General features: G+C 41.9%; 51 protein-coding genes and 1 pseudogene (2 of these 52 cut by a window edge). 26 read left to right on the forward strand and 26 right to left on the reverse strand.

All coding sequences use genetic code 11. The features are described from left to right. The 6 genes from ACK4EX_RS06720 to ACK4EX_RS06745 all read right to left on the reverse strand — a co-directional run. Nucleotides 1-402, reverse strand: the 5' portion of a protein-coding gene (locus ACK4EX_RS06720) for an NADH:ubiquinone reductase (Na(+)-transporting) subunit D (RefSeq protein WP_409771063.1). Its footprint begins 282 nt before the window's first position; 402 of the gene's 684 nt are visible here — the first part of the coding sequence; its start codon is at nt 400-402; its stop codon lies off the left edge, out of view. A gap of 4 nt (nt 403-406) precedes the next feature. Then, a complete protein-coding gene (nqrC, locus tag ACK4EX_RS06725; protein WP_409771066.1) occupies nt 407-1,096 on the reverse strand; it encodes an NADH:ubiquinone reductase (Na(+)-transporting) subunit C in 690 nt (229 codons plus the stop codon). Nucleotides 1,097-1,100: 4 nt separating this feature from the next. After that, entirely contained in the window at nt 1,101-2,294 is a 1,194-nt protein-coding gene (locus ACK4EX_RS06730; protein ID WP_409771068.1) for an NADH:ubiquinone reductase (Na(+)-transporting) subunit B, read from the reverse strand. A gap of 35 nt (nt 2,295-2,329) precedes the next feature. Then, on the reverse strand, nt 2,330-3,679 hold the full coding sequence (locus tag ACK4EX_RS06735) for a Na(+)-translocating NADH-quinone reductase subunit A (protein ID WP_409771070.1): 1,350 nt from the start codon (nt 3,677-3,679) through the stop codon (nt 2,330-2,332). Between the two features lie 153 nt (nt 3,680-3,832). Continuing rightward, nucleotides 3,833-4,009 carry a hypothetical protein gene (locus tag ACK4EX_RS06740; RefSeq protein WP_409771072.1) on the reverse strand — a complete coding sequence of 59 codons (177 nt, stop codon included), beginning with the start codon at nt 4,007-4,009 and terminating at the stop codon, nt 3,833-3,835. Nucleotides 4,010-4,040: 31 nt separating this feature from the next. Next, entirely contained in the window at nt 4,041-5,714 is a 1,674-nt protein-coding gene (locus tag ACK4EX_RS06745; RefSeq protein WP_409771075.1) for a M20/M25/M40 family metallo-hydrolase, read from the reverse strand. Here ACK4EX_RS06745 and ACK4EX_RS06750 point away from each other — a divergent pair. Continuing rightward, nucleotides 5,699-6,430 (forward strand): hypothetical protein, encoded by a 732-nt coding sequence (locus ACK4EX_RS06750; protein WP_409771077.1) that lies wholly within the window; start codon nt 5,699-5,701, stop codon nt 6,428-6,430. The genes ACK4EX_RS06745 and ACK4EX_RS06750 overlap by 16 nt on opposite strands. Here the strand turns inward: ACK4EX_RS06750 and asnB are convergent. Next, nucleotides 6,406-8,304: an asparagine synthase (glutamine-hydrolyzing) gene (gene asnB, locus ACK4EX_RS06755; RefSeq protein WP_409771079.1), complete on the reverse strand. Its 1,899-nt coding sequence runs from the start codon at nt 8,302-8,304 to the stop codon at nt 6,406-6,408. The genes ACK4EX_RS06750 and asnB overlap by 25 nt on opposite strands. Nucleotides 8,305-8,346: 42 nt before the next feature. On the opposite strand from asnB, the gene ACK4EX_RS06760 reads away from it, so the two are divergent. The 6 genes from ACK4EX_RS06760 to tsaB all read left to right on the forward strand — a co-directional run bounded on the left by ACK4EX_RS06760 (nt 8,347) and on the right by tsaB (nt 14,493). Further along, nucleotides 8,347-9,297 carry a class I SAM-dependent methyltransferase gene (locus ACK4EX_RS06760; RefSeq protein WP_409771081.1) on the forward strand — a complete coding sequence of 317 codons (951 nt, stop codon included), beginning with the start codon at nt 8,347-8,349 and terminating at the stop codon, nt 9,295-9,297. After that, the gene (locus ACK4EX_RS06765) at nt 9,227-10,084 is read left to right on the forward strand and encodes a class I SAM-dependent methyltransferase (RefSeq protein ID WP_409771084.1); all 858 of its coding nucleotides are present in this window, start codon (nt 9,227-9,229) and stop codon (nt 10,082-10,084) included. The genes ACK4EX_RS06760 and ACK4EX_RS06765 overlap by 71 nt, the downstream gene beginning before the upstream one ends. 139 nt (nt 10,085-10,223) lie before the next feature. Next, nucleotides 10,224-11,114 carry a glycosyltransferase family 4 protein gene (locus ACK4EX_RS06770; protein WP_409771086.1) on the forward strand — a complete coding sequence of 297 codons (891 nt, stop codon included), beginning with the start codon at nt 10,224-10,226 and terminating at the stop codon, nt 11,112-11,114. 11 nt (nt 11,115-11,125) lie between these two features. Continuing rightward, complete coding sequence (locus ACK4EX_RS06775; RefSeq protein ID WP_409771089.1) at nt 11,126-12,553, forward strand: TolC family protein; 1,428 nt, start codon at nt 11,126-11,128, stop codon at nt 12,551-12,553. Between the two features lie 3 nt (nt 12,554-12,556). Continuing rightward, complete coding sequence (locus ACK4EX_RS06780; protein WP_409771092.1) at nt 12,557-13,828, forward strand: efflux RND transporter periplasmic adaptor subunit; 1,272 nt, start codon at nt 12,557-12,559, stop codon at nt 13,826-13,828. Further along, complete coding sequence (gene tsaB / locus ACK4EX_RS06785) at nt 13,828-14,493, forward strand: tRNA (adenosine(37)-N6)-threonylcarbamoyltransferase complex dimerization subunit type 1 TsaB (protein ID WP_409771095.1); 666 nt, start codon at nt 13,828-13,830, stop codon at nt 14,491-14,493. Before ACK4EX_RS06780 ends, tsaB begins: the two co-directional genes overlap by 1 nt. 452 nt (nt 14,494-14,945) lie before the next feature. Here tsaB and ACK4EX_RS06790 read toward each other — a convergent pair whose 3' ends face one another. Then, a complete protein-coding gene (locus ACK4EX_RS06790) occupies nt 14,946-15,920 on the reverse strand; it encodes an SPFH domain-containing protein (protein WP_409771097.1) in 975 nt (324 codons plus the stop codon). Nucleotides 15,921-16,006: 86 nt separating this feature from the next. Here ACK4EX_RS06790 and ACK4EX_RS06795 point away from each other — a divergent pair, with 86 nt between their 5' ends. Together ACK4EX_RS06795 and ACK4EX_RS06800 are read left to right on the forward strand one after the other, a co-directional pair. Then, nucleotides 16,007-17,086 (forward strand): glycosyltransferase family 4 protein, encoded by a 1,080-nt coding sequence (locus ACK4EX_RS06795; RefSeq protein ID WP_409771099.1) that lies wholly within the window; start codon nt 16,007-16,009, stop codon nt 17,084-17,086. A gap of 153 nt (nt 17,087-17,239) precedes the next feature. Further along, nucleotides 17,240-17,491 (forward strand): hypothetical protein, encoded by a 252-nt coding sequence (locus ACK4EX_RS06800; protein ID WP_409771102.1) that lies wholly within the window; start codon nt 17,240-17,242, stop codon nt 17,489-17,491. A 63-nt stretch (nt 17,492-17,554) separates the two neighbouring features. Here ACK4EX_RS06800 and rpmF read toward each other — a convergent pair whose 3' ends face one another. From rpmF to msrA, 3 genes are all read right to left on the reverse strand, one after another. After that, a complete protein-coding gene (gene rpmF / locus ACK4EX_RS06805) occupies nt 17,555-17,746 on the reverse strand; it encodes a 50S ribosomal protein L32 (RefSeq protein ID WP_409771105.1) in 192 nt (63 codons plus the stop codon). A gap of 11 nt (nt 17,747-17,757) precedes the next feature. Beyond that, nucleotides 17,758-18,324, reverse strand: coding sequence for a YceD family protein (locus tag ACK4EX_RS06810; protein ID WP_409771108.1), 567 nt, complete (start codon nt 18,322-18,324; stop codon nt 17,758-17,760). Between the two features lie 143 nt (nt 18,325-18,467). Beyond that, entirely contained in the window at nt 18,468-19,022 is a 555-nt protein-coding gene (gene msrA, locus ACK4EX_RS06815) for a peptide-methionine (S)-S-oxide reductase MsrA (protein ID WP_409771111.1), read from the reverse strand. A 71-nt stretch (nt 19,023-19,093) separates the two neighbouring features. On the opposite strand from msrA, the gene ACK4EX_RS06820 reads away from it, so the two are divergent. Together ACK4EX_RS06820 and ACK4EX_RS06825 are read left to right on the forward strand one after the other, a co-directional pair. Then, the gene (locus tag ACK4EX_RS06820; RefSeq protein ID WP_409771113.1) at nt 19,094-20,599 is read left to right on the forward strand and encodes a deoxyribodipyrimidine photo-lyase/cryptochrome family protein; all 1,506 of its coding nucleotides are present in this window, start codon (nt 19,094-19,096) and stop codon (nt 20,597-20,599) included. A 45-nt stretch (nt 20,600-20,644) separates the two neighbouring features. Continuing rightward, nucleotides 20,645-21,517 (forward strand): bile acid:sodium symporter family protein, encoded by an 873-nt coding sequence (locus ACK4EX_RS06825; protein ID WP_409771115.1) that lies wholly within the window; start codon nt 20,645-20,647, stop codon nt 21,515-21,517. Nucleotides 21,518-21,649: 132 nt separating this feature from the next. On the opposite strand, the gene aceA is transcribed toward ACK4EX_RS06825, so the two are convergent. Together aceA and aceB are read right to left on the reverse strand one after the other, a co-directional pair. Next, on the reverse strand, nt 21,650-22,927 hold the full coding sequence (aceA, locus tag ACK4EX_RS06830) for an isocitrate lyase (RefSeq protein ID WP_409771117.1): 1,278 nt from the start codon (nt 22,925-22,927) through the stop codon (nt 21,650-21,652). Between the two features lie 48 nt (nt 22,928-22,975). After that, nucleotides 22,976-24,568 (reverse strand): malate synthase A, encoded by a 1,593-nt coding sequence (gene aceB / locus ACK4EX_RS06835; protein ID WP_409771119.1) that lies wholly within the window; start codon nt 24,566-24,568, stop codon nt 22,976-22,978. A 144-nt stretch (nt 24,569-24,712) separates the two neighbouring features. Here aceB and ACK4EX_RS06840 point away from each other — a divergent pair, with 144 nt between their 5' ends. From ACK4EX_RS06840 to ACK4EX_RS06850, 3 genes are read left to right on the forward strand one after another with little or no spacing between them, the layout of a single operon-like run. Beyond that, a complete protein-coding gene (locus tag ACK4EX_RS06840) occupies nt 24,713-26,206 on the forward strand; it encodes a helix-turn-helix domain-containing protein (protein ID WP_409771121.1) in 1,494 nt (497 codons plus the stop codon). Next, entirely contained in the window at nt 26,203-27,141 is a 939-nt protein-coding gene (locus tag ACK4EX_RS06845) for an alpha/beta fold hydrolase (protein WP_409771124.1), read from the forward strand. The genes ACK4EX_RS06840 and ACK4EX_RS06845 overlap by 4 nt, the downstream gene beginning before the upstream one ends. Before the next feature lie 18 nt (nt 27,142-27,159). Next, a complete protein-coding gene (locus tag ACK4EX_RS06850; protein ID WP_409771126.1) occupies nt 27,160-28,143 on the forward strand; it encodes a GHMP kinase in 984 nt (327 codons plus the stop codon). Here ACK4EX_RS06850 and ACK4EX_RS06855 read toward each other — a convergent pair. From ACK4EX_RS06855 to ACK4EX_RS06870, 4 genes are all read right to left on the reverse strand, one after another. After that, the gene (locus tag ACK4EX_RS06855) at nt 28,128-29,414 is read right to left on the reverse strand and encodes a lipopolysaccharide biosynthesis protein (RefSeq protein ID WP_409771128.1); all 1,287 of its coding nucleotides are present in this window, start codon (nt 29,412-29,414) and stop codon (nt 28,128-28,130) included. The two genes, ACK4EX_RS06850 and ACK4EX_RS06855, sit on opposite strands and share 16 nt — an antisense overlap. Further along, on the reverse strand, nt 29,411-30,565 hold the full coding sequence (locus ACK4EX_RS06860; RefSeq protein WP_409771130.1) for a glycosyltransferase: 1,155 nt from the start codon (nt 30,563-30,565) through the stop codon (nt 29,411-29,413). The genes ACK4EX_RS06855 and ACK4EX_RS06860 overlap by 4 nt, the downstream gene beginning before the upstream one ends. Nucleotides 30,566-30,575: 10 nt before the next feature. Continuing rightward, nucleotides 30,576-32,222: a bacillithiol biosynthesis cysteine-adding enzyme BshC gene (bshC, locus tag ACK4EX_RS06865; RefSeq protein WP_409771132.1), complete on the reverse strand. Its 1,647-nt coding sequence runs from the start codon at nt 32,220-32,222 to the stop codon at nt 30,576-30,578. Nucleotides 32,223-32,289: 67 nt separating this feature from the next. Continuing rightward, a complete protein-coding gene (locus ACK4EX_RS06870; RefSeq protein WP_409771135.1) occupies nt 32,290-32,886 on the reverse strand; it encodes a glutathione peroxidase in 597 nt (198 codons plus the stop codon). Between the two features lie 122 nt (nt 32,887-33,008). On the opposite strand from ACK4EX_RS06870, the gene dapF reads away from it, so the two are divergent. From dapF to mltG, 4 genes and pseudogenes are all read left to right on the forward strand, one after another. Further along, entirely contained in the window at nt 33,009-33,791 is a 783-nt protein-coding gene (gene dapF / locus ACK4EX_RS06875; RefSeq protein ID WP_409771137.1) for a diaminopimelate epimerase, read from the forward strand. Continuing rightward, a pseudogene (locus ACK4EX_RS06880) lies at nt 33,791-34,309 on the forward strand (GNAT family N-acetyltransferase). Before dapF ends, ACK4EX_RS06880 begins: the two are co-directional and overlap by 1 nt. A gap of 59 nt (nt 34,310-34,368) precedes the next feature. Beyond that, nucleotides 34,369-36,303 carry a hypothetical protein gene (locus ACK4EX_RS06885; protein WP_409771139.1) on the forward strand — a complete coding sequence of 645 codons (1,935 nt, stop codon included), beginning with the start codon at nt 34,369-34,371 and terminating at the stop codon, nt 36,301-36,303. Continuing rightward, complete coding sequence (mltG, locus tag ACK4EX_RS06890) at nt 36,300-37,328, forward strand: endolytic transglycosylase MltG (protein WP_409771141.1); 1,029 nt, start codon at nt 36,300-36,302, stop codon at nt 37,326-37,328. The genes ACK4EX_RS06885 and mltG overlap by 4 nt, the downstream gene beginning before the upstream one ends. On the opposite strand, the gene ACK4EX_RS06895 is transcribed toward mltG, so the two are convergent. After that, nucleotides 37,321-38,004: a hypothetical protein gene (locus ACK4EX_RS06895; protein WP_409771143.1), complete on the reverse strand. Its 684-nt coding sequence runs from the start codon at nt 38,002-38,004 to the stop codon at nt 37,321-37,323. The genes mltG and ACK4EX_RS06895 overlap by 8 nt on opposite strands. A gap of 46 nt (nt 38,005-38,050) precedes the next feature. Between ACK4EX_RS06895 and rsmA the strand changes: the two genes are divergently transcribed. After that, nucleotides 38,051-38,833, forward strand: a complete 783-nt coding sequence (gene rsmA, locus ACK4EX_RS06900; RefSeq protein WP_409771145.1) for a 16S rRNA (adenine(1518)-N(6)/adenine(1519)-N(6))-dimethyltransferase RsmA — start codon at nt 38,051-38,053, stop codon at nt 38,831-38,833. Then, the gene (mgtE, locus tag ACK4EX_RS06905) at nt 38,823-40,166 is read left to right on the forward strand and encodes a magnesium transporter (protein WP_409771147.1); all 1,344 of its coding nucleotides are present in this window, start codon (nt 38,823-38,825) and stop codon (nt 40,164-40,166) included. The genes rsmA and mgtE overlap by 11 nt, the downstream gene beginning before the upstream one ends. A 330-nt stretch (nt 40,167-40,496) precedes the next feature. On the opposite strand, the gene ACK4EX_RS06910 is transcribed toward mgtE, so the two are convergent. From ACK4EX_RS06910 to pheS, 5 genes are all read right to left on the reverse strand, one after another. Then, entirely contained in the window at nt 40,497-44,414 is a 3,918-nt protein-coding gene (locus ACK4EX_RS06910; RefSeq protein ID WP_409771149.1) for a T9SS type A sorting domain-containing protein, read from the reverse strand. A 315-nt stretch (nt 44,415-44,729) separates the two neighbouring features. After that, nucleotides 44,730-45,836 carry a carboxylate-amine ligase gene (locus ACK4EX_RS06915; RefSeq protein ID WP_409771380.1) on the reverse strand — a complete coding sequence of 369 codons (1,107 nt, stop codon included), beginning with the start codon at nt 45,834-45,836 and terminating at the stop codon, nt 44,730-44,732. A 20-nt stretch (nt 45,837-45,856) separates the two neighbouring features. Then, nucleotides 45,857-46,876, reverse strand: a complete 1,020-nt coding sequence (locus tag ACK4EX_RS06920; protein WP_124398287.1) for a RimK family alpha-L-glutamate ligase — start codon at nt 46,874-46,876, stop codon at nt 45,857-45,859. A gap of 23 nt (nt 46,877-46,899) precedes the next feature. Then, a complete protein-coding gene (locus ACK4EX_RS06925) occupies nt 46,900-47,622 on the reverse strand; it encodes an alpha/beta hydrolase-fold protein (RefSeq protein WP_124398286.1) in 723 nt (240 codons plus the stop codon). 225 nt (nt 47,623-47,847) lie between these two features. Continuing rightward, the gene (gene pheS, locus ACK4EX_RS06930) at nt 47,848-48,861 is read right to left on the reverse strand and encodes a phenylalanine--tRNA ligase subunit alpha (RefSeq protein ID WP_124398285.1); all 1,014 of its coding nucleotides are present in this window, start codon (nt 48,859-48,861) and stop codon (nt 47,848-47,850) included. Nucleotides 48,862-48,979: 118 nt separating this feature from the next. On the opposite strand from pheS, the gene ACK4EX_RS06935 reads away from it, so the two are divergent. The 4 genes from ACK4EX_RS06935 to ACK4EX_RS06950 all read left to right on the forward strand — a co-directional run bounded on the left by ACK4EX_RS06935 (nt 48,980) and on the right by ACK4EX_RS06950 (nt 50,779). Further along, a complete protein-coding gene (locus tag ACK4EX_RS06935) occupies nt 48,980-49,336 on the forward strand; it encodes a hypothetical protein (RefSeq protein ID WP_124398284.1) in 357 nt (118 codons plus the stop codon). A gap of 10 nt (nt 49,337-49,346) precedes the next feature. Beyond that, the gene (locus ACK4EX_RS06940) at nt 49,347-49,715 is read left to right on the forward strand and encodes a hypothetical protein (RefSeq protein WP_124398283.1); all 369 of its coding nucleotides are present in this window, start codon (nt 49,347-49,349) and stop codon (nt 49,713-49,715) included. Between the two features lie 63 nt (nt 49,716-49,778). Continuing rightward, nucleotides 49,779-50,051: an acylphosphatase gene (locus ACK4EX_RS06945; protein ID WP_124398282.1), complete on the forward strand. Its 273-nt coding sequence runs from the start codon at nt 49,779-49,781 to the stop codon at nt 50,049-50,051. Nucleotides 50,052-50,119: 68 nt separating this feature from the next. Next, complete coding sequence (locus ACK4EX_RS06950; protein ID WP_124398281.1) at nt 50,120-50,779, forward strand: hypothetical protein; 660 nt, start codon at nt 50,120-50,122, stop codon at nt 50,777-50,779. A 6-nt stretch (nt 50,780-50,785) separates the two neighbouring features. On the opposite strand, the gene ACK4EX_RS06955 is transcribed toward ACK4EX_RS06950, so the two are convergent. Next, nucleotides 50,786-51,301, reverse strand: a complete 516-nt coding sequence (locus tag ACK4EX_RS06955) for a hypothetical protein (protein WP_124398280.1) — start codon at nt 51,299-51,301, stop codon at nt 50,786-50,788. A gap of 335 nt (nt 51,302-51,636) precedes the next feature. On the opposite strand from ACK4EX_RS06955, the gene ACK4EX_RS06960 reads away from it, so the two are divergent. Then, entirely contained in the window at nt 51,637-53,991 is a 2,355-nt protein-coding gene (locus ACK4EX_RS06960) for a TonB-dependent receptor (protein WP_409771154.1), read from the forward strand. Between the two features lie 6 nt (nt 53,992-53,997). Next, the gene (locus ACK4EX_RS06965; RefSeq protein ID WP_124398278.1) at nt 53,998-54,855 is read left to right on the forward strand and encodes a DUF4249 family protein; all 858 of its coding nucleotides are present in this window, start codon (nt 53,998-54,000) and stop codon (nt 54,853-54,855) included. A 16-nt stretch (nt 54,856-54,871) separates the two neighbouring features. Here ACK4EX_RS06965 and ACK4EX_RS06970 read toward each other — a convergent pair whose 3' ends face one another. Then, nucleotides 54,872-56,980, reverse strand: a complete 2,109-nt coding sequence (locus tag ACK4EX_RS06970; RefSeq protein WP_409771158.1) for a GumC family protein — start codon at nt 56,978-56,980, stop codon at nt 54,872-54,874. Nucleotides 56,981-57,069: 89 nt separating this feature from the next. Beyond that, a protein-coding gene (locus tag ACK4EX_RS06975) for a TolC family protein (protein WP_409771159.1) crosses the window boundary here: on the reverse strand, nt 57,070-57,671 show its 3' portion. Its footprint extends 37 nt past the window's final position; 602 of the gene's 639 nt are visible here — the last part of the coding sequence; its start codon lies beyond the right edge, outside the window; it ends in the stop codon at nt 57,070-57,072.

The following is a 57,671-nucleotide window of genomic DNA, read 5'->3' on the forward strand; positions in this document are numbered from 1 at the left end:
CTCAAACCGACCCATAATAATACAATTGGTTATGATCAATCCAACGAACACTGAAAGCTGTTTGCTAATGTCGTACACATAAGCTTTGAGTACCTGGTCCACTAAGATCACCAGAGACGCAACTACGACAAGCTGTACAATGATTCGAATTCTGTTAGGAATATAGTTTCTCATCAATGAGATTACTACATTACCAACAGCTAGAACAAACATCACTGACAAAGACATTACAATGGCCGGCTTCAACTTTACTGTAATAGCAAGTGCCGAGCAAATGCCTAAAACCTGGACAGTTATTGGGTTATTGTCATTTAAAGGGTCAGTAATGAGCTTGCGGTTCTTTTTCGAGAAAAGAGGTTCGCTCTCTTTTACCTGAATTTTTTTCTCTGCTACTTCACTCATGGCATTACTTGTTGTAAGATTTCAGAAAACCGATATAATTTTTCAAATTGTCCCTAAGCATGGCATCTACCCCCACTGAAGTAATTGTTCCACCAGAAATACCATTGACTTGATAATCTCCAGAGGCATCGCCTTTTCGAACTTCGATGGAAACAAACTCATCTCCTTTAATAATTTTTTTGTTGGCGAACTGGCTTTGAAAACCTGCCGTATTGATTTCAGCTCCTAAACCCGGAGTTTCCGATTTGTGGTCAAATGTGGCGCCATAAACGGTTTCTACATCATCGTTTAGAGCAATATATCCCCAGATAGGACCCCAAAGACCCTTTCCTCTCAAAGGAATGATGTAATAAGTTTTACCGTCTTTTTCAGCTACGAAAAGCGGATTTAGTCGCTGATCAGCGGGTTTTTTGATCTCATCAGCCAGGTTTACTTTGAGTGCATCCACACCTCCTACTTCTTGTCCATTTTTAATCACGAGGGATTTTTTAATGTATTGGTCGAAGGCTTTTTCTGCTTCGTTGCGCTCAACGTTTACACCGATAGATTTAAGGATATTCTGTTTGATTTCGAGATCAATGTTCTTTTGCTGCTTATCCCTAAGCGATATAGCAGTGAAAGACAGGAGGGCTGCTACGATAACAACCATCACGGCAGCAAAGGTGAAAGTATAGCCGTTGCTATTTACGTTCATTTTCTTAGGCTTTTACAGTTTGGAGTTTCATTCTTTTCATGCGCTTCTTAATGTTTGCTTCCACTACATAGTGGTCAATCAGCGGAGCAAACACATTCATCAGCAGGATGGCCAGCATAATACCTTCAGGATAAGCCGGATTAAATACGCGAATCATGATAGCAAAAAATCCAATTAGGAAACCATAAATCCATTTGCCTTTTTCAGTTTGTGCAGCACTTACTGGGTCAGTAGCCATAAAGACGATCCCGAAAGCAAATCCGCCCATAATCAGATGCTGCCAGGCAGGAATGCTCATAAATCCCTTCATCTCAGGAGTAATGGCTGCAGAACTTACAGCATTGAAGATTAATCCCATTGTAAGGGCACCAAGTACTCCGGAGAGCATAATCTTCCAGCTACCAACACCTGTGGCAATTAAGATCACAGCCCCAATCAATATGGCCAATGTAGATGTTTCGCCCACAGACCCGGGAATGAAACCTAAAAACATGTCGATCGCTGAAAAATCGGTCTTACCAGTGGTGGCAAGATCGCCCAGTGCAGTAGCTCCAGAGTAGCCATCAACGGCTTCTCCCTTAAGCATACCACCAATCCATACTTTTTCGCCTGACATGTAAGATGGGTATGCGAAGAAGGCAAAAACACGTGCTGTGAGTGCCGGATTAAGTATGTTCATCCCGGTACCACCAAACACCTCTTTACCTATTACCACAGCAAATACTACTGATATTGCCAACATCCACAGCGGAATATCGATGGGCATAATCAGCGGAATGAGCATACCTGTTACGAGGTATCCTTCATTGATTTGATGCCCCTTAACAATGGCCATTCCGAACTCAATGCCCAGACCTACACCATAAGACACAATGAGCATCGGTATAATCTTAGTAGCACCGTAGAGGAACATATCCCAGAAAGTAACCACCTCGAGCATGCCAGCTGCTTTGAAGTGCTGGTACCCGGCGTTGTACATTCCGAAAAGCAGTGCCGGGATGAGTGCCACTATTACGGTAAACATGGTCCTCTTAAGATCAATGCCGTCGCGAATGTGAGCACCTCTCGCTGGCGTTGTATGACCGGGCACAAATAAAAAGGTGTAAAATGCATCGTAAGCCGGCCAGTACTTGTGCAATTTGCCTCCCTTTTCAAATTGTGGTCTTAGGGAGTCCATGAAGTTTTGAATTGCTTTCATTCTTCAAAAAATTATATCATTCAACATTTAATCTACTAACCCACTTCTGATTTTAAGAGTTCTAAGCCTTTGTAAACGGTTTCCTGTACGGGAATTTTTGATGTACAAACGACTTCACAGAGTGCGAAGTCTTCCTCTACTACTTCGTACAGACCGAGCTGTTCCATCTTTTCTATGTCGTTCACCATGATGGCCTTGAGCAGCTGTACAGGGTAAATGTCAAAGGGGAAAACTTGTTCGTATTCGCCAGTTACTACAAACGGACGCTCTTCGCCATTCATCTTTGTGTTATAGGGCAGAGCCTTCCCGTTCTGAAACCAATTCAGTAGCGCTCTGTGTATGGTAAATTTTCCGATACCGGGCAGGAGCCAGCCGAGGAATTCAGGTTCGTGATTTTCTTCAAGTACAGAAATTGTGTAATCGTAATATCCGAGGAACCCGTCATCATCTTGACGCACTCCGGTTAGAATATTACCCGAAATTACGCGGGTATGTCCCTCTTTGAGCAAAGGTTTTAATCCCTTGAGTGAACCACCGGAAATGATGTTGTAGTAGCCCGGATTTGATACCATTGGCCCGGCAACTGCTACAATTTTTGAAGCATTATATCGGCCTGTTTCTAGGAGTTCACCTATCATCGCGAGGTCTTGAGGATAGAGATACCAAACGCGTTCACCTCGATTTATGGGATCGATGTAATGTATGTGCACACCTACATTGCCGGCCGGATGCGGGCCAGATACAGTATGGGTTTCAATATTGCCTGAAATCAAGCCTGAAAAAATTTCAGGGTTGGGATTCGAAGCCGCAAAAGTGAGGTGTACTTTTCCATCAGTTAGTTTTTTAATGGCTTCTAATCCGGTTTTTAAATAGTTCTTCTTATCCTTGATTACAAAAAGTGGGTCAGCTGAGATAGGTGCTGTATCTACGCAGGATATAAATATTGCTTTGGGTTTGTCTTCAGGATTTGCGATGCAGCCATACGGACGCTGGCGAACAAGTGTCCACAGGCCTGATGCCAATAATTTTTCAATGATTTGCTCTCTCGAGGCATTTTCCGGATTGAGCTTTCCAAAATCGATGTATTCAATTTCTTTATCTGCAAGGATCTTTATTGCCAGTAATTTTCGTTTTTCACCTCTTACAATCTCTACAACCTGTCCGCTTACCGGGCTTGGTATTGTGATTCTGTGATCGTCTTTACTGTAAATGATTGGTTGACCAGCCTTTACGGTATTGCCTTCCTTCACCGAAAGTTTTGGGTGAAGAAATTTAAAATCATCTGGCTTAATGGCATAAACATCGGCCTTCAAATCTCCCAACACCTCTTGCTTTGGCTGGCCTGTTATCTTTATATCAGCACCTTTTTTTATTCTGATATTCATTCAATTGATTGTTTTGAGAGCGCACAAAATTATACAGCTACAAAATTTAATTGTTTGCTTTCTAAAAATTTGTGAAAGGCTCTAAACGATTTTAAAAGATTATTTGTAACTCAAATCATAAAAAAACCGGCTCTCAGGCCGGCTTTGAAATCTTTAGGAAGGTTTTTTGCTTGAGCAGCAGCCTTTTGCTTCACTTTTTTCTGAGCTGCAGCTTTTCTTTTCAGCTTTCTCAGTTTTACATCCTTCTTTTTCAGACTTTTTTTCGGGTTCAGTTGCCATCATCATAAGAGGAAGGGCTGCAATAGCAAAGAACAATGCGATTTTTTTCATTTGTAATAAAAAATTTTTAATGTGAACAAAATTACTCAAATAAAACATTCAGTTCCAAAATTTTTTCTGCCCGAAGTACCTGAACAGGAGCAGTATCCCCTTTTTCGTAGCGGGAGAGGGCTTCCATGTAGTCACGAATGTTTCGAATAGGCATATCGCCAATTTTTACAATGTAGTCTCCTTTCATTATACCAGCTTTATCCGCAGGCTTTCCTTTGGTTACTCCTTCTACCTCCAGACCTTTATTGTCAGAATTATAGCCGGGCATAATGCCCATAGTTACAGATAAGCGTACAGGTCGACTCTCAAGCTGATCGTCTGTAGGTGTGAAAGTAAGCGGTAGTTCAAGCTGAGCCAGATAGTCAATCAGGCTTGCACTTAGGGCCACTATGTCGCGAATTCCAAAGACGTTAATGCGCGCCGGTATGTCAGAGGGCTTGTGGTAATCGGGATGCAAACCTGTAAAAAAGTGAAGTACCGGAATGTTTTGGTTGTAAAAAGATGTATGGTCAGAAGGACCCCTACCACCTCGTGACAGTTGGTAAATTATGTTGTAACAGGGAAGTTTTCTAAAAGCGCTTTCCCACTCTGGCATTGTACCCGTACCGCTAATTTTTAAATTTCTGTCATCTCCAAGTCGACCTATCATATCAAAATTGAGCATAGCGGTGATCCTATCCATTGGATACGTGGGGTTGCTCACCCAGTGCTTTGAACCCAGAAGGCCCTGCTCTTCAGCACCGAAAAACAAAAAAAGGTAATTGAAATTTCTATTTCCATGTTCTGCAATGTAGTTGGCTAAAGCCAAAGCACCGGCTACACCTGATGCATTGTCATCAGCGCCTGGATGTATTTGTGGCTCACCTCTATAGGTCGAATTCTTATCTCCCATTCCCAAGTGATCGTAGTGAGCTCCGATTACAATAGTGTAAGGCGCTCCGTTTTCCCAAAAACCGGCAATATTGTATGTAGTAACCTGATTTTCTGATATTTGAGTGATAACTTTTATCCGTTTTTGTTTTTGTAAACCCTCGAGTAAGTCTTTTGAAATGTACCAAACGGGTAAACCGATAGGCTCTTTCGTTTCAAAAAATCGATCAGGAACCGGAATGCCAGAAACCCTCGTACTCGTGAGCAAAATTCCCTTTGCTTTGTGGTCTTGGAGCAGTTGTATTACATCTTGAATTTTAAATGTCTTGAAATCGATTCCATGATTTTCGTACAATTCTTTAAGGGAGAATAGGTCGATCATTGCGATTTTTTTGTGCACTTTTCGAGGTTCTATTAAGGCAAGAACACCACTCTGAACAGTGAAGGCGGGTGAAATCAAGCGACCCTTCGCTTTTCCATTTTCTGAAAAGCGAGTAGGATAGACCAGTTCATTGGGCTTCACAATGGTTTTTCTGGTTTTTATTAAGGTGTTATCTGAGATTTTTACCTGCAGTTTTACAGAAAAAGGCTGCGTGTAGTTGCCAGCTTCACCCATCGGAATAAATCCGAGCTCTTTGAGATTTTCAATGATAAAAGCAACTGTGATCGAATCTCCTTGCGATCCGGGGTAACGACCTTGAAACCGCTCTGATGCCAGCTCATTTACCACATAACTGATTTTATCCACAGGAATGACTTCTGCGTCCACACACTTTTGGGCGTAGCCACATAAGAGTAAAAACTGAAAGGAGAGAACATATGTTATCCTTTTCATCTGAACGAAATTTTTACGAATGTACAATGACGACCACTGAGCAAACCAAAGTGTTTCTATACGTTTTAAAATTTGAAGGTTTTTTAAACAGATGGCGGGCCTTTACCCTGATGGGCAAAAACAAATGGAAAAAGGAACTCGAGCAGACCTTTGGATTTTTTAAAATGATGGGCACAGGCTCAGGCAATGGATTTGGAATTATACCAGACTTTGGCACCTATATTATTATAACCACCGCAAAAAATCACCTTATTCTTGTAGAATCCATCTACATTAAAGCGCTTTTAAAGCGCGTAAAAAGTCTGAAAATCTACGAGATGATGCCACTAAAGAGCCACGGCTTGTGGAATGGCCGAAATCCGTTCGAACACATTTCAGTTGCCCACGTATCTGAGTATGACTATCCTCAGCTATCGGTCATCACCCGTGGAAGTATAAAGCGCTCGCTTTGGCGGAAATTCTGGAAGTTTGTGCCTGAGGTAGCCCGCCAGATACCTTCTGAGGCTCTTTATTCCGTAGGTATGGGCGAGTTGCCCTTAGTGGAGCAAGCCACATTTAGCGTATGGAAAAGCGAAGAAGACATGCTCCAATGGGCATATCAAAACAAGACGCATAGAAATGTGATCGCCCTTACTCATAGCCTGAAGTGGTACGACGAAGAGCTGTTTGCCAGATTTCGCTGCCGCGAAATTCAGTGTGTTGAATCCATCCACTGATCAAACCACATCTGAAACATTAATAAAATCCACATTCTCTGGTGATCGATTTTTAAGTCGCTATTCAAAAAAAACTGTACGCTTTGTTTTACCGCTTTGGGATTAAAAAAACCTTGTCGCTTTACCTTGTATTCGTTTAAATGTTCATCTATCATCCATTTGAGTTCATTTTTCAGCCACTTGTGAATCGGTATTCCAAAACCCATTTTTGGTCTATCCATAATCGTTTCTGGTACATATTTATGTACAATGTGTCGCAAAATTGCCTTTTGTATCCTTTTATCTTTTATTTTAAAATGATCGGGTAAACTAAAGGCATATTCAATAACTCTGTAATCTAAAAGAGGCTCTCTTCCTTCTAAACTTACTGACATAGTAGAGCGATCAACTTTTGTGAGAATATCTTCTGGAAGATACATGTAAAAATCGGTTAATAGAATAGAATTTAAAAGAGATCCATTGGCAATTTCAGGTAAATATATTTCTTTTAATGGATCACAATATCTTTTACTATTTATCATCTTTTGTATTTGGAAAGGGGAAAAAACACTAAGCTGATTTAGGAACAGTTTTGATACCTCTTTTTCTGATAAATATGTATTCAATTTCCAAACGAAATCGTATTTAAAAATATTTTTTTCATTCGGTAAAAAACGCGTTAATCCTCTAATTATGTTTTTAAAAGTTGGGTAAATGGACAAGACTTTTCTCAATTGTCGCTGAGCTTTCAGATGTCGTTGATAACCAGCAAAAAGTTCATCGCCTCCGTCAGCAGAAAGACTTACGGTGACGTGTTGTCGAGCCAGTTTGCTCACGAGCATGGTGGGCACTGCTGAGGAGTCGCCAAAGGGTTCATCGAAATGAAAGGGAATTTTTGGCACAAGATCAATTGCATCGCTCTGTTTGCAGGTGATGGTGGTGTGATCTGTGCCGAGATATCGGGCCACTGTTTCGGCATGATTTGCTTCGTTATATACTACATCATCGAATCCAATGGTAAATGTTTTTAGCCGGGAAGTCATTTCTGACTGAATCAATGCTGTTACGGCCGTACTGTCATACCCTCCACTCAAAAAAACGCCTACTGGTACATCGGCCACCATTCGCATTTTAAAAGCATCTTTTAACAGTACTTCAAGCTTTTCAGCTGTTTCTTCAAAAGATTCATTTTGATATATTTTTTTAATTGGTGTCCAATAAATAAAGGACCTTAATTCATTTTTGATTAAATTGTATTCGATGATTTGCGCTGGCTGTACTTTTTTTATAGATTGAAAAATAGTAGCAGGTGCAGGAATGTATCCTAAATAAAAATAGGTGTATACTGCTGAATAATCTATATCATTTTTTGATGGATTTAGCTGTAAAATAGACTTTAATTCTGAAGCAAAAATGAGATTGCCATTAGACTGCAAAGAATAATACAATGGCTTCACCCCTACTCTATCTCGAATCAGATATATTTTTTCTTTTTTTATATCATATAAAACGATTGCAAACATTCCATTGATTTTCTCTGTGAATGAAATTCCATATTTTTTGTACAAGTAGATCAAAACCTCTGTATCACTCTCTGAGATAAATTTTACTCCATCCTTTTGTAGTTCTGCTTTTAGATTTCTAAAGTTGTAAATTTCACCATTAAATACGATTACTACATCTTTTTCGCTGGAAAACATGGGTTGATGACCACCAGGAGATAAATCGATGATCGCTAATCTTTTAAATCCAAAATACACTGAATATTTTTCTGTTTTCAGCATTTCAATTCCCTCGTCATCCGGACCACGATGATGTATTAAATCTATGGCTTTTTTTATCTTTTCTTCCGCAACAGAATTGGAAAAATCAACAATACCAGCAAAACCGCACATACGTGTACATTTGTTGCAATCAAAGGTATGACTACCTTATAAATGACCTTAAAGTATTACCACAAAGACACAAAGACGTATTTCTCAGAACAAGGAAGCTACCTAATTGCATCAGAGGCAAAGGTTCCGATTGTACGAGGCATACCGAGATTTGTAGCATCTTCAGAATATGCAGAGGCATTCGGAGTGCAATGGAACCGGTTCAAGAAGCTGCAGCTCGACAGCTTCACGGGCACACATTACACGCGTGAAAGACTCAAGCGATGCTTGGGATCAGATGTAGAACAAGTTTTAGAAGATAAACTGGTACTCGAAGCCGGCAGTGGTGCCGGTAGATTCACTGAGCACTTGGCATCCCATTGTAAGGAATTGTACACCTTTGACCTTAGCAGCGCAATTGATGCTAATTATGAGAACAACCACAATGAAAATACACACTTTTTTCAGGGAGATATTTTAAATATTCCTTTTGAAGATGAGGTATATGATCTGGTAATTTGTTTAGGAGTTTTACAACATACTCCCAGCACTGAAAAAGCCTTACAAGAACTTTGGAGAGTAGTAAAACCGGGTGGAAAACTTATTGCTGATCACTACCATTTCAGATGGTCATATTATACTACTGTTGTGCCTTTTTTCCGAGTTTTTTTAAAGAGATTACCACCACAATATTCCATGAAAATAGTAAAAAAATTGGTCGATATCTTTTTTCCATTACATTGGAAGTTCAGACACTCAAAAATTCTTAAATGGATTCTCGGTCATATTTCACCAGTCCTTACTAACATTGAAGCATTCGAAGAGAAAGGCTACGAATTCAATAAAGACACTGCTTACCTTGAAACCTACGATGCGCTCACAGATTACTACAAGAGATTAATCACTAAATCAAAATTGTTGAGAATATTAAAAAACTTAGACAATGTCGAAAATATTACAATCGAAAGAGGAGGAAATGGTTGGGAATTCAGAGTCACAAAAAAACTTGGTTGAAAAGACCTCGCCCGAATATTGGGATGCATTCTGGGAAACAAATCAAATTCCCAATGAAATTGTCATTAATAAAAAGCATATAAATTCCTATTTACATACAGAATTTGACGCCTTTTTTAAGAAACATATTGATAAAGGAAAAGAAAAAAAACTCATTGAGCTTGGATGTGGTAATAGTGTTTGGTTGCCGTATTTTTATAAAAACTTTAATCTGGATGTTTCTGGTTTAGACTATTCAGATTTGGGATGTGAAAGAAGTCGATTTATTTTAAAAAAATACAACACACCAGGAAGGATTTTTGAAGGTGATTTGTTTTATCCTCCTGAAGAATTAAAAGGCAAGTTTGACTATGTGGTTAGTTTTGGGGTAATCGAACACTTTCGAGATACTGTAGAAGTACTAAAAGCTCATGCAAAGTATCTTAATATTTCAGGTAAGATCATTGTTTCTGTGCCGAATATGTGCGGATTTACGGGCTGGTATCAGAAGGTAATGAACCGCGCAGTGTATGACACGCATGTGCCAATTGATAAAAATCACCTTGAAGAGGCATTGCTTAAGGCTGGATTTAAAAACATCGAAGTACAATATATATTGCCCATTGCAGTATCTGCTCAAATCGATGGCGCGCATAAAACTTCGTTTGTATCGTTCAAAAAACTTTTGACCTTAAACCTTTCAAGATTGACTAAAATTATTTGGGCTATTGAAATTTATACTTCGCTGAAATTTCCAAGATCTCGTACTTTTTCTCCAGCACTTTTAGCCTATGCCGAAAAAGAGTAAAATACTATTTTTTTACCCAGAAATATCGCCATTTATACAAAAAGATATTCACTTCTTCAGAGAGTATTTTTCGGTAGTGGAATATGCGTTTAATGTAAAGTACAAGTGGCTACTTCCTGTATATTTCATCAGACAATTTTTGTTTTTAACTGTTCAAATATGGACATCTAAAAAAATTGTTTGTCGATTTGGTGGTTATCACGCACTCCTGCCAGTACTTCTTGGCAATTTTCTCCAAAAGAATACATTTGTAATTTTTGGTGGAGTTGAAGCACATTGCATCCCTGAAATTAACTATGGATTTTGTACTAAAAAAACTCTTTTTTTTGTGAATAAAATCATACAGAAATATACGGATAAAATACTCGTAGTTCATCGCAGTTTATATGATACAGAGTACAAATATTTTAAGACAAAAGGAAAACAAGGATTAAAAAATTTATACAATATACCTTCAGAAAAGGTAATCGAATTAAAAAATGGATATTCAACAGATATTTACAAGATTAAGAATTATGACAGAAGTCCATGGTCATTTATCACAGCTACAGGGCGTATAAATCAACAGACGTTTTACCTGAAAGGCTTGGATTTATTGATTGATCTTTGTGAGAAAATGCCATTTATCAAGGCAACTATCGTTGGTACCTGGCAGTTAAATGGAACAACGTTACCAAAAAACATCACTTGTTTGCCAAAAATGACTCCTTCAGAATTGTCAGAGGTGTACAACAAACACACTTTTTATTTACAGCTTTCGATGGCAGAGGGATTTCCGAATGCACTTTGTGAAGCGATGCTGTGCGGATGTATACCTATAGGCTCCGATGTATTTGGGATACCTGAAATTATAGGAGATACAGGGTTCCTGTTGAGAGAAAAAAATATTGATGAGTTAATTCGAATAATCGAAAATTTAAAGAATTTTGACCTGAAGAATCTCTCTGAAAAGGCAGCTGAGCGCATTATACAGAAATTTAGCCTTGAAGAGAGAAATAAAAGATTTTTAAAGATTTTACGTTACGACTGAAATTCAGCAGTATGCTTCAGAAAAATATCACAATACTTGTTCTTTCTACTAGTGTTTTTTTTCAATCATTCGCACAGAAACCTCTAGGATTCGAAGAATGTTTAGCGCTGGCCTATTCCAGAAATCTGACCATCAAACGCGCACAACTCTCCAGGCAACGTGCTGAATCACTTGCCTCCTTAGCTAAATACAACCTTACTCCCTCGCTCAACGGATCTTTTGGCTACACATATAATTTCGGTTTGAACATCGACCCGGTGCGAAATGTGATCGGACGAGAGACGCGCCAAATCGGCAACATCGGCCTTAATACGCAGTGGGTGCTCTTTGATGGTCTTCAAAACTATCACAACATCAAGAGAACACAGTTTAATCTACTGGCCGAAAATGAAAACATCGAAACAGCAAAAAACGACCTAACCCTTAACCTTGCTCAACTCTATCTGCAGGCCCTTGTGAATGAGGAACTTCTGAGAGTTGCTGAGCAACAGCTCGAACTGACCGAAAAACAACTGAAACGCACAAAAGAACTCGTAGATGCAGGCGTGCTGCCTGAAGTGCGCCTGCAAGAGACTCAGGCACAATACTATCGAGAGCAGCAAAATGTAGTATTAGCAAAAAACAACCTCGACATCGCCTTGCTCCAATTGGCAAATCTGATGCTGTACGACGGGACAGAAAGCTTACGCATTAAGCCCTTAACGTCAGAAATTCCTGTGGTGGACTACTCCGGCTACATACCCAGCGACATCTATAGAGAAGCATTTCAAAATAATCCGTCCTTAAAATCAGCCCGACTCCTTGAAAATGCTGGAGAACACGAAGTAAAACAAGCCCTTGGTACGCGATTTCCACTCATTGCTTTGGTAGCCGGTATTTCGACCAATTACGCCAACACGGTACCTAATATTACCGGCAACCAAACTGTAACAATTCCTATTGGTGTGACTCAAGACGGAGTGCCTGTTTTTACAACTATCAGTCAACCCGTGATCGATTCTGAAAAGCCAATTAAGCCCTTTAAAAACCAAGTCGTAGATAACGTTAATGAGTTTTTAGGCATCTCGGTACAAATACCGCTATGGTCGCGTTACCAAATTACAAATACGCTTAACAATGCTCGAATTAACTATGAACTGGCTAAAGTGAACTACCAACAAGCTCAGATTTCACTTTATCAGAACGTTCAACAAGCGCATGCGCAGTTTATGGCAGCAAAATCAGGTTTGGAGGCAGCTACCAAAGCTGAGCGCGCAGCTCGCACTGCCTATGAAAATGCTGAACAGCGCTACGCGAATGGGCTACTCGATCAAGTGCAACTAGAAAGCTTTAAAATCAACTATGCCAATGCGCAAAGCCAGCTGACAAGGGCCAAATACGAATACATTTTCCGCTCAAAAATCATTGAATTTATCCTTACAAATACCATAAAACTTTAAGGAATGAAAAAACGAACCCTACTGATAGGTGCAGCAATTCTTCTGATTGTTGTCTTAATAGTACTGAGAAAACAAGGAATAATCGGTGGCGCAGGAGAAATTTTGGAAGTAGAAACTGATGTAGTGTCGAGAGGTGACATCATTGAAACAGTTACCGCCTCAGGAAAGGTCCAACCTGTTACGATGGTGAAGATTAGCCCTGAAGTTCCGGGTGAAATCATTGAATTACTGGTAAAGGAGGGGCAAACAGTAAAAAAAGGCGACCTGCTCTTGCGCATCAATCCCGATATTTATCAAGCAGCTGTAAATCGGGCTGAAGCCGCCCTTAACTCGGCCCGGGCAAATCTTTCAACAGCCAAGGCTACTCTGTTGGAGGCTGAGAGAGTTTATAAACGCAACCAACCCCTAAAAGCATCTGGCGCCATCTCGCCGGGGGAGTTTGACGCCATCGAGCGAGCCTTTAACGTTGCTAAATTTCAAGCTGAAGCTGCTGAATATCAACTGAAAAGTGCAGAAGCATCTTATAAAGAAGCACGCGACAACTTGCGCAGAACGACCATTTATGCCCCCATCGATGGGTTGGTGAGTAAACTGAATGTAGAAATAGGTGAACGTGTAGTGGGTACTGCTCAAATGGCGGGTACAGAGGTGATGCGCATCGTAGATCTAAGCGAAATGGAGGTAGTGACAGAAGTAAACGAAAACGACATAAATAAAATAAAAATCGGCGACTCCGTTTCCATCGAAGTAGATGCCGTATCAGATAAACCTTTTTATGGCCATGTTACTCGAGTGGCATATTCATCCAACACAAATCTTTTGAATCAACAGCAAGTAAGCACCGACCAAATAACCAACTTCGAAGTGCGCATTCGCATACACCCGGCCTCTTATGCGCATCTGGTCGAAAAAACAAAATATCCCTTTAAACCCGGCATGAGTGCGGCAGTAGAAATCTTCTGCCAAAAAGTAGAAAACGCCTTGCGCGTACCGGTAAGGGCCGTAACTGTGCGATCTGACTCGGCAACAGCCCGTATTAAATCTGGTGAACAAAACAAAGACAATGCGTTTGAATGCGTCTTTGTGGTAGATGGAAACAAAGCCCAGATGAGAAAAGTGGAAATTGGCATTCAAGACGAAAACTATTTTGAAATTCGAAGGGGACTTTCTGAAAACGAAGAAATTATCGTAGGACCTTACACCGTTGTAAATCAAAAACTCAAGCACAACTCTCCTATCAAGGTTAAGACTAAAAAAGACAAGATTGAGAAGTAATGCAAGTTGCCTTTGATACATCTACACCCATGTGCAGCGTAGCTCTGCATGTAGGTGATCAGGTAGATAGTATTAACGAGATTCTGAAAGACAACAGTCATTCAGAGGCAATTTTTAATTTCATTGAAAAGTTGCTTGATAGTAATAAGGCAAGTGTTAAGGATCTAAAAGCCATCGCAATAGGAATGGGACCAGGATCGTACACAGGGCTTCGCGTGGCTGCCTCCGCAGCAAAGGGATTAGCTTATGCACTCGATATCCCAATCTATGGCGTGAGTAGTTTGAGATTGATATATGAAACTTTTTTAAAAAGTTATAATTCTATTACCCCTGATGACCTTGTAATTTCATGCATTGATGCACGGAGGATGGAGGTGTATGCCTCAGCTTTTACTTGGCGAGGTGAAGCCGTATTTGAAAATAAAGCCGTAAAAGCTAATGCTGAAACCTGGAAGGAACTAGAAAAACAATTCAAGACAATATACATAGTAGGAATGGGTGTGGCAAAGTTGAAAGAGGTGCTTACCTTGAGGAATGTTGAAATAATAGAGGGTATTTATCCATTAGCAGGGCAGATATTTTCTCAGAATGTAAAGTCTTACTTACAACTTCTCGATGTAGCCTATTTCGAACCAATTTATGTAAAGCAGTTTGGCGAGTTGTAAAAATTGAGCGACTATTCGATGTATTATCCTTTCTAAAAAAAGCTAAAATGCCTTTGAGTGGATTGAATGGAGATAAGAAGCTGAACGATTTTTTTTAAAAATTGGAAAAAATTTTTAGGACTTTCAGGCATCTAAGTTTTCATCAAATCAAGATTTGCTATTCCTAGCTATGTAAATGTGAATCTAAAAAACCTTTGACTCTTTAATACAAGTCAATCCTGTAGAGCTGAATGTAAGCTTATGACGTAAGCTAAAAATCACCTATCACCCCTAAGTTGCTTTGGCAAAAAAACCGAGAAAACCCGTGTCAAAGTGTGTGTTTTATGAGCTGTAAAAAGTGGCTGAAAGACATTAACGACCAGGGCATATATATGAAGACAGCCTCAGACGAGATCAGCTTACGCCACCTCGTATGGGCTAGCCTAACAGTTAAAAAATATAAACAAAACTTATTACTTCGCTTTATTGAGTAGGTCTTTGATACCGCCAAGGGAGCTGAGAACACCGGTGGCCTCGAAGGGTAAATAGACGGTTTTTGTACGGTCTCCACTGACCATGTCTTTAAGGGTTTCGATGTATTTAATCGCCACCAGGTAGTTGACCGGGTCGCTCTTTGTGCCGGCTATGGCATCAGAAACGAGTCGAATGGCTTCAGCTTCGGCTTTGGCAAGCTGAATTTTAGCTTCGGCTTGACCCTGAGCTTGGAGGATGGCTGCTTGTTTTTCACCTTCAGCACGATTTATTTCAGCCATTTTAGCCCCTTCGGCTTCGAGGATTTGAGCAGTTTTCAGACCTTCAGCCTCGAGGATACGCGCACGACGATCGCGCTCGGCGCGCATTTGCTTCTCCATAGCATCGCGAATGTCTTTAGGTGGATTAATATCTTGAAGTTCAACGCGATTGATTTTAACACCCCACTTATTTGTAGCGTCATCGAGTATTCCGCGAAGTTTTGAGTTGATGGTATCGCGCGATGAAAGGGTTTCATCCAGGTCCATTTCGCCGATTACGTTGCGCAGGGTGGTTTGAGTGAGCTTTTCGATGGCCTGAGGCAGGTTCTCGATTTCATAGAGGGCTTTTTCGGGCTCTACAATTTGAAAGTAGAGCAAGGCATTGATTTCGGTAACGACGTTGTCGCGGGTTATGACATTTTGTTTCGGAAAGTCAAATACGGCTTCTCTGAGGTCGATCCGTATGTTCTGTCTGTACACAGAGATGGTCTCACCTCGGGGACCTGCTACGCTGTACCTCCAGTTGATGGGCCTTGGCTGGTCGATGAAGGGTACAATTATGTTAACTCCGGAGTTGAGTGTCTTATGGTATTTACCTAGACGTTCGATGACCATTGTTTCGCTCTGGCGCACGATGATGATGCCTTTTACGGCAAAAAGAATGACGAGTATAGCAAGAAAAATAAATACGTACATGTCAAGGCAGTTTTGAGTGCAAGGTAATTACCAGTTTCTGAATGTGCTATCCATCGGCATATATTTTTGTAAAAAAATCAAGGTATTTGAAAGTACTCATTCTTATTCGCAGAGGCTATCGGGAGTATATCGGGGGCGACACTATTCAGGTGATAACTACAGCTGAATATTTAAGAAAATACGGAATAAGCGTCGAAATTGTAGAGTCGGGCGAGGCTCTAAGTGGCAGGCGATACGATATTTTACACTTTTTCAATTTAGGAAGACCTTATGACTTATATCCCTATTTGAATAGCATTCGATCTCCTCTGATCATCTCATCGTTGTTTGTTGATTACCGAGAATACGACGTGCGGGGTAGATTTTGGCCTATGCGCGATATAATGGCTTTTGTAGGTCGTGACAATGCCGAGTATCTGAAGGCTTCAACCAAAATGCTGCTCGGTCAATTGCCTTACAGCGCAAAGCAATATCTGATAGATGGACACAAAAAGGCTATTTGCAAAGTTCTTCAAAACGCCGATTGCCTGATTACGGCTACCGGTAGCGAACTTGAACGAATTTACAACTACTGCAATCTGCTCCCCGCTTTTACAGACGTCGTTCCCTTGGGAATCGACCCGATTTTTTTTACAAAAGATAATCCATGGCACAGGAGGAAAGGAATATTATCAGTCGGCCGCTTAGAAGGACTTAAAAACCAAGCCAACCTTATAAAAGCGGCTGATAATCTCGATGCACCCCTCACACTCGTGGGTAAGCCAGGTAAAAACTCCTTTTTATACAACTGGTATTTGCTCTGGCTGGCCGGCGATCGTGTTACTTTCGCAGGCTATGTGCGCCCCGAAAAGTTGCTCGATCTGTATCTGGAGCATCGCGTGCACGCACAGCCTTCGTGGTTTGAAACGACCGGATTGGCCTCGCTCGAAGCGGCTGCAGCCGGCTGTCGAATAGTGGTGACCAACAGAGGTGACACTGCCGAAGTTTTTGGCGTTTATGCCCTCTATTGCGATCCTGTAAATCTAAAGGACATTACAGAAAATCTCATGCTTGCGCTCGAAACCCCACCTGCACCGGAGCAGAGAGATTATTTTTATGAAAACTACTCTTGGGAAAAATCCACCAAAAAACTCATCGAGGTTTATCGACGTGTATTAGATAAGTAGAAGCTACATGCCTTTTCAACGATATCTCTTATTTCGAATAACTTAAGCTATTTTTAAGGGAATTGGCCTTGAGATATAAAATTCCTCTTTTTAAATTCATTTACCCCAAAAACATTTCTCAAAGAGCATCGTTTACGTTAAAAAACTTTTAATATGAAAATCATTTCCATCGTAGCATTCATTCACCTGTTTACTGGCATTCTTAGCCCATTTCTCTACCTAAATGGCTACTATGCACTTGGGTTATTTTTATTTTCTGTATCGCCGGCAGTGTTGCTCTTACTGGTGTACGTCATTTTGAAAGACAAAACGTTTGTGGCTCCTGAGTCGTACAACAACCAATGGTACCAAGACAATACACCCCTCAAATTTTCTCACATAAGCGAGTGGGAAACAGATAAATAAACTTTCAAACAGCAAAAGCCGACCCGCGGGCCGGCTCCAAAAAAGAAATTTCCAAAAATTCTTTTATGCTGTAGCCTGCTTATCCAGAACTACCTTGCCTTTGTAGTACAGCTTATCTTCGTGCCAGTAGGCTCTGTGCCACAAGTGTGCCTCGCCAGTTACATTGCAAATAGCAATAGTTGGCACCTCAGCTTTATAATGCGTTCTGCGCTTATCTCTGCGGGTTTTCGATTGTCTGCGTTTAGGGTGTGCCATGGTTATATGTATTAATTGAGTTTATTTTTCAGGTCTTTTAATTTTTCCCAACGAGGATCAGATGAAAATTCATCTATTGGCTCAATGCCCGATGCAATTTTGTCTACCTTGATTTCCGCTAATTTTCGAGTTACATCATTTTCAAATGTACCATCAGCGACACCTGGGTGAATCCGCTGAAGAGGTACAGCAAGTACAGCTGTTTCGTAAATGAACTGCGATAAATTGATCGTGTGTTCTTCGTGGGGAAGGGTCATTACTCCATCTTCTTCATCGATGTAAACTGGACCAAATTTTACGACCAATTTCCAGTCGCCTGATATGTCGAGATCAAACGGTTCGGTGCTGATATCGCAATCAACTTCTACTTTGCCACCTACCTGAAAACCAAACACAAGCATGTTTGGTTTCTTTTCCATTACCACCTTACAGGTTAGGCGGGCATTTCTGAAGTCTTGAGTGGCATAGTGTTCAAAGTAGGCATCGTCAAGGGTATATTCAAAATGATGAACGCCTATCTTCATGCCAATAAATGGCACATCAAACTCTTTTAACCAGCGTTCATCTTTTTTTGACATCTTTCAAGTAGTTAAAAATGAGCCTTCTTTTTTGTTGTTGCCTCGGTTTTTAAAGGGCTGCAAAAGTAGTAAATGATGCGCTAATTTATGTGGTCACAAGAGTTGGATTGTAAATTTAACACTTTAATGCTCAGAGCATCACTTTAATCAAATTTTTTGACATAAAAGTGGCAGTATGGAGTAGTGCCTTTAGTGTCGTAGTAATTCTGATGGTAATCCTCGGCGGGGTAGAATTCGCCTGCCGGAGTTACCTCAGTTACTACCTTATGCCCTTTGCTGCGAAGGATTTCAATGAGTTTTTCGGTTATTTTCTTTTGTTCCTCGTTTAAATAAAAGACCGCACTTCGGTACTGGTGGCCAATGTCAGGTCCTTGTCTGTTTAATTGACCTGGATCATGCGTTTCAAAAAACACTTTACAAATGGTTTCAAAATTCACTTTCAATGGATCATATATGACCTCTACAGCCTCAGCATGACCAGTAGTGCCGGTACATACTTGCTTGTAAGTGGGGTTGGGCACATGTCCGCCGGTGTATCCACAGCGAGTACTGACCACGCCTGGTATGCGCTTCAAATGGTATTCGGTGCCCCAAAAGCAGCCTGAGGCCAATATGGCTCGTTCGTATTTTTTGTCGTTCATCTTCTGAGCATTTAGAGTAAGGACTGAAAGGGTGAGCAAAGAAAACAGCTTTTTCATCTACATTTGTTTATACATTTATTAAACCACCTCTCGGGCTGCTTGTTTTCATGTAGCATCTTAATAGACCATTGAGCAATCTAATTTCCGTTGTTTGGTACAAACGAGATTTAAGAATTCACGACCATTGCCCACTGCGAGAGGCATTACAGGCCGGTTATCCCGTTTTAGCTCTTTGGATTGCAGAAGCATCTTTGGTCGAACATCCTGATTATAGCGTAAGGCACTTCGCCTTTCAACTGCAATCGGCACTTGAGGTTAAGAAGAAACTTGCAGAAAAAGGCATCACCCTATGGATTGCTCATGGATACGCTTTGGAGATTTTCAAGTTTATCCAATCTCACTATGGAATACACACAGTGTATTCACATCAAGAAACTGGGGTGCGCACCACATACGAAAGAGATCTTCAGCTTGCGGATTACTTCTGTTCCGTTGGCATCCGTTGGAAAGAATATAGGCAATTTGGCGTAATCCGAGGCCTGCGGCACAGGAAGAATTGGGATACAAAGTGGAAAGAATTTATGCGTGCCGGGTGTTGCACACCTGATTTTTCGACATATTCTTTTCCAGCGATTGATGCACAGCATCCATTTGAAATACCGACAACTCTGCGCAAAAAATGGCTTAATGAATCTAAAAACTATCAACCAGCGGGGGAAGACGCTGGTATTTTGACATTAAAAACTTTTTTAGATAGTAGATATTACTCGTATAGCCGTCATATTTCTAAACCAGAGGAGAGCCGCAACAGCTGTAGCCGCCTTTCTCCCCATTTAGCTTGGGGTACAGTCAGTTTGCGACGCGTGTATCAAGAGGCAATGGAAGTGTACAAGCAACCGCAATCAGCCAAATTTCCGCTTCGAGCATTTATAAGCAGGCTTCATTGGCATTGTCACTTCATTCAAAAATTTGAATCGGAAGACCGAATAGAATTTGAACACGTAAACCGCGGATACCAAGCGATGCCCTACGAGTTCAATCCGACTTTGGTAAAAGCCTGGGAAGAGGGACTCACGGGGTTTCCGCTGGTAGATGCCTGTATGCGCTGTGTGCACTCTACAGGATATCTGAACTTTCGAATGCGCGCTATGCTAGTCTCTTTTCTTACGCATTACCTGTTTCACGACTGGCGAACGGGAGTACATCACCTGGCGCAACAGTTTCTCGACTTTGAACCGGGCATTCACTATCCGCAGTTTCAGATGCAGGCCGGAGTAACAGGCATCAATACCATTCGCATATACAATCCGGTAAAACAGTCTTTGGAACACGATCCTCATGCTCATTTCATCAAAAAATGGGTGCCCGAGTTAGCTCAGCTGCCGGCCCCTCTTGCTCATGAACCTTGGAAAACTGCCCCGATGGATGAACTCATGTACAACTTTCGCTACGGAATAGATTACCCCAAACCGATAGTTGATCTATCGACCGGCTATAAGCGAGCTCAGAAGCTGCTTTACGAAGCTCAGAAATGGCCGCAAGTGATGGAAGAAAATCAAAGAATTTTAGCAAGACACACTACCCAATCGCGCAACATCGATAGACGAACAGATGAAATTTTAGGAGAAGATTGACTTTTTTATAATATTAACATTTTATTTGCAAGAAAAATACCTGATATGCAAACTAATATTCTCACAGAAGTTTTTTTGCCTATTTCACTGGCCATCATAATGCTTGGAATGGGGCTGGGCCTTACGTGGGACGATTTTGCGCGCATCGTAAAGTTTCCAAAATCCGTGGCTGCCGGTTTGGTCAATCAGTTGCTATTACTGCCAATAGTAGGGCTATTGATCGTTAGCACCGTTCCGATCTCTAAGGAGTTAGCAGTAGGAATGATGGTACTTGCCGCATGCCCCGGTGGAGTTACTTCCAACCTAATTACCCACCTAAGCAGGGGGAATACCGCGCTGTCAATCACTCTGACGGCCATCACCAGTGTAATTACCATTTTCACGATTCCTTTTATCGTAAATTTCAGCCTTGACTTTTTTATGGGCAAAGAGGCAAACATCGAATTGCCAGTCGGTAAGACAATGGTACAGATCTTCGGAGTTGCGCTGGTACCTGTAGCCATTGGTATGTTTATACGCAAAAAGGCTCCTGCATTTGCTGAGAAGGCAGACAGACCTGTGCGCATTTTTTCAGCAGTCATTTTTGCCCTAATCATTTTAGCTGCGATTCTTAAGGAGAGACAAAACTTGCCGGAATACTTCCGAACTGCCGGATTGGCCGCATTGCTTCTGAACTTGGCAACCATGGCCCTTGGCTGGTTTGCCGGCTCAATTACTAGAATTCCCTTTGAAGACAAAATTTCTATCGTTATCGAATCGGGCATTCAAAACGGCACACTCGGAATTATGATTACTGCTACTTTACTTGAAAATCCGGCTATGACCGTGGCACCTGCCCTTTATTCGCTCATCATGTTTATGACCGGAGGGTTGCTTATATTTGGATTTTCAAGGAAAGGACGACATGCTGAGGCCTAATATCCATTTGGATTATAAACCATTTTTACAAATACTATTGATTTTCTTTAAAAATGAAACCCCGTCATCACGACGGGGTTTCTTCGTCAGAGCACACAAGAAGGAGGGGAAAACTGAAGCCAGGGGATGCTATTAATGGAATTGCTCTGACTCAGTACTACCTGCCAAGGCAAGTGTAGATGCACTGCCTGCTGTTATGATGTTTTGAATGGTGTCGAAGTAACCTGTACCTACAAATGCTTGATGCTTTACTGCTCTATAGCCGAGGCGCTCATTTTCAAATTCACGCTGCTGAAGGCGGCTATAAGCAAGCATGCCCTCTTCGCGATAAGCAGTTGAAAGCTCAAACATGCTGTTGTTAAGCGCATGCCAACCTGCCAAAGTGATGAACTGGAACTTGTAACCCATTTCTGCCAAATCTTCGCGGAAGGTGCGCATTTGTTTTTCTGAGAGTTTTGCAGCCCAGTTAAATGAAGGTGAGCAGTTGTATGCCAGCAATTTGCCAGGATATTTGCTGTGAATACCTTCAGCGAATTGGCGAGCTTCTTCGAGAGAAGGCTTAGAGGTCTCACACCAAATTAGATCAGCGTAAGGTGCATAAGCCAATCCGCGGGCAATGGCCTGCTCAATGCCGTTGCGAACACAGTAAAATCCTTCAGAGCTGCGTTGGCCAGTGATGAAAGGCTGGTCACGAGGATCTATGTCGCTGGTGAGCAGATTGGCAGCATCGGCGTCAGTACGGGCAATGATGATGGTAGGCACATCGAGCACATCGGCCGCAAGGCGAGCCGCTACCAACTTATTAATAGCCTCTTGCGTAGGAACAAGCACTTTACCACCGAGGTGACCACATTTTTTAGCTGATGACAATTGGTCTTCGAAGTGTACCCCAGCAGCACCGGCAGCGATCATTGCCTTCATTAATTCGTAAGCATTCAGATTGCCACCAAAACCCGCCTCTGCATCGGCTACTATAGGCACCAACCAATCGATAGATGTATCTCCATTCATCCAGTGGATCTGATCGGTGCGCAGCAGAGCGTTATTAATACGGCGAACCAGTTCCGGAACAGAATTTACCGGATACAGTGATTGATCGGGATATACTTCACCGGCAGTATTGTTGTCGCCGGCTACTTGCCAGCCTGAACAGTAAATGGCTCGAAGACCAGCTTGCACTTCCTGGATGGCTTGATTGCCAGTGAGAGCTCCTAAACCTGATACCACGGGCAGAGTATTCAGGTCGTTCCATAAGCGCTCAGCCCCACGACGTGCCAGGGTATATTCTATTTTTACGGAGCCGCGCAGATTTACTACATCTTCGGCTGAATATGGGCGCGTAATTCCAGCCCAACGCTTGTTAGTAGCCCAGTCTATTTTCAGGGCTTCGATTGCTTGCTGTCTGTTCATAGGTTTGGGGGGTTTTTGTTTGGTTTTTATTTAGAATTATTTGTGTTTTTAAGGTAAAAATTCGTAAGCCGGAAGGGTTAAAAATTCAGTAAATTCTTCGTCGAGCACCAGCTGATCGAGAATGCACTCAGCCACGCGGAAGCGACCTGAAGCAAAGCGCGTCTCACCAAGCATTTCTTTTATTTTTGCCAGTTCTTCTTTCTTAAGTTTTTCGTACATATACTCAGTAAACTCAATACCTTCAGAAGTAACTACCTTAAAGTGGAGCCATTGCCAAAGCTGAGCCCTTGAGATTTCAGCCGTTGCCGCATCTTCCATCAAATTGTAGATGGCGGCCGCACCAGTGCCGCTGAGCCAGCTTTCAATGTAAAGAAGGGCCACGTTTATATTGTGACGAATGCCTTTTTCAGTTACGACAAGAGGCGGTGGAGATAGCAGATCAGTGGCTGTAAAATCATACTCCGGCTTGACTTTATGGATTTGATTGGGCTCGGGCATATATTGATCAAAAACTTCTTTGGCTACTTGTACCAAGCCCGGATGGGCTACCCAGGTTCCATCGTGGCCATTGAGCACTTCGCGAAGCTTGTCTTTGCGCACTTTTTCAAAGGCTGCCTGATTTTCAGCCTCATTGTCCTTTACTGGAATAAAGGCCGACATACCGCCCATAGCATGCACCCCTCTTCGATGGCACACTTGTACCACATATTTAGAATATGCATCCATAAAGGGCGTTTCCATTGTTACCAGAGCTCGATCAGGCAGGATGAATTGCTTGTGGGTTTTAAGCTTTTTGATGTAGGAAAAGATGTAATCCCAGCGACCACAGTTTAAGCCAGCGGAGTGTTCACGGAGTTCATAAATAATTTCGTCTGCTTCGAAGGTAGCTAATATCGTCTCAATGAGTACAGTTGCCTTAATAGTGCCACGCTTTAAGCCTAAATAGTCTTCTGAAAAATTAAACACATCGTTCCACCAGCGGGCTTCGAGGTGGCTTTCTAGTTTTGGCAAGTAAAAGAAAGGTCCAGATCCGTTTTCTATGCTTTTCAACGCATTGTGAAAGAAGTAAAATCCAAAATCGACCAAAGACCCAGAAGCGCAGTTTGAGCCGTATTTCAAATGTTTTTCTGGTAAGTGAAGCCCGCGAGGGCGAACAAATAACACGGCAATTTTATCATTTAGAACATATTTCTTGCCATTGGGAGCAGTAAAATCTATTTGACGACGTACAGCATCATAGAGGTTCACTTGACCTTCGTACACGTTTTGCCAAGTCGGCGAGTTGGCATCTTCAAAGTCGGCCATAAATACATTGGCTCCGCTGTTCAGCGCGTTGATGATCATTTTTCGATCAACGGGACCGGTGATTTCTACCCGGCGATCTGCAATAATGTCAGGTACAGGAGCAGCCTTCCAAAAATCTACCCGAATAGGGTGTGTGTGAGGCAAAAAGTCAGGAAGTGCTCCATTGTCTATTTCTTTCTGGCGCTTGCGTCGCATAGTTAGGAGTGCCAAGCGACGATCATTAAACTCATGGTGGAGTGCATCCACAAAGGCCATTGCCTCTTTGCTAAAGATATGAGCAGCCTCAAGTGGCAGAGGGGCAATAAGGGCGAGTTGGGAGGTTTTGTTTGTGACCATGTGATTTTCAATTTGTAAAATCATCGACACAAAGATAAAAACGAAAATTTCTAATTAGCGAAATTTCGCTATTTATTTTTTTTCGATTTTCCGGAATTTTTCATAAAAACGTAGATTTTTAAAGTCAAATAGTACTTTTGTGCTATGTATAAGCTTACGGAAGATAAAATACGTCTGATTTTCGGCCTTAAGGTGCGCCATCTACGCACAGAGCAAAACCTCTCATTACAGGAAGTAGCAGATAAAAGTGGACTTTCAGTATCTTATATAAATGAAATTGAAAAAGGAAAAAAATACCCTAAAACCGATAAAATAGCTGATTTGGCTGAAGCCCTCGGCACAACTTACGACCAACTCGTCAGTACCCGACTGCCCCGATCACTTGCTCCATTAGTCGACATTTTCAATTCGGGTATTCTCGATGAGCTTCCTTTCGAACACTTCGGGATTGATTATCAAAAATTTGTGGAAATCATCACCCAATCGCCCGCTAAAATCAGTGCATTTATTTCCACTTATATCGATATAGCCCGCAATTACGACCTCAATAAAGAGAAATTTCTCTCAGCGGCCTTGCGCTCTTATCAGGAGCTTCACGACAATTACTTCCCTCAACTTGAGAAAGAAACCGAACTCTGTGCCCGACACTTTCAGATACCACTGGATGCCGCTGCTAATTGGGAATTTCTGAAAGACATACTCACAAAACAGTTTGGCACTATCGTCACCGAATTGAATACTACGTCCGAAACAAACGTCTTACAGCAGCTTCGTGCACTCTATTACCCAGATCGCAATGAACTTTCCATTCATCCTGGCCTTCACCCGTATCAAAAAGCGTTTATTCTCGCCAAAGAAATCGGATATCATTGGTTAAATCTCCCCCTCCACGAACGTGTGTATTATTACAAAGATTGGAACTCCACTAAAACTTTTGATCAAGCGCTAATAAACTTTCAGGCGTCCTATTTTGCAGGCGCACTCCTCTTACCTCTGCAAGCATTTTGCAGCGATGTATCGTATTTGCTTGAGTCAATGGAATTTCCAGGTGAATTTCTGGAGTCGATGCTTCGCAAATGGAATACCTCGCCTGAAACCCTTATGTACAGGCTTACCAACATCCTTCCGGGGCGATTCGGGCTTCAAAAAATGTTCTTCTTTCGATTTAATCAAGACGGTCATCGTCAGAGCTTTCACTTGTCAAAAGAGCTACATCTGGGCAATAAACACCAACCACATGGCAATGAAAGTGGTGAACACTACTGTAGGCGTTGGATGAGTATTAAAATTTTTAACGAGCTAAGCCAGGAGAAAAAACAAGCTCTCGGTGTCCAAAAGTCACATTACATCGACTCAGGCCTCGAATACATCGTTATATCTTGGGCAAGAGAAACCCTCTCAAAACCTTTTAGCCGCACCTCTATCAGTATAGGACTTGAAATCAACAACGAAACTCGAAAGAAAATACGCTGGATTGACGACCCCAACATACCCACACATAAAGTAAATGTGACCTGCGAACGCTGTCGCCTCGACCCCTGCGAAGAACGAGCTGCAGAACCAAAAATTTACCGTAAACTCAAAGAAATTCAATCCATCAAACAACTTTTGCAATCTGAAGGTCTCATTAAAGAATGAAAAACCATTCACAAGCTAAACCCGTTCCAAGCTTCAAAGTACCTAAATGGATTCCGATAACCATTCGGATGTTAGAAAAATTTTCTCCAAATTTGGCCTTGAAGCTTGCTTTAAAAATTTTCTTCAGGCCGATTCCGTTTAATACTCCTCCAGTAGAACGCAAATGGCAACATAAAGCTCTTCAGAAAACGCTGTATGTCGGTAATATGCCCTTCACTGTATACAGATGGGGCAAAAAGGGGCCAAAAGTCTTGCTCGTTCACGGTTGGAGTGGAAGGGGTACTCAATTTTACAAGCTCATAAAAAAACTCCTTAAACAAGGCTATCAGGCCTTTGCAGTTGACGCTCCGGGACATGGCAGATATCCTGCAAAAAAGACTGACTTACTTAAGTTTATTCAGGCAGTTGAGACTGTTCACTCAGAATATGGACCTTTCTACGCACTGGTTGGCCATTCATTGGGAGGTGTGGCCATTTCAAATGCAATAATGAGAGGTGTACCCGCTCAAAAATTGGTCGTAATCGGTTCACCTGCCCTCATCAGCAATACCGTTAAAGATTTTTGCGTAAGAATTGGGGTTTCTAAAAAAATAGAAGATGCTCTGATGAAAAAGCTAAAAGAAATTTATGGTGACAACATACAACAATATTCATTAGCAGAAGTGGTTACCAAGCTCAGCATCCCAGGCTTGATCGTACACGATACCGATGATGAAGACGTCAACTATTCAGAAGCTCAAATCGTACATCAAAATTGGCCGGGTAGCCGGTTGCTTACTACTTCCGGTTTGGGCCATCGCAAAGTACTTAGAGATAAACATGTTAATAAGAAGATCATCCGTTTTCTCGAGAAAGACATTCACTTGCGTTCGATGACCAACGAGCAGATTCAACAACTTTTTATTAAAAACAAAAAAAAGTTTGATAATCAATAAATAAAAAGAAAAGCTGCCTTGATTATTACAAAAACACCCTTCAGAATCAGTTTTGTAGGCGGTGGCTCTGACTTGCGTTCCTTCTATAGCAGACGCAAGGGTGCAGTACTCAGTACTACGATTAATAAATACATGTACATCAGCAGCCACGATTTTTTTGAACCCGATAAAATCCGCACAAAATACTCTGTGACCGAAACTGTGAGCTCCGTAGCAGAATTAAAACATCCCATTCTTCGCACGGTACTAACTCAGCTTCAGATTTCCGGCGGAGTGGAAATCAGCAGTATAGCTGATGTTCCATCCGGTACAGGCATGGGGTCTTCATCTTCCTTCACTGTCGGAGTACTACACAATCTAATGGTTCGCCAACAGAATATTGTGACTAAAGAAAAGCTCGCAGCCGGAGCTTGTGAAGTAGAAATAGACATCCTTGGCGAACCCATTGGCAAGCAAGATCAATATGCAGCTGCCTACGGAGGGCTTAATCTCATTGAATTTCTGCCCGACGAGTCGGTACGTGTTACGCCACTATATTTAAAACCTGAAAACAAAAAGGCATTAGAAGAGCACCTTGTACTCTTCTACATAGGTAGCCAGCGTAGTGCCAGTGCAATATTATCTGAACAAAACAAAAACACGGCAAGTCAGATCGAGAAGTTCAATGCGCTCTGTCAAATGGCCGACATGGCTGAGGAGCTCTACTGTAGACTATTAGAAGGCGATTTGGAGTCGATGGGCCATTTGCTGCATAAAAATTGGCAGCTCAAGCGCCAGTTAGCCGGAGGAATTTCAAATCCAACCATAGATGAAATTTATGACACTGCCTTAAAAGCAGGAGCTTTGGGCGGAAAATTGCTTGGAGCCGGAGGCGGTGGCTTTATGTTGTTTTTTATTTCACCTCATCGAAAAAATCGCCTCATCGAAACCCTAAATCGGCTAAGACACTTCCCCTTCCACTTTGAAAATGAAGGATCTAAGCTCATTTATTTTGGCGATTGATCTTCATCCTTTTTAAACGAGAGCACATATTCGCGCAGAATAGCAAAGTCAGGCTTAAAACGCCAGATATACGCCTTACTATCTGGATGTACATATCGCAATAAAAGCATGAACGAGCCTACTGTTGTGATGGTGTACGAAATTGTATTTACTGCAATGGCTCCAAACAGGCCAAAATGTTTAATAAAAAAACTGCTCAAAGTAGCAACGGGTACAAATGCAGTCAGTGAAATCAAAAAATTGGCGACAAACATGCCTCTGCCAGCTATATAATGTGAGTATACCATGCCGGCAGCGAGTATAGCCACAGCCGGAGTCATTGCCAGAAGCCACTTTGCAACACCTGAGAAATCTTTACCTAGAAAAATTAGAAAAAAACTATTGGGTAAAAACGCCAAAACGAGCATAGCAACCGCACTCATTAAACCTACCCAACGGGCCGTTACAAACGTGATGATCCCAGCATTCACATCCCTACCTGATTGTGATACACGCGAATAGACCACCAGGCTTGCGCTTTTAGCCAACAGCCATATGCCTTCACCTAACTGTACTACTGTAGAAAAAATTCCTACAGCACCGGTACCCAGCCACTTATCGAGGAAAAAATACGTAAATCGATAATTCAGTTGCTGAATCAGGTTGCCGATCTGAATGTGAAATCCATCTTTTAACAACCGAAAGACAACCTCAAAATTCAATCGAAACGAAAATTTTTCACTTTTTACGTCGGGCCACAAAAAGATAAAAGAAAGCAACCATTGTGCTGCCGCTCCTAAGCTTAACGACAAAAAATACTGGCGGACATCAGGACGGAAAAGATGGTATTGAATAACCAGCGAAGCGATCAAAACCCCATTTACCGAAAGTGAAGCAGCATTATGAAGGTGAATTTTATCGCGACCCACCAGCAGATATTGCTGTGCCCATCCGGTAGCATAAAAAAATACTACTACAGCCAGATATCTTACATCCGGAAGTACCTCCCTCCATAATGCTGAGGTAACACCCAAAATACCTAAACCCACCATAGCCCAGACATAAGCTCCAGTGAGAAGTTCAGAAACCTTGTAGCGCGGAGCATAGTACACCATAGCCGATCCTCCAAGCAGATTTCCTATCATTAAAAATATGCTCACCCACAGATTAAAAAGAGCTGTTTCTCCCACACCTTCACTGCCAATAAAGTGTGCGTTAATCGACAATATTAAAAGACCAAGGAACGCTGAAATAGCCCGTGTGGCTGTAGTCTGAAACAGCTTTTTAATCATCGCATCAAGTGCTGATATCTACTTAAAATTTCTCTGCCTACTGAGGCGTAGCTAAAGTAGGTAGATGAATAGGCCCTTAATGCTTCGGGAACATATTTTTCAGCATTTTCTAAAAAGTACTTCATCGCTTTTGCAAGGTCATGCTCTTCAGCTGAGTTGACAAGGATACCTTGCTCTGCTGTAAGCCATTCCTTTATACCCCCCACATCGCTGGAGATTACAGGTATTCCGCAAGCCCAAGCTTCTGGTATTACACAAGGAAAATTTTCATACATGCTATAAAGCACCAAACAGCGCGATGCATTGAAATAAACCGATACTTCCTGAGCTGACAGTTCACCAAAAAATGTCACAGAACCTCGGATACCAAGCTCCTCAGCAAGTTTTATAAGAGGGGTACAATCGCCGTCGCCCCCCATAGCCATGATAGCCTTTGGATATACTTGAAGAACTTTAGAAAATTGCCTTAAAATGACATTAGGCCTCTTGTGTATTAAATCAAGGGTGGAGAGATGGATGAAGTCATATTTTTTCTGAACGCCAGGCAGTTGCTTAAATACCTCCACATTCACCGCATTTGGAACGACATATGTGGGCAAGTTGACTTTCAAAGTCGATTCCATGGCTTGACTTAAATGGCGTGAAACTGGCTGAAATTCATTTATATACCTTGCAGCCCATCTCATTAGCCTCTGTTTCCAAAGCGGTAGTTTGTAAAAGTTGCCGTTGTGATATCCCGTCCAATGCTCAATGCACAGTATGGGTTTTTTCAGTAGCCATTTGACAAGAAAAACTGTCCAATATGATTCGTGAAAAACATTTAAATGCACAAGGTCGGTTGGAGGGTATCTTTTTAAAAGTAGCCTAATCAAAAGGAAGAACAACTGAATTTTACCAAAAAAACCAGGGGCATAATACATGTGTACTCCAGAAAGATGACTTTCAGAGAAAAATTCAATTTCAGTGGCTCTCTTTGAATTTTTATAATAATGAAACACAAAAATCTCAGAATGCTGACTGGCTACCTCAGCATGTCTTTTTACAAAATTGCCTAAAGTAGAGTGGAGCCTGCAGGGGTACCAGGGTGTAATCCAAAGTACTCCTGGTCTCTTCTTTATATTCGCAGAAGCTGTCGAAGATAAACTGCCCATTTCCTTTCAACTAATCGGGCAAAAGCACGACTTTTACCGCATTCGATGGCATTTCCGCAATATCGATCAACATGTTTATCCAAGCCCTGCCATAGCGACAGTAATACTGACCGGCGTTTTCATACCGCTCTTGCAACACCCCACTTGGAAATACCTGTTGATTAACGGTTTCCAATTTTTCAGCAATCCATTCATATTTTCGCATCTCAGCATTCAGCACTTTGTTTTTCAATTTTTCTAAGCCTTTTAAGTGCCTTGTTTTCTGGGCCTCAGAAGCTGACTGAAGTGTAAAATCGACAGACGCTACATATGAGGTTATTTTTTCGTACAGATTTTCTACCTCTTCGGCAAAAAATGCAAACTGCCCTTCAGTAGCTGAGCTGCGTCTAACGATGTTTTTTAGAACAATTCTGGGTGAGACAAATAAATTCTCAAGCGACAAATTGCTCTTTTCAAAGAATTTTAGTGATTTTTTTTCGAGCATTAAAAAGGAATTGCGAAGCAACAAGATAGGCATTGGCACCTGGTGTGCGACAAACATATCCTTGAGCTGTAGCCAGTAGGCAAGCTCATTTGCCCCTCCTACATATGCCAGATTAGGAAGTACAAATTCCTGATAGAGAGGCCTTGTCACCACATTTGGGCTGAAGCGCTCTGGGTAATTTTCGATTTCACGCTCCAATTCATATGCGCTCCACTGGAAAATGCCTGCTGAGTAAGAAGTATCCTTGTTTTTTACGATGCGTAATCTACCTGATTGGCTGAGGTAGAAAAAGTTGATTTCTCTCGGATTTACTTGTGTAAACCAAAGCTTTCCAAGCTGTTCAGAGGTAGATTTTACTGCTCTGGCCGAGGTTTGGTTCAGTATTTCTTCTTTAATGATAAATCGAAAAGACTTTTTTAGCTCCGGATCGTCGCCGTCTATTATCATAACACCACATTCACCAAGCAGTGCATGTACCAAACGGCGTGTTGCTACAGCAAGATTGGGGGCATCGAGATAGGCATTTTTAAGCAGTTCGATCCATTCGGCAGTGTAAGTATTATGAGGTTTAAGAAAATCAGAATAGGCCTCCAAAACCTTGTGAAAATCATCAAGAGGCAGCCTGCCTACCGGCATCCCGGCAGTATCTCGATTCCACTGAAAGCGAACTTGATGGTGATGAAAATGATTGATTTCTTCGAAATCGTGGTCTTCGCTAGCCATCCAATACACCGGCACAAAGTGAAAGTCAGGATAAAGCTTCTTTAGACGCTTTACCATACTGAGTGTGCTGATGATTTTATACAAAAAGTACAGCGGGCCTGTATGTATACACAATTGATGGCCAGTGACTACAGTAAAAGTGTTGGGTGAAAGAAGTGATTGTATGTGAAAGTGAAGTTTTGAACTTTCATCTATGGCAATACCGGCGGCCCGATATTGGCACTCGATGGCATTTTTTAGTATAGCCCTTCGCTCAGCCGTGAATTCCAGTTGCTTTTCTAAGATTTGACTATAAAAGTCCTTATCTGAGAAGTGGCGATTGTAGTACGGGATTAGTTCTTGATTGCCAGAGATATATTCAAGCGTGAGGGATGGCAGTATGCCTGTCTTTGCGAAGGGAATTGACTCAACTACCACGGAGGCTGACAGGCTCGGATCAATAGACATCATTACACAAAAGTAAAAAGAATAGCCGATCATCACGGCCGGCTACTCGAATCAACACACCATGAAAAGACTATTTCTTTCTGGAAGCAAAAGCTATGATTTTGTCGCTTAACGGATCGGTCATACTTCCAAAATCTTCTACCCAACTGCCGTTTTCGTCAATCAGGAATTTGTGAAAATTCCAACGTACGCTGGCATCAGATTTACCATTTAAATCTTTTCTTGTAAGCCACTGATATACAGGATGCGGATTGCTGCCTTTTATAGAAACTTTTTCCATCAGCTGGAAGGTGACCCCGTAATTTTTTTCGCAAAACGACTTAATCTCTGTCGCAGTGCCCGGTTCCTGTCCACCAAAATCGTTACACGGAAAAGCAAGTATTACAAAGTTTTTGTCTTTGTAATCGTCAAAGAGTTTTTGAAGTTTTTTGTATTGGGGAGTAAAACCACATTCTGAAGCCACATTTACGATGAGCACACGTTTTCCTTTTAAGCTACTAAAGGAAAAATCCTTGCCGTCAATGGTTTTGGCCTTCAAATCGTAAAAAGATGTAATAGAAGATGGTTGCATACTTTTGGAAAAAGAGGACAAATAATTTTTTAGCCCTGAGGCTATCAATACCGAAAATGAAAAAGATAAAGCAAGTGGCACAGCAACTTTTGTCATAGTTTTTGTTTTCAATACACTTTTCTAAATCGATAGGTTCATAAATCAATGCGATTTTTTCAACAGTTTTAGCAAATCTTATCTGTCGAATTTTTCTTCATTTGTTTTTTAATTCAAAAATCGTGGATATAAAGTTTTTCAAATATCAAGGTACTGGTAATGATTTTATCTTGATCGACAACCGAAATGAAATATTTCGAAAAGAAAAAGACTTAATTTCCAACATGTGCCACAGGCGATTTGGAATAGGTGCCGACGGACTGATTTTGCTCGAAAACGACGAAGAAGCAGATTTTAAAATGGTGTATTACAATTCAGATGGCAAAGAGAGCTCCATGTGTGGTAATGGCGGAAGGTGTATTGTTGCTTTTGCTAAATTGCTAGGTTTGATCGATAAAAACACCACTTTCAGGGCAATCGATGGATTGCATAAAGCCTGGATTTTCGACGATGTGGTGAGTCTTGAACTGCACGTGAAGGCTCAGCCTATCCGCGATTCAAACGGTTATTTTATACACACAGGATCACCCCACCTAGTGGTGCCTGTAGCTGATCCCGAACAAGTTTTCGTAGAAAGGGAAGGCCGCATCCTTAGATATGATCCACGTTATGAAACTACGGGAGGTGTGAATGTAAACTTTATGTCAGTGCCCAATGAAAATTTAACAATTTACGTCCGTACCTATGAACGAGGAGTAGAAGCTGAAACGCTGAGTTGTGGAACAGGCGTAACAGCAGCTGCATTAGTCGCCTCTGAAATCTATGGAATCAACGAATCAGTGACTATAGTCACAAAAGGTGGTACATTAAAGGTCGGTTTTTCAAAGAATGGTAATATTTTTGAAAATGTTTCGTTAACGGGCGAAGCTAAATTTGTATTCGAGGGTAAATACTGGATATTGTGATGGTTAACTTTATAGATAAATTAGATATTCGCGCCCCGGAGCCACCAGATCTTCCATTTTTAATCAAGTTGGAAAACGACCGGCTCAATTGGTGGGTGAGCGATACCATCTCACCCTGGAGTCATTATACGTTGAAAAAATATCTTGAAAATTCTGGACAAGACATCGCTGTAACAGGTCAGCAACGGTATGTTGTGTATTCTGAAAATTACAGGATTGGTCTAATCGACTTTTACGACTACCATCCACTACACCAGCGCGCAGCCATAGGTGTAATCATAGCCGAAGAGTTTCGAAGAAAAGGATTTGGCACTTAGGCGATTGAATTAATAATTAAGCACGGTAAAACATTTTTGGGGCTTCATCAGGTATATGCAGAAATACCTGAATTTAATGAAGCAAGCATTCGGTTATTTGAAAAATGTGGATTTGAACGCACAGGCATACACAAAGAGTGGATTCGAAAAGAGGGCAAGTTTTTTGATGTGTATTTTTATCAGAAATTCTTGATGTATTAGACTCAGAGAATCTGAAAATCCTCGTTGAATTGATCTTAGCGGAAATGTAGTTTGTACTAATGTATTGGATTCCAAGACTTCTCACATTTGTTTCTCTCTTCTCCATAGCCATATTTTATTTTTCATGCAATACTTCGCCCAAGGATGAAAAAAGTAGCTTTGAAAATCTCTTTTGGGCAAAAGGCGATACTCTGAAATATGTGGGTATTGAGACCTGTAAAAATTGTCATTACGACATTTTTTCTACCTTCATACATACGGGTATGGGAAGTAGCTTTGGCCTTGCAGACAACCAAAAGTCAGCCATCCCCACTGACGTAAACGCTATTTACGATTTCTATTCCGACTACTGGTATAAGCCTTATTTCGACCGAGAAAGATTAAAGCTTTTAGAATTTCGACTGAAGGGTACTGATACCATTTACCAAAAAATCACAGAAATCAGCTACATCATCGGCTCTGGCCATCACACCAATTCTCACATAATCGACTGTAATGGATATCTCTTTCAAGCGCCTTTCACCTTTTACACTCAATCGGGCAAACTCGACCTTCCACCCGGATATGAAGGAGGTCACAACAGCCGCTACAGCCGCCCTATAGGTCTGGAATGTATGAGCTGTCACAACGCCATGCCTATCGGCTTTGTAAAGGGAAGTGAAAACAAGTTTGAGCAAATGCCGATGGGCATTGACTGCGAGCGCTGTCACGGCCCCGGCAGTGGTCATGTAGCCAAAATATTGAATGGCAATATCACTGATACTTCCAAGATGCCCGATTACAGCATCGTAAACCCCAAAAGATTGCCTGTAAAACTGCGTTTTGAACTCTGTCAGCGGTGCCATCTACAAGGAAATGCTGTGTTGGCAGAGGGAAAATCCTTTTTTGACTTCCGACCTAGCATGATGCTTCGGGAGGTAATGGATGTTTATCTACCGAGATATGAGGACGACGACCACTTTATAATGGCTTCGCATGCTGACAGATTATCGCAGAGTAAGTGTTTTACCAAATCGAATAACAAAATGGACTGCACTACCTGTCATAATCCACATGTGAACAGCCGTATGCTTGGGGATAAATACTTTAATAAAAAATGCCTATCGTGTCACACATCGAATAATTGTAAAGAAAAAACCTCACACCGAAAAGCAGCAGATAACAATTGCGTTTCATGTCACATGCCTGTATCGGGCAGCATCGATATACCGCACGTAACGATACACGACCATAAGATTGGCATTCACAAAAAACTGAGCAACAAGCAAAAAGCTGAAAAAATTATAGCACTTCAAGCCATAAATAATCCCACCCCTACCCTGCGAAGCAAAATTAATGCATACCTCCAGCAATTCGAACGCTTCGAAGCAATGCCTTGGTATCTCGACAGTGCTGCATTACTCCTAAAAGATGTCGATATACAAAACTACATAAGAGAATGGATTCATCTGAGTTTTTTGCGAAACGATGGACAATTGTTCAAAAATCTTTTTCCTACTGTTCTAAGATTAATAGAAAATGAAGCCTTTAATACTACTACCTTTAGCAATGAAAATGCATGGTTTTGGTACAGAATAGCGCATTTAACTTCAACAGTATATGGAAATAAGGAAGCACTGAAATTTTATCAAAAAGCTTATCAACTTGCCCCATACCATTACGATTTTAAAATAAAATACGCTCTATCTTTAGCAAAAAATGGAGATAATGAAAGCGCATTGCGACTGCTGCATGAAGTGCATCAATCCTTACCTCATTTACACGATGTAAGCAGCAATATTGGTTATCTTCTCATGCTTAAAAAAGAATATAAAGCAGCTGAAAATTTTCTTTTAAAATCGCTCGTTGAAAAACCAGACTACGCTATAGGATACCGAAATCTCATCAACCTATACAACACCACCAAACAACAGAAAAAAATTGCAGATTTAAAACAAAAACTCAGAGTTCATCTGCCCGAACTTTACACAGAATTTCAATCCATACTTCCATGAAATTTTTAAAATATGTCTTTAGCATCGGATTTATAGTATCACTTGCTGTGTTAGCATTTTACTTTTATGTTTTCCAAACAAAAAATATTGTTAAAAAATCATTTGATTTATATATACCTACTGGAGCCGATTACTCTGTAATCTTAGATAGCTTAAGGCAAAATGGTGTATTAAAAGATCTACGAAGTTTTGATTTCGCTGCAAGATTAATGAAGTATCCTGCATTAGTAAAACCTGGTAAATACCATATTACAGACAATTTAACCAATAAAGAGCTCATTCATATGCTCCGAACAGGGATACAAATTCCAGTTAGAGTAACATTTAACAATATTTCATTTTTTGAAGAATTATCTAAAATACTATCTCAACATCTCGAATCAGATTCAGCTACTTTTTTAGTACATTTCAATGCTGAAAATACTTCTAGAAAGTACGGATTTACAAAAGAGACATTTCCATTAATGTTTATTCCAGATACATATGAATTTTATTGGAACACTTCACCTGAAAAGTTTACTCAAAAAATGCATGATAATTACAAAAGATTTTGGAACGAAGAGCACATTCGAAAGGCCTCTAAGGTTGGGCTAAGCCCAGAAGAGGTAGGTATTCTTGCATCGATAGTGGAAAGTGAAACAAAGAAAGCTGACGAGATGCCGATTGTAGCAGGTCTTTATTTAAACCGCCTGCGCCGAAACATTCCTTTACAGGCCGATCCTACAGTAGTATATGCTACTCAATTGCAAAGAGGAATTCGCACTAAAAGGGTTTATTTTAAAGATCTAATGATCGACTCACCGTACAACACTTATATGTATAAAGGGCTACCACCAGGGCCTATTTTATTTCCTTCAAAAACAGCCCTGATGGCAGTATTGGAAGCTAAAGAGCACTCATATATTTACATGTGTGCCGATCCCTCAAGGCCGGGTTATCATTTGTTTACTTCTGATTATCAAGAACACCTCAAAAATGCTGCCCGATACAGGGCGTGGTTGACTTCTACGAATATTGTTAATTGAGTTTAGCTTCTTCGATTTTTAATGTTTGTATGATATTTTCTAAACGACGCAAAGATGCTTCACGCTTGATTTCAAGCTCATTTTTCTGTTTGGTAAGATATTCGATTTCACCGTTTATTTTTACTTTTTGTTGATTTAGCTTAGTTAGTTGTTTTTCTGTTTTATTGAGTCTTTTGGCTGTCTTTGTAAGGTTTTTTGATTTAATGGTTTCTCTAAGTGAGGCAACTTCGGAGGCGGTAGTTTCATTCTGCTGTTTGAGTAAGGCTATCTGAACTTTATATTGTTCATTTTGTTTTGATAATTTTTCAATCATACGATTGTTTTTTTCAACTCTTTTTGACAGTTTTTTTATTTGTTTATTGTTTGATCGCATTGATTTTTCAAATTCGGATATTGAAGTATTTATTTGATCGAGATCATAGCCCTCAATGGTCGCTTGGCCTTTTGCCAAATTTTCTGCATGATGATTAATCTGAGATTGAACAGCTGCTTTACGTTCAAGAGAAATTCTAAGTTGATCTTCTACCTTTTTTATCTGTCCATTATACTGTTCAATTTCAGTTTCAAGAGCATCTTTTTGTTTTATTAGTTCATTGATTTTCAACTGTATCAATTCATTTTGAGCAGATAAAAAGCTAGCTAATCCAATCAAAAATGTTAGAATTAAATATTTCATGAGACTTATTTTTTTGCTAAAATACTACTTTTGAAATAATATTTTGGTGATTTTGAACGCTGAAGTTAAACCAAAGAAGTTTTTAGGTCAACATTTTCTTACAAATAAGAACATTGCCATTCGCATTGCTGAAATTGCCAAGAAAGGCAATCATCAAAACATGTTGGAGATTGGCCCCGGAATGGGTGTTCTCACCGAGCACCTTATTGATTCCTCTATCCATCTGAAAGCCATTGAAATAGATACAGAATCAGTTGCCTTCTTAAAAAGAAAATTTACCAATCTGGAAGTAATTGAAGGCGATTTTTTAAAAATAGACATTCTAGCCCTTTTTGATGATGATGAATTTGCCGTCGTTGGAAATTTTCCGTATAACATTTCCTCACAGATTGTTTTTAAAATTTTGGAAAATCGAAATTTAATACCCTATATGGCAGGGATGTTTCAAAAAGAAGTTGCAGAACGGATTGGCGCAAAACCTGGAAGTAAAGATTATGGCATTTTGTCGGTTTTAACACAGCTTTTTTATGATGTAGAATACCACTTTACGGTAGAACCCGGCAACTTCAATCCACCCCCTAAAGTGCGATCAGGTGTGATAAGTTTGAAAAGATTAGAGTCGCAACTGTGCAGCGACGCTGAATATGAACAAGTAAAATATTTGGTGAAAACTGCCTTTAATCAGCGAAGAAAAACCCTGCGAAATGCATTAAAATCACTTAACATACCAGCAGAATTGCTCAAGGATTCTATTTTTGACCGCAGGGCCGAACAGCTCTCTCCCTCCGAATTTGTAGAACTATCAAAGGCAGTCGCACTTGCACACTAAAAAACTCAATCAGTCAATCGTTGACAGAATTTCAGATCTGCTTGAAGGCGGTTCGATAGAGCGCGTATTGGCTGAAATCGAGGAATTTCACCCAGAGGACGTCGCTGAGCTTTTAGAGCGCCTTGAATTAGAACAGGCTAAAGTACTATTGTATGCCTTGCCTGAAGAACGGGCTGCCGAAGTGATCGTGGAGCTCGATGAAGAGGTGAGAGCTTCGTTGCTCGAGGAATACTCAGGCAAAGAGTTGGCTCAAGAGGTAATTGAAAACCTCGACTCCGACGACGCGGCTGATATCATCTCAGAACTTCCGCAAGAGAAAATTCACGAGGTACTTCAGAGCCTGGAAGACCCTGATCAGGCACGGGAGATCGCCGATCTGCTCAACTACGCCGAAGACACGGCCGGATCGATCATGGCCAAGGAATTGGTGAAGGTAAATGCGTCGTGGAAGCTGATGCGCTGCCTGAGAGAAATGCGTCGACAAGCCGAAAAAGTGGATCAAGTGCATGCCATCTATGTGGTAGACGACGATGACCGATTACTTGGAACTTTATCGCTAAAAAAACTGCTTACAACCTCTACAAAAACTCCCGTATCGGAAGTATATGACAGAAAAATTATTAAAGTAACTACCGATACGCACGTAGAAGAGGTAGCCCGACTAATGCGCAAGTACGACCTGGTGGTGATACCTGTAGTGGATCACCAAGGAAGGCTGATGGGGCGGATCACCTTCGATGATGTGATGGATGTGATGAAGGAGGAGGCCGAACGCGACTATCAGATGGCGTCAGGATTGGCTCAAGACGTAGAAAGCGCTGACTCGATCTTTGCCCTGTCGAAGGCTCGGCTACCGTGGTTGTTGATAGGAATGTTGGGGGGCGTAATCAGCTCACGTGTGGTAGATTTTTTTGATATCTCTCAATATCCGGAAATGGCCGCTTTTATGCCTTTGATTGCTGCTACTGGTGGTAACGTAGGGGTTCAGTCGGCCGCCCTTGTGGTACAATCATTGGCCAATGATTCGTTCAATGAATCCATCCTGCAGAAACTGCTCAAAGACCTTGGCGTAGGCCTAGTGACAGCTTTAGTGTGTGCCTCGCTGATGTTTGCTGTAACGGCAGCTTTAGGTAAGCCTTTTAATTTGAGCATAACAGTATCAGTGGCTTTGGTATCGGTGATTGTATTTGCAGCTATGTTTGGCACGATGGTGCCACTTACGCTTAACAAATTTAAAATAGACCCTGCCGTGGCAACAGGACCGTTTGTGACCACTACAAACGATGTAATAGGGCTTTTCATTTATTTTTCAGTGGCCAAACTGGTGATGTAGGCTCTAATTTGCAGGAATTCTTATTTAAAGTTTTTAATAAAAAACTTGTAGGATTACCTTGTAAAAAGCGCTTTAAAGGTTTAAATAAGCGCAGCCATTTACCCAGCTTGAGTGAGGAATGTTAAGGTCTTTACAATGCGCAGTGCACAGGCGAAGCGCAATGAAGCCTATTCACAGGAGCGGAAGCGTAATCTTAAAAAAACAGCTTTTTTAGAATTTTGAATCCTTAATGTAAGCCGATTAAAAAAGAGAAATTAAGAGCACAATTTAAAAAATAAAAAACCCAGAACTATATGGCTCTGGGTGGAGATAAATTTGGGAATCGGCAGATTACATGCGAACGATGGTAGTGGATTTTTTATAACGGCCACTGCGCACGGTGACCACGTAGCTACCTGTTGGGAGATCGGCAGTACTTATCCTATATTGGTTAAGGCCTTGCTTGCCTTCAATACCTTGATAGAACTTAACCCGGCGGCCGGTGATGTCGGTTACTTCAATGCTGGCGCGGGCATCGGCCGGTAGTTCATACAGCAGATTGGTGTATTCTATAGCGGGGTTTGGATAGGCAGTGATTCCTCTTTCGCCGGTATTGAGGCTGATAACGGATGCACCTTGCTTGCGGATAAAGGCAGCTTGCTCGATCATCATGCTGATAGGGCTAAACTGAGCAGCTTCGCCCGTAATGGTCCAAACGATGGCCACAAGGTCTGCCGGGTCAAACTCTCCGCCGAGGGATGATTTAAGCTCATCGAAACGGATTTCGTACACTTCTTTAGCGGGTGTAAGAGTAATGGTCGTACGGTATTGCTCACTCCAGTTGCGTATAGACTTCTTGGGCAAAGTCACCACCACTTTTACGTCACGGGTAGCGCTGGCTGTGAAGCGGATAGCGTTGTATTCGGTAAGCTCGAGGCTGCGGTTGGCACCGGGGCGGAGTGTGCGGTAGATGGAGAAGTAGTCTTTTACCAATCCGCCAGCCATAGCAGCACGTTCTAGTGCAAGACCATCGTTGTTTGATAGAGTTTGATTTTCAAAAGTTTGGAAAGCAGGCTGCAGAAGACCACCTTGTTCGTAGTCAATACCCCACATTCCATCGGCTACATAGAGCTGGTCGCGTCCACCGGATACGTTGTTTACAATCGAGAAACCGGCATCAAACAGGTAACCCATTGGAATCTCTACATAGCTTACTTCAGAAGCTGGGATACCATGTTGGAAAAACAGCGGTTGGCGGGCTTGATTCTCATGACGGGTGATGCTGCCATCGATAAGCAGGTCGGTGGCTGATACCGTATTACGTATTTTCAGGGCGAGTTTGCCATGGATGTAGCGCCCGCTCTCGACCCACACGGTTGGGATGATGGCAGGTGACTGGTTGATGAAACGCACGGTGCCGTGCTGAGCTACAAGAGCGATGATTTCCTCGACCATCTTCACGGTAAGGTGGGGAGATACGGTCCAAACCTGGAAGTTGAATACACGCTCAGCACCTTGTGGTCGGTATTCGGTGAGGTTCCAACGATTGTCTATGGCGAAGCTGCCGTCTGAATATTGATACACGACAAAGGAGATGTTGTAGTCGATGTCGCCATTTTCCTGAGTCATTTCAGCCATAATGAAGGGGTGACCGGCAGCCTGCATGTGGAAGATGCGAGTAATAGCAGCACCGTTCAGGCGATCACATACTACTTTGGTGTGTTCATAAACTTCACCTGAAGGTGTTTCGATACCAAGGATTGAACCAAGACGACGGCTTCCTGTACGGAAGTAGTCAAGGCTGTAAATATCGAGAGCGTTTGTGATGTTCATCAGGTCTTTTGGGGTTACGACCCGGCCAGTGGTGTTCTCAGGGCCATTGGCGGGAAACAGGTCGCTGAGCAACAGGCCATTGCGACCGGCCAGCAGAGATCCTTCATCAGCTTTGAGAGGCAGAGCTTCCACTTTGGTGTAGAAATGGTGGCGACCTGATTTCAGACGATTGAAGTTGCGATGGTTGATGGCAGCTGACATGGAACCATGGCTCTCGATACCACCGTCGTTGCCTCCACTGGCGCACTGGGTGGTGATGTTTACTGAGGCAGTATTGTTTGCAGCATTATTGTCGGGTTGTGCTGAGTTTACGTAGCCGGCTGTGAGCAGACCTGATCCATTGGCTTTGACAGTAAGTATGAGCGTAAAAGTCTGGCCTGGATTCATATAGGGAATAGTAACTACACCGGTAACCGGAGTGAAAGTGAATCCTGCAGAGGAATGAGATATGTACTGAAGTGAGTCTGGAAGTACGATTTGAAATATGGCATCGGCAGTAGGTGTGGTAGTTGAAAGGTTGGTGAATTGTATGGTGAAGGTTACATTATTGCCGGCATCTGGGGCGCTGTTGTCCACTGATGCTGTCACAGCTAAGTCAACCGGACAAAGAACTGAAGTGGCATCAGCAGTAGCCGATTGACCGCTAATGGTCCAGGTAGTGGAAGAAGCGAAGGTAACTTTTAGTGCGCCTGAAGTGGTGCCTGGGGCGAAGGTAGTAGGTTGTGTACCGATTACCGTTCCACCAGTCACCTGGTTGTTTACACCAGCATTGATGGTGATGGGCGAAGAAGTCGTGTTGGTGTATGCGAAAGAAGCTATGTACTGACCATTTTGATTTTGGTAAATACACTCTAATGTAGGATATAATGCTATCGGCTGGCTACTCACGGTAGCTGCGTTGCCAAATTCGGATGTATTTCCACCTAGTGTAGATAGGGCTGTAAGCAGGGTACCGGCATTCACTGAAGCTGGTTTGGGCAGGATGAAATGAAAGCGATTTGTGGCATCCTGACCTACTACTGTGCCGTTTACTGCTCCCGGACCATAGCTACCTGTAGTGGCATCATGGTCATCTGCAGATCCCTCGGTGAAGATGCCAAGTGGTTCGACACCCTGAGGAAATACTGCACCTGTAAAGAGATCGCCAACATAAAGCTCTACCTGAGCACCCGGACGGGCAAAACCTTTAACATGCAGCATACCACCCTGGATGTATGCCTGGTCGATGACTGGAAAGTTGTGCAGTTCATTACCACCATTATCGGCGTCGTTCAGATCATTGAGGGTGTAGAAGGGAGCTGTACCGCGCAGGTTGTTCTCACCCGGAGCATTCAGATTGATAGCGATGTTGTTGGTTTTTGGGAAAGTTCCGACCTGGTAGTTGCCGTTGTCTTTAAAGCGGTTTGACTGCATAGTGTTGTACAGGGCGTCGGTAGTGACCATAATGCCGGCACCATGATTCGCGTAGATATTGTTGTTGTGAATGGTATTATTTTGGCCATACACGCGTATTCCGCTGTTTTCTACGCGAAGTTGTCCGCTGTTGAAGATGGTATTGTATCGGATGGTGTGGCTGCCGGTGGCATTGTGCAGGTCGAGACCGTTGGCTCCTGCGGCATACATGGCGTTCTTTTCGATCAGAAAGTTTGAGGATTTGTATGCTACATCGATGTTATCACAGATTACATTTATGCGTCCGTTGGCTACAAATTCATTTCCACGCACTTCCCAACCAGAGCACTGGTAGTTGAAAAATGCACCCATTGAGCCTGCAAAGGCGATGATGTTGTTGAGGAGTTTGCCATTTTTTACATCGAAGGCCACTACGTTGTTGCCGGCGGTTTTTTCTTTATTTGGGGTAGGGATGGCAATGGTGTGGTTCATGGAACCGAGCACATTGCTTTCGATGATGGCTCCGTCTGCCCCTGAGAGTAGCACAATGTTTCCGTCGTTGTTGGTGAAATTAAAGCCAAAGCCCGCTATGCCCAATCCGCGGATGGTTACATTTTTTGCAGCGATGGTGAGGCCACGCTGAAGATTAGTATCGCGAGGCACGATTCGAATTTCTGGAATTGGAATAAGCGCTGTTGTACCACTGGCAGGATAGCCGGTGGGAATGGCAGAACCAATGAAGCCGCTATTTGCAGGTGTCTGATTTATTTTTTGTGAATAGCCATCGATTACCAGACCCTGACGGGTAATGTCTGGTAACATACTAGCAACACCAATGGTATAAGTGCCGTGCACAGCGTTAAAGTTAGGATCAGTGGTCGGAATGCTGAATTGAATGCTGGTGATGGATGGATTGCTGTTGGCGGCAATTATGGCCTGACGCAAAGAACCAGGACCAGCATCGTTGGTGTTGGTCACAAAAACTATCTGAGCAAATGCTGGATAGCTGAGGAGAAGGGCTACTATTTTAAAAATGGATTTCATAACGAAATAAAGATATTCCCAAAGTGTGCCAATCGGTCTATTTGTCTTTTAAAGGAAATTCAGTTACCTGATAGGCATATTATTTACTTGATATTCAATTTTTTAAAAAAGTTAAATCATATCCAAAATACCTACATCGCACTTTTGAAAAAGAGATTTTATTCCCATTATTAGACATAAATTTCAATAATGGAATATTCTTAAAAGAATTTATGGATGCGAAATTTTGTGAAAAACGGCCTTTTTCCAATTTTTGGAAAACAAAAAACCGGCCTTAGTGCCGGCTTTTTTTGAAAAAAAGTATTAGAGATCTACCTAACTGTCACAATCACAAATGGTTTGTTCTAAGATGTAATCGACTACCTTCACCAGGTCTCCACCGCTTTCTTCGTACACCTTGAGTTGGCGATCGGCGCCAGTGCCCATTTCCATTATTTTGCGAGCAAAGAGCACCTCTTCGCGGCATCCGAGTTCATCGACCACATCGTCCACAAAGTCGAGGATTTCTTCGATCAGCACCCGTGCCCGTACCTCTTCTTCTTTGCCGAAGTCTATGAGCTTACCATCGATGCCGTAGCGGCTTGCACGCCATTTATTTTCGTTGATGAGAGCACGCTGGTAGATTATAAAGCCCATGTTTTGCTCACGCAGCTTGTAAATTTTAGCCACAAGCGCCTGGAAGAGTGCGGTAAGGCAAACGGTCTCTTCGCAACGCATGGGCACGTCGCAGATGCGGAATTCAATAGTGTCGAAGAAGGGGTGTACCCGCAAATCCCACCAGATTTTTTTCGCATTGTCGATGCAATTGGTTTTGACCAGCAAATTCACATAGCGGATATAATCTTCGTAGCTCGAGAAGTAGTCAGGAATTCCCGTACGCGGAAATTTGTCAAATACCTTGCTTCTGAAGGATTTGAATCCCGTATTTCGTCCTTCCCAAAAGGGGGAATTTGTGCTAAGGGCATATAAGTGTGGTAAAAAGTAACGCATCGTATTGGCAATGTGCATGGCTATGGACTTGCTCGGCATGCCTACGTGCACATGCAGACCAAAAATGAGATTGCTTCGCGCAGCCTCCTGCATCTCGTTTACAATTTCGTCGTAGCGCGGATTGGGCGTGATCAACTGCTTGCTCCAGTGCGAAAAGGGATGCGTACCGGAGCAGCCGATGCGTAAGCCTAAATCGCTGGCAATTTCTGCCACGTTTTTGCGCAGCTTTTTGATTTCATCGCGCACTTCGTGCACATCCTTGCAGATAGAAGTCCCCACTTCTACCACAGCCTGATGCATCTCAGCTTTTACCTTATCGTCGAGAGTTTTGGAGGCAATTTCTACAATCTTTTGTTCGTGGCTGGTCAGTTCCCGAGTTTCTGGGTGAACTACCATGTACTCTTCTTCTACGCCAAGGGTGAATTTGGGCAGTGCCATAGAGTTGAATGTTTTTATTGTTTTTTAGCCTTTTGAGATGACTTAGCGGGTGAGGAGGCTTTTTTTTCTTTTGTAGCCTTTTCTACAGACTGCATATCAGCTACGGAGCGTTTCACAAAGTCGCCCCAGGTCAGATTCATTTGCCCTTCTTTGTGCTGCTGAGCGCGCTCTATGGCGTATTTGGCAGCGTGCTCTACGACCCATTCGAAGTTTTCTTGACCCACGGAGTGCACATCTGCATCGGGCGCTGGATTGCAGAAGTCTATAGCGTAAGGAATGCCGTCGCGCACAGCAAATTCAACTGTATTAAAATCATAGCCGAGCGCATTGTTAAGCCTTAATACGTAATCGGTCAGCAATTTTTCCATCTCTGGCGATGGATTCTTGTCGCTCACATAGCGCAGGTGGTGTGGATTGCGCGGTTCATAAGGCATGATGCGCACATACTTGCGTCCGATACAGTAGCACCTATAGTACTCTTCGAATTCAATAGCTTCTTGTGCCATCATGACCAGCTGGCCAGTCTGGTGATAGGCGTTGAAAAGTTCATCTACATTGTGTACTTTAAAAACACTCTTCCACCCACCACCTGCATGAGGTTTCATAAACACCGGAAAGCCAAGGTAATCAAAGATTTGCTGCCATGAAAGCGGAAATACTAAGTTTGTAAATGAAGCGTCGGTGGTATCGTCAGGGCGAGCAAAGCTGGGCAACAGCACCGTTTTAGGTACCGGCACTCCCACTGAGATGGCAATACTGTTGTTTATAAACTTTTCATCAGCACTCCACCAGAAGGGATTGTTGATCACAGCAGCTCCAGCGGCAGCGGCATTTTTCAGATAAGCGCGATAGAAGGGCACATCTTGTGAAATACGATCGATGATCACTGCATAGGGTGTCCCCACAGCCTGTTGGACTACATCTACCTTTACCGGTTCGGCAGTGATACCGTCCACATTCATCTCGTTTACACGTTCTACAAAGGCCTTTGGAAAGGTCCTTTCCATTCCGAAGAGAATACCTATTTTTTTCATAGAAGTAAGGGGATTTTATTTCGTTACACTTGAGAGTTGACAATCATTGATAAGTAGTGTGGAAAGATGGTCCGCCACAGAGGCCAGTCGTGCACTTCGCGCGGACGAATGTCGAGCCAGTTGCGAATGCCGCGTTTGCCGAGCATATCGGCCATTTCGTAGTTGTCGCCCAGACAGATGTCCCACTCACCCACCCCGAGGAAAACGAACAAGTCTCGGAAGTGATCGTTCCAAGCATTCGGAAGAAAATCGGGGGGATTGTTGAAGTACACATTGTCGTCGTAGTATCCATCGAGCCGACCTTTGATGTTAAACGCCCCGCTCATGCTGATAATGTATTTTGTGCGATCGGGATGTTTTAATCCGAAATTCATGGCGTGATAACCGCCAAAACTGCATCCAGCCACTGCCACTTTACCGAAACCGGTTTCGTGCATTGCCCAAGGAGCCAATTCATTGTAAATCATTAAATCGTACCAAATGTGATTTTTCACCCTCTGGGCTGGGTGAATGTGTTTGTTGTACCAACTCAGTCGGTCGATTCCATCAATACAATAGATTTTAAAAAAACCCTCTTTCAAAAACCAATCAATCGAATGAATAAGCCGAAAATCCTTGCTTTCGTAGAAGCGACCCAAGCTCGTAGGGAAAATGATGAGAGGCATGCCCTGGTAGCCATAGGTCAGCATTTCTATGTCCATATTAAGCTCTCGCGAATACCATTTTAGGTATCTTTCGTTGGTCATACATCAGAGATATTCGGCATGCAATAAATAAAAAATTCCATTACAAACCTAAAAATGTTAAAGGTTTGTTTAATATATTTTGAAAAAACCCTAAAACATCAGCGAAACATCGGTTTTTCTTTGTAGAAAAGGTTAAAATATTTTTGAAACAAAAAATGGTAAGGCGGTTTCTGCCTTACCATTTTTGCATTACGAACTCTAAAATACAAAAAACTAAAGCCAGAATTAGAACTGACGCAAAAAGCGTACGTCGTTTTCGCTCAGCATGCGAATGTCGGGAATTTGATAGCGATTCATCGCAATGCGCTCTATGCCAATGCCAAAGGCAAACCCACTGTATTCATTCGGATCGATACCGCAAGCTTGAAGTACGTTGGGATCAACCATGCCACAACCTAAAATTTCAAGCCAACCTGTTCCCTTGGTGATTCTGTAATCCACTTCATTCTCTAGCCCCCAGTACACATCTACCTCAGCGCTAGGCTCGGTAAATGGAAAGTAGGAGGGCCGCATGCGAATCTTGCTCTTGCCAAAGAAGGACTCTGTAAAATAAAGCAAGGTCTGTTTCAGATCGGCAAAAGAAACATTTTTGTCGATGTAGAGGCCTTCAATCTGATGAAAAAAGCAGTGTGAGCGCGCTGAGATTGCTTCGTTTCTGTACACCCTACCCGGTGCCAAAACCCGAATCGGCGGTTTCATTGTTTCCATAGCTCGCACTTGCACATTTGAAGTATGTGTGCGTAGGGCCATATCCGGATTTTTGGAGATAAAAAAGGTGTCCTGCATGTCGCGGGCAGGATGATCAGGCGGAAAATTTAAGGCTGTAAAGTTGTGCCAATCATCTTCGATCTCCGGTCCATCGAGCACTGTAAAGCCAATGCGCGAAAAAATCTCGATCATTTCTTCGATGACCATTGATACAGGATGCCGAGAGCCCACTGATAATAGATGCGCAGGTCTTGTAAAATCGCAATTAGATGAAGTGGTAAGGTTCTTATTTTCTAAAGTACTTTTTGCTGATTGAAACTTTTCTTCAGCCAGTTTTTTTAATTCGTTGAGCGGTTTTCCGTAGGTTTTCTTCTCAGCTCCACCTATGGTTTTAAACTCGTCAAACAATGAAGGTATTATACCTTTTTTGCTTAAATATTTCAATCGGAACGCCTCCACTTCTTCCGGAGTTGAGAGTAGGGCCGCTGAAATTTCTTGGGATAGCTCTTGAATGTAGGGTAAGCTTAGCATAGTATAATTTGCTGATTTAATGATAAATGCTTTTCAAATAAAGAGAGCTGCAAAGTTGTTTCTATTTTCGCTAAACAAAGTTAAATTTGCTAACTGCATTTCAGTTAAACGATCCAGTATGGCAAAAGCTTTCTCAAAAGCAATATTCTTTATTTCTACTTTGCTTATTATATCTTGTTCACCTGATAATAATCCTTACAAAGTCACCTTTCGAGTCACCTTACCCGATGGTCGCCCTGTTCAAAACGCCTTTATATATCTCTACACTCCAGTAGATAACTCTTTAATAGACGGCTACATTACTACCAATCAAATAGGCGAAGCCACCTTCTCGTATGATCATAAGGCAATTGTAGAATACGAAGTAGGCAAAGGGTGGTATAAGCGCTGTGATGTCGTTGAATTGCAGCGAGGAAACATATTTGTGGATGTAACCATTTATCCAGAAGGTGATCCGAGAAGAGGATGTAAATAAGAATTACTTTATGAGAAACCACTTAATTATCGCATTTTTTATCCTGCTTATTGCATCGGCCTGCAGTCAAGAAGACCCTATCTATCACTTTCGCATTCGCGTCGTAAACGAAGCTCGACAGCCAATTGATTCTGCTTTTGTGTATGTGGCTCCCAATGTGCCAAATTCAATAGTGCAGTTTTCTGGTTACACCAATCGAGCTGGAGAACTGGCTTTTACCTACGATAAGGAGGCTATTTTTATTGTTGAGGCTAAGAAAGGCATCGACTCTACTACCTTGTTGCTTGGCTGCGGATACATCAAACTTACACCATTAGAAGAAGCTTTTATACAATTAGTGGCTACACCTACTAATAATCCCGATGACGGGTGTTTTTAAACCACAGTGGTCTCAACTAAACATTTGTCTTCGTTCTTTTGTCATTGAAAAGACAAAAGGCATATGTTTAAATGTATTAAAGCAAAAGTTTACGGCAAGGTGCAGGGCGTGTATTTTAGACAATACACCTTGCTAAAGGCTCGTGAGCTGAATTTAGTAGGATATGTGCGTAATGAGCCTGATGGTACTGTTTTAACATATGCTCAGGGATTTGACGATCAATTACAAGAATTCATCAAATTTCTTCACGAAGGCAGCCCAGCATCGCACGTAGAGCGCGTCGAATGGGAATATGTGCCTTTGCACTTTTTCCAAAACTTCCAAGTTATTCGATAAATTACAGCATATGCAGTAAAAAAGAATCCATTTTTTACGATACATTTTTGTTTATAATCTCAGAAAAAATGGATTCAAAATACCCATGCAACTTATTCAAAGGTTCGAATGCAGAACTATTAAAGGTTTCTCTGTTTCTTGTAGTTACAACACTTATTTCGCTTCTGCTCTTAATTTCATTTAATGCCATTGATTTAATGGTGTATATTTTTCCAGCATTTATTGTCATATTTCTTATCTATTTTAGGCGATTTCGTTTTATTAAAAGTTCAATTCTTTCCAATGGATATTTTTCTATTTCAAATAATTCATTAATCTTCTACTCTGAAAATGGCAATTTTTTTAAAGAAATTCCTTTTAACGAACTTTCTAAAAACATTCTATTTAAGCACATATTTTCTTACGATGAAAAAAACATTCAAGCCATTCTTAAATTAACTAGTGGAGAAAATTGGACTATAATGGTTGATCAAAGCGGAGCTGATGCTATAAAAAATCTGAAGTGGGAAATTGAAGTTGATTCTAAGGCTCTAAAAAAGATCCCTTTTTATATGCATTTTGTTGCTTTTATAATTATCAGTTCTTACCTTCTGATGATTTATTTTTACTTAACAAATCCTGAGGAGCTTGATGTGCGAAATACAATACTTTTCTTCACTACTTTACCATTTCTTTTTTACTATTATAAGCTGATTCAAGAAACAAAAACTACCAAATCAGAGAAGTGATAATCTTCACTTTACAACACCATAATATATCCTCAGGATACTGTCGTAAAAAGGATGTGTGTAATTTAAAATCATGAAATAGACATTGTGGTAAAACCGAACCTTTTTGAAGGCTTCAACATACGGATAATCTTTTAGGTAATCAGGAATGTAACCTCTCGTTACGTCAAAAGACACTTGTATTGCATTTTGACGATTAAAAAACATTTTGTAAAGAGGATCATACGCATACCACTTATCATTTAATTGAATTTCAACGATGGTGTGTTCCGAATTTAGATGTACTCTGCGGGCAGGAAAGGGACATTCCTTTATGAATTCGCGCGTAATTCGATAGCAGTCGCCATCCAACTCGTTGGCAAGCGAATCAAAATATTCGAGATTAAAGTTTATTCTATTGGGAATGTAGTTTTTCGGATACATGAAAAACAGGGGAATCAACATGAGCACGTAAACTACCGGGATGGCCAGCAGAACATATTTCACGGCCCTTGGTAGCCTGTGAACTATTTTCGAAAACATCTCAAAATATTTAAAATCAGGTTGCGATTTTGCGCAAATGTATTTTGTAGAAAGCATTGAAAATAAGTAGTTTTACATGAAATAATTGCAAGTTGAAATTTAATTAAACGACATTTTTATTTAGTATATTCTTACATATTTTGAACCTACGGAAGCTTTTTTATCTCGTTACTGCTTTAATGAATTTATTTTAAAAACATAAAATATCAGCTTGTTAGCCGCCTATATGTAAGAATAAGGCATTTACTTCGTTAATTGTACTTTAATTCTATGTTTTCAAATAAACAGATCGAAAGAAAAGCTCGTTTTTATTCAAAAAAATAGAACATCTGTACATGAAAAGAATCTTGGTGCTGATAATGGCGGTGTTTGCAACCAACCTATCAGCACAAAAAAAGGTAACCTTAAGCGGCTACGTAAAAGATGCGAGTAACGGAGAATCGCTTGTAGGGGTAAATATTTTCGAAAGTGGTAAATCGGCTGGCACAGCTACCAACGAATACGGATACTATGCCTTAAATCTGCCTCCAGGAAAATATATAATTGTATATCAATACATTGGGTATAATGTCGAAAAAAGGGAAGTCAATCTCATACAAAATACACGATTAGATATTCGCTTGAAGCCGGAAGCTCAGCAACTTGGCGAAGTGGTGGTCAGCACCGAACGCGCCGATAAAAATGTGACTTCCGTAGAAATGAGTACCACCAAGCTCGATGTAAAAGAAATAGCGCGTGTGCCTCAGTTGCTCGGCGAAGTTGACATCATCCGCACCCTTACCTTAATGCCTGGTATTACTACGGTAGGCGAAGGGGCAAACGGCTTCAATGTGCGCGGAGGAAACATCGACCAAAACCTTGTACTGCTCGACGAGAGCCCTCTGTATAATTCGACACATCTCTTCGGATTCTTCTCGATCATCAATGCTGATGCTACTAAAGATGTAAAAGTGTACAAAGGAGGTATTCCGGCTGAATTTGGCGGCCGACTCTCGTCGGTAGTTGATATTAGGCAGCGCGAGGGCAATGATCAGCGCTTCTCAACGGTAGGGGGCATTGGTACACTCTCCAGCCGCTTTACGGTTGAAGGACCGATCGTAAAAGAAAAGGCGAGCTACCTGGTATCAGGCCGAAGGTCGTATGCCGATTTGTTTCTGCGCCTTTCGCCTGATTCAAACATCAATAACAACATTCTGTATTTCTACGACCTGAATACCAAAATCAACTATCGAATAAATGACCGGCATCGCGTCTATTTGAGCGGATACTTTGGCCGCGATGTGCTAGGTATTCGAAATCTGGTGAATTTTAATTGGGGAAACATCACCGGTACTGTTCGTTGGAATTGGGTAATCAGCGATCGCTTGTTCAGCAATACCACTTTTGTAGCATCTAACTACGATTACAGCTTTGGTACACCTGAAGAGGAAGAATTTTCGTTCAAACTCCAATCACAGATTCTCAATTACAATTTCGGACAAAAATTTACTTTTTTCAGAAACAACAAGTTAACTGAAGATTTCGGTTTCAACGTTATTTACTACAATTTTATGCCTGCCAATGTAACGGGCACAATACCTGTGCGCCTTCAGAATGAATACGCTGTAGAACCTTCGGTCTTTTATAGTGCTGAATGGAAAGCTGCTACGCGATTTACAGTTCAGTACGGACTCAGATATTCCATGTTTTACAACCTTGGTCCTTACAATTTGGCTTTGTACAACAATCCCGATTTTCCTCAGGAAGGGGAGATCATCGATGTAGTGCCTTTTAAAAACGGAGAAATCATCCGACAATTTACCGATGCCAATGGATTAGAACCACGTATAGGGGTTAATTACCTGCTTTCAGATGAATCGTCGGTCAAGGCCTCTTACAACCGCATGCGGCAATACATCCACCTGATCAGCAACACCACATCTGCCTTGCCAATTGATCTGTGGAGACCTTCAGGCCGATACATACAGCCAGCCACAGCCGACCAAGTAGCAGTGGGATATTTCCGGAATTTCAAAAACAATATGTATGAAACCTCGATAGAAGTTTTTTACAAAGACATGCGCAATCTGGTAGACTACCGCGATGGCGCTGACCTGTTTTTCAACGAGCGGATTGAGACACAGCTCGTTTCAGGCCTCGGCCGTGCTTATGGAATGGAGTTGCTCATCCGAAAAAATTCTGGCAAATTAACAGGATGGATAGCCTACACACTTTCGCGGTCTGAACGCCTGGTACGCGGCAACCTACCAGGAGCTACAATTAATCAAGGCAATTGGTATAGAGCCAACTTCGACCGTCCGCACGACTTAGCTATAGTAGGCAACTATCAATGGAATCAGCATTGGGAAACAGGTTTTACATTTATATATCAAACCGGAAGACCTTTTACCATTCCCTACGGACGATTTGAGACCGAGGGACTGATTGCACCTTACAATCCCTTGAGAAACAACGGCAGAATTCCCGATTTTCACCGTCTCGATATTTCAGCTACCTACTTTCCGAAGTCCTATTTTACAAAGAAGTGGAAGGGGTATTGGAGCTTTGGAGCTTACAACGTCTATAATCGCAGAAATGCCTTTTCGGTCTATCTGCGCGAGGTAGAAGATCAGCCCAATCAGACAGAGGCCATCCGTTTAGCCATTTTAGGCAGTATTATCCCTTATGTCACCTATAACTTTAAGTTTTGATCGAACATGAAAGAGAGATTTTTGATATACAGTGTTTTAACTGGTTTTTTGCTCACCAGTGCCTGCGAAGACCCCATTGACTTAAAAGCGCCTGAAAACCCACCTATCTTGGTAGTTAATGGTCGCGTAACCGATGCAGAACCTGCCTTTGTATATGTTACGACTACCGCGCCCTACTTTTTACAACAAGCCACACCGCGCGTGACCGATGCAGAGGTACGCCTATTTGAAGACGGACAATTGGTGGGTCAGATGCTCCCATCAGATACAGCGCCTGGACGGTATGAATTGCCTTTTTTTGGCCGTGTAGGCAGAAGTTATCACTTAGAAATCGCTATACCGACTAACAATACCACAGGACTAGAGGCGGGTTTGTATTATACCCTACCGGAAAGGTTGAATCGAATTTTTGAACTGGATTCCATCTTTTTAGAGTTTCAACCTCCACGCCCTCCCTTCAGCGGGGGATATGTACCCTGTATTGGTTTTAAAGAACCAGAAGGCGCAGGGGATATCTATCGAATTAGGAGATGGAAAAATGACACTATATTTAGAAACGTTTTCTTCACAATTTCTGACGAATTTGCTGATGGATTTCATTTCGGTAAGGCACCTATTCCGCCTGTGCGACTCGGTACACTGCTCGAACCCCAAGACACTTTTTGGATAGAAATTACCTCTATTACAGCCAGATACGACAAATATTTACGCGTATTACTCGACCAAACGTTTCGTTCGGCCGGAGCTTTTGCCCCACCTGCTGCACCCGTGCACGGCAATGTGTACTACGCCGATGGTCGGAATGCTCTGGGATATTTTTCAGCTTCCGCGATCCGGTATGCAGGTATACGGCGAAAAGATTAAGTTTAAGACTTGTAAATCAGGCTGTTTTGAATTCTGCGACTACAAGTCGCTTCAAAAGCTTGCGCAAGTAGCTGCGCTCTTTGGGTATCTCTCCAAGTACAACCTCGAGCTCATCTATATTCACTCTGTTAAGGAGTAGTCGTATTTCTGTATTTACACTACGGGAGTATTCGCTTAGTAAGTATTCGTCAGCCTTCACCCATGTGCGGTTAGCACGCGCTACGAGTACATGCATGTGTGCCTGCATCGAAACGTTGATGGGGTACATATTATTCATCAACGAGGGAAATTCCATAAAGAGGTAATCGTACAAATTGCTTGAATAGCCAACAGGCAAGAGGTCTTCAACGCGTTTAGCCCCCTCAAAACTCTTATCGTTCTTGTACACTACTCGATCGTAAAAGGCTGGAGTCTCAGAGTCAGGTGTGTCATCGGGCAAAAGTACTAGAACACGATATTGCAACATCACCAATCGATTGGCCAGCTCGTGGATCATGAGCGTGCGACCTTCTTTAGCTCGTGTAGACAAAAAGGCTATAAAAAAAGGTCGGGAGACTTGCTTACTTTTGATATATTGTTCTAATCGAATGGTTTGAAGCGATAAGCCTACGGTTTGTTTTTTCACCCATTCCAAATCTACCCCTCTGTCGGCCTTGGTCAATTTGAGTGTTGGATAGGTACCCAACAACTTTTTACCCACGACACTCTCAGCTCGAATTGGATTCTTCAGCGTAGAGTCAAAGAACTCAAGCAATACAAGAACGATAAGAGGCAACATAAAACCCACAACGCCTGCGGCAGCTACCATCACAGCCGTTTTCGAAGGAAGTGGCTTAAGTGGGAAATAGGGTGGCACTGATACCACCAATCCGCCGGCCGAAATCATATCGCTCTGTTGGCGCATGATGGCCTGGTTAAGCGAATGTAAGAGTTCGAGGTAGTTTTTTTCAGCTACGCCGATTTCTCTTTCATATCGCGCTAATAATGAGCCCAATGGGGCAAATTCGTTGTAGAGCTTCTCGAAATATCGCCTCCGTTCATCGAAGATTCGCAAGCGGGCCTCACTTTCATCTAAGGCGAGCGTGTACTTGAGCCATTCCTCGAGTAATGCTTGATTGGGTACCCCTTCGGTAGTGCGGGAGAATTGATAGCGCTTGGTTAACAAATCGGAGAGCTCAGCCCGCAACTCCTGAGCTTTGCGCCTAAGGGTATTGATGGTCGAAAGATCGTTGTAATAGATTTCCATTGTGGTGATCTGAGCCTGAATTTTGGCCAGTTCACGCCTCTTTTCAAGTAGCTCATCTGAAAATTTGATCAACTGTTTGTTTACGGCCAACTGTGATTCCAGTTTTTCAAGGGCAGATTTGTTAGAGGCTCTAACGGCCAACTCCTTTTGGAATTCGTCCTCCATCTGCTCTTTCATGGTGGCAATACTCTTTGTTTGCTCACCGTAGTTGATAATGTTGTTTTGGATTCGGAATTGTTTCAGGCGTTCTTCAGCTGCATTGAGCTCTTCACGGGCTATGGCCACTTGTTTTCTGAAATATTCCACCGCATTGTTGCTCTGGCTGGCTTTTATTTCATACATCCTGCGAATAAAGACTTTTGAAAGAATCTCTAAGGTCGATTTACAAATGCCCGGGTCGGTGTATTTGTATTTGATGTTAATGAGGTCAGAATTTTGAATGCGAGTAACACTTATTTTACTAATGGCTTTGAAACTGTAGGGCGATTCCTCTTGATTGAAAATGATTTTTCCTCTAAACGTGTTGTAGTTTTTTGTTTTCCAATTTCGTATGTTGGCCAGGCAAGAATCTATACCCTTAGGACTTTTCAATTCGTTGTACAGCTCAGGTGTGAGCAGTTCCATCATTTGATTCCAAGCTTCATCGCCGATGATTTCGGCCGTAGGACCATCTAGTGATATGTGAAGGGCTAAAAGCTCTTCTCCGGTTTCTTCCAGCGTTTGCCGCGATTTGATGATGTTCAGCAAGTTGTCATACGCATTGGCAGTGGCGAAGAAGTCTACATTTGTGCGATCGACGTTTGTGAGATTGAGACCAGAAGCGATACCTGTAAAAATTTCGGTTTCAGATTCGTATTCTTTAGGTTTGCTCCTGACCATCAGAAATACTAAGACTGCAAGCAACATAGAGCTCGCTATCAGGTACTTAAAGTTCCTGTTAAACAGTCTTAGAAATTTTATCAGCGTCATTAATGCTTCTCAAATTTTGAAAATGGAATACCTACGAGGCGTTCGAGTTGTGAATAAGTATTAAAAAATTCGGTGCGAAGTTCTTCGTAAATCAGGCTGTATTTCGTTTTTAATTCGGTGTTTGTTCCCAATTGATCCAAGGTTAACTCCCCTTGCCGAAAGCGTTCTTCGGCCATCTCCATAATAAGCGAAGTAGATTCATTGGTCTCAGCGAGGATGGAGATTTTGCGCTGAATCATCAGCAACTTTTGGTATTCGTTAAAGATCAACTCTCGGATGTTTCGAATAGCTTCTTCTTTTTTAGCAATGGTACTTTCCAGCCATGCTTCTGCCGCACCGATGCGATCTTTGCGACCTATCACCGTAGAGAGCGGTACTCGCAACCCTGCCCCGACGAGATACCCAAGTAATATAGCCGAACCATCTGGATTAATATTAGCTCCCAGTGTACCACCCTGATATTGACCTGTAACGTAGATATCTCGTGCCCAATCCTTTTTTGCTAAGCTTACCTCATATTCTCTTAGTTTTACCTGAGCGTGCCAGTACTTTACTTCTGGCGAATGCGCTATGGCTGTATCGATCAGTTCATTAATTGGAG

This window comes from Thermaurantimonas sp. (assembly GCF_046299575.1).
Taxonomy (GTDB): Bacteria; Bacteroidota; Bacteroidia; order Flavobacteriales; family Schleiferiaceae; genus Thermaurantimonas.

Excerpts from the sequence above, each read along its gene's own strand:
- nqrC (WP_409771066.1), bottom strand. The coding sequence starts at position 1,096 with ATGAACGTAAATAGCAACGGCTATACTTTCACCTTTGCTGCCGTGATG.
- ACK4EX_RS06730 (WP_409771068.1), bottom strand. The coding sequence starts at position 2,294 with ATGAAAGCAATTCAAAACTTCATGGACTCCCTAAGACCACAATTTGAA.
- ACK4EX_RS06735 (WP_409771070.1), bottom strand. The coding sequence starts at position 3,679 with ATGAATATCAGAATAAAAAAAGGTGCTGATATAAAGATAACAGGCCAG.
- ACK4EX_RS06740 (WP_409771072.1), bottom strand. The coding sequence starts at position 4,009 with ATGAAAAAAATCGCATTGTTCTTTGCTATTGCAGCCCTTCCTCTTATG.
- ACK4EX_RS06750 (WP_409771077.1), top strand. The coding sequence starts at position 5,699 with ATGTTATCCTTTTCATCTGAACGAAATTTTTACGAATGTACAATGACG.
- ACK4EX_RS06745 (WP_409771075.1), bottom strand. The coding sequence starts at position 5,714 with ATGAAAAGGATAACATATGTTCTCTCCTTTCAGTTTTTACTCTTATGT.
- asnB (WP_409771079.1), bottom strand. The coding sequence starts at position 8,304 with ATGTGCGGTTTTGCTGGTATTGTTGATTTTTCCAATTCTGTTGCGGAA.
- ACK4EX_RS06760 (WP_409771081.1), top strand. The coding sequence starts at position 8,347 with ATGACCTTAAAGTATTACCACAAAGACACAAAGACGTATTTCTCAGAA.
- ACK4EX_RS06765 (WP_409771084.1), top strand. The coding sequence starts at position 9,227 with ATGTCGAAAATATTACAATCGAAAGAGGAGGAAATGGTTGGGAATTCA.
- ACK4EX_RS06775 (WP_409771089.1), top strand. The coding sequence starts at position 11,126 with ATGCTTCAGAAAAATATCACAATACTTGTTCTTTCTACTAGTGTTTTT.
- ACK4EX_RS06780 (WP_409771092.1), top strand. The coding sequence starts at position 12,557 with ATGAAAAAACGAACCCTACTGATAGGTGCAGCAATTCTTCTGATTGTT.
- tsaB (WP_409771095.1), top strand. The coding sequence starts at position 13,828 with ATGCAAGTTGCCTTTGATACATCTACACCCATGTGCAGCGTAGCTCTG.
- ACK4EX_RS06790 (WP_409771097.1), bottom strand. The coding sequence starts at position 15,920 with ATGTACGTATTTATTTTTCTTGCTATACTCGTCATTCTTTTTGCCGTA.
- ACK4EX_RS06800 (WP_409771102.1), top strand. The coding sequence starts at position 17,240 with ATGAAAATCATTTCCATCGTAGCATTCATTCACCTGTTTACTGGCATT.
- rpmF (WP_409771105.1), bottom strand. The coding sequence starts at position 17,746 with ATGGCACACCCTAAACGCAGACAATCGAAAACCCGCAGAGATAAGCGC.
- ACK4EX_RS06810 (WP_409771108.1), bottom strand. The coding sequence starts at position 18,324 with ATGTCAAAAAAAGATGAACGCTGGTTAAAAGAGTTTGATGTGCCATTT.
- msrA (WP_409771111.1), bottom strand. The coding sequence starts at position 19,022 with ATGAAAAAGCTGTTTTCTTTGCTCACCCTTTCAGTCCTTACTCTAAAT.
- ACK4EX_RS06825 (WP_409771115.1), top strand. The coding sequence starts at position 20,645 with ATGCAAACTAATATTCTCACAGAAGTTTTTTTGCCTATTTCACTGGCC.
- aceA (WP_409771117.1), bottom strand. The coding sequence starts at position 22,927 with ATGAACAGACAGCAAGCAATCGAAGCCCTGAAAATAGACTGGGCTACT.
- aceB (WP_409771119.1), bottom strand. The coding sequence starts at position 24,568 with ATGGTCACAAACAAAACCTCCCAACTCGCCCTTATTGCCCCTCTGCCA.
- ACK4EX_RS06840 (WP_409771121.1), top strand. The coding sequence starts at position 24,713 with ATGTATAAGCTTACGGAAGATAAAATACGTCTGATTTTCGGCCTTAAG.
- ACK4EX_RS06845 (WP_409771124.1), top strand. The coding sequence starts at position 26,203 with ATGAAAAACCATTCACAAGCTAAACCCGTTCCAAGCTTCAAAGTACCT.
- ACK4EX_RS06855 (WP_409771128.1), bottom strand. The coding sequence starts at position 29,414 with ATGATTAAAAAGCTGTTTCAGACTACAGCCACACGGGCTATTTCAGCG.
- ACK4EX_RS06860 (WP_409771130.1), bottom strand. The coding sequence starts at position 30,565 with ATGGGCAGTTTATCTTCGACAGCTTCTGCGAATATAAAGAAGAGACCA.
- bshC (WP_409771132.1), bottom strand. The coding sequence starts at position 32,222 with ATGATGTCTATTGATCCGAGCCTGTCAGCCTCCGTGGTAGTTGAGTCA.
- ACK4EX_RS06870 (WP_409771135.1), bottom strand. The coding sequence starts at position 32,886 with ATGACAAAAGTTGCTGTGCCACTTGCTTTATCTTTTTCATTTTCGGTA.
- ACK4EX_RS06885 (WP_409771139.1), top strand. The coding sequence starts at position 34,369 with ATGTATTGGATTCCAAGACTTCTCACATTTGTTTCTCTCTTCTCCATA.
- mltG (WP_409771141.1), top strand. The coding sequence starts at position 36,300 with ATGAAATTTTTAAAATATGTCTTTAGCATCGGATTTATAGTATCACTT.
- ACK4EX_RS06895 (WP_409771143.1), bottom strand. The coding sequence starts at position 38,004 with ATGAAATATTTAATTCTAACATTTTTGATTGGATTAGCTAGCTTTTTA.
- ACK4EX_RS06910 (WP_409771149.1), bottom strand. The coding sequence starts at position 44,414 with ATGAAATCCATTTTTAAAATAGTAGCCCTTCTCCTCAGCTATCCAGCA.
- ACK4EX_RS06920 (WP_124398287.1), bottom strand. The coding sequence starts at position 46,876 with ATGAAAAAAATAGGTATTCTCTTCGGAATGGAAAGGACCTTTCCAAAG.
- ACK4EX_RS06925 (WP_124398286.1), bottom strand. The coding sequence starts at position 47,622 with ATGACCAACGAAAGATACCTAAAATGGTATTCGCGAGAGCTTAATATG.
- pheS (WP_124398285.1), bottom strand. The coding sequence starts at position 48,861 with ATGCTAAGCTTACCCTACATTCAAGAGCTATCCCAAGAAATTTCAGCG.
- ACK4EX_RS06935 (WP_124398284.1), top strand. The coding sequence starts at position 48,980 with ATGGCAAAAGCTTTCTCAAAAGCAATATTCTTTATTTCTACTTTGCTT.
- ACK4EX_RS06940 (WP_124398283.1), top strand. The coding sequence starts at position 49,347 with ATGAGAAACCACTTAATTATCGCATTTTTTATCCTGCTTATTGCATCG.
- ACK4EX_RS06945 (WP_124398282.1), top strand. The coding sequence starts at position 49,779 with ATGTTTAAATGTATTAAAGCAAAAGTTTACGGCAAGGTGCAGGGCGTG.
- ACK4EX_RS06950 (WP_124398281.1), top strand. The coding sequence starts at position 50,120 with ATGGATTCAAAATACCCATGCAACTTATTCAAAGGTTCGAATGCAGAA.
- ACK4EX_RS06955 (WP_124398280.1), bottom strand. The coding sequence starts at position 51,301 with ATGTTTTCGAAAATAGTTCACAGGCTACCAAGGGCCGTGAAATATGTT.
- ACK4EX_RS06960 (WP_409771154.1), top strand. The coding sequence starts at position 51,637 with ATGAAAAGAATCTTGGTGCTGATAATGGCGGTGTTTGCAACCAACCTA.
- ACK4EX_RS06965 (WP_124398278.1), top strand. The coding sequence starts at position 53,998 with ATGAAAGAGAGATTTTTGATATACAGTGTTTTAACTGGTTTTTTGCTC.
- ACK4EX_RS06970 (WP_409771158.1), bottom strand. The coding sequence starts at position 56,980 with ATGGTCAGGAGCAAACCTAAAGAATACGAATCTGAAACCGAAATTTTT.